This is a genomic window from Streptomyces sp. NPDC055025, assembly GCF_053608565.1.
The window spans coordinates 166,328-223,998 of sequence record NZ_JBSGVS010000003.1 but is presented as its reverse complement, the minus strand read 5'-3'; the positions used below and the strand labels follow the sequence as shown (position 1 = coordinate 223,998).

General features: G+C 70.6%; 45 protein-coding genes, 1 tRNA gene and 1 pseudogene (1 of these 47 cut by a window edge). 27 read left to right on the top strand and 20 right to left on the bottom strand.

Annotation, left to right across the window (positions count from 1 at the left end):
• Nucleotides 1-167: 167 nt before the first annotated feature.
• Together ACWGDX_RS03545 and ACWGDX_RS03540 are read right to left on the bottom strand one after the other, a co-directional pair.
• On the bottom strand, nt 168-1,805 hold the full coding sequence (locus ACWGDX_RS03545; protein WP_453621788.1) for a penicillin-binding transpeptidase domain-containing protein: 1,638 nt from the start codon (nt 1,803-1,805) through the stop codon (nt 168-170).
• 236 nt (nt 1,806-2,041) lie between these two features.
• Entirely contained in the window at nt 2,042-3,763 is a 1,722-nt protein-coding gene (locus ACWGDX_RS03540; protein WP_453621786.1) for a dolichyl-phosphate-mannose--protein mannosyltransferase, read from the bottom strand.
• 70 nt (nt 3,764-3,833) lie between these two features.
• On the opposite strand from ACWGDX_RS03540, the gene rsmI reads away from it, so the two are divergent.
• The 4 genes from rsmI (at nt 3,834) to ACWGDX_RS03520 (ending at nt 6,508) form a co-directional block, all read left to right on the top strand.
• Nucleotides 3,834-4,742 (top strand): 16S rRNA (cytidine(1402)-2'-O)-methyltransferase, encoded by a 909-nt coding sequence (rsmI, locus tag ACWGDX_RS03535; protein ID WP_453621854.1) that lies wholly within the window; start codon nt 3,834-3,836, stop codon nt 4,740-4,742.
• A gap of 236 nt (nt 4,743-4,978) precedes the next feature.
• Complete coding sequence (locus ACWGDX_RS03530; protein ID WP_453621784.1) at nt 4,979-5,449, top strand: hypothetical protein; 471 nt, start codon at nt 4,979-4,981, stop codon at nt 5,447-5,449.
• Complete coding sequence (locus tag ACWGDX_RS03525) at nt 5,446-5,628, top strand: hypothetical protein (RefSeq protein WP_453621782.1); 183 nt, start codon at nt 5,446-5,448, stop codon at nt 5,626-5,628. Before ACWGDX_RS03530 ends, ACWGDX_RS03525 begins: the two co-directional genes overlap by 4 nt.
• A 10-nt stretch (nt 5,629-5,638) precedes the next feature.
• Entirely contained in the window at nt 5,639-6,508 is an 870-nt protein-coding gene (locus ACWGDX_RS03520; RefSeq protein WP_453621780.1) for a TatD family hydrolase, read from the top strand.
• A 39-nt stretch (nt 6,509-6,547) separates the two neighbouring features.
• On the opposite strand, the gene ACWGDX_RS03515 is transcribed toward ACWGDX_RS03520, so the two are convergent.
• Nucleotides 6,548-7,642 (bottom strand): hypothetical protein, encoded by a 1,095-nt coding sequence (locus ACWGDX_RS03515; RefSeq protein WP_453621852.1) that lies wholly within the window; start codon nt 7,640-7,642, stop codon nt 6,548-6,550.
• A 120-nt stretch (nt 7,643-7,762) separates the two neighbouring features.
• On the opposite strand from ACWGDX_RS03515, the pseudogene ACWGDX_RS03510 reads away from it, so the two are divergent.
• From ACWGDX_RS03510 to ACWGDX_RS03500, 3 genes and pseudogenes are all read left to right on the top strand, one after another.
• Nucleotides 7,763-8,287: pseudogene (locus tag ACWGDX_RS03510) on the top strand (G5 domain-containing protein); the annotation flags it as partial.
• Nucleotides 8,288-8,523: 236 nt separating this feature from the next.
• Nucleotides 8,524-9,390: a 16S rRNA (adenine(1518)-N(6)/adenine(1519)-N(6))-dimethyltransferase RsmA gene (gene rsmA, locus ACWGDX_RS03505; RefSeq protein WP_453621850.1), complete on the top strand. Its 867-nt coding sequence runs from the start codon at nt 8,524-8,526 to the stop codon at nt 9,388-9,390.
• Nucleotides 9,391-9,497: 107 nt separating this feature from the next.
• On the top strand, nt 9,498-10,424 hold the full coding sequence (locus ACWGDX_RS03500) for a 4-(cytidine 5'-diphospho)-2-C-methyl-D-erythritol kinase (protein WP_453621848.1): 927 nt from the start codon (nt 9,498-9,500) through the stop codon (nt 10,422-10,424).
• A 41-nt stretch (nt 10,425-10,465) separates the two neighbouring features.
• Here the strand turns inward: ACWGDX_RS03500 and ACWGDX_RS03495 are convergent, their stop codons facing one another.
• A complete protein-coding gene (locus ACWGDX_RS03495; RefSeq protein ID WP_453621778.1) occupies nt 10,466-10,891 on the bottom strand; it encodes a hypothetical protein in 426 nt (141 codons plus the stop codon).
• Nucleotides 10,892-11,396: 505 nt separating this feature from the next.
• Between ACWGDX_RS03495 and ACWGDX_RS03490 the strand changes: the two genes are divergently transcribed.
• The 10 genes from ACWGDX_RS03490 to ACWGDX_RS03445 all read left to right on the top strand — a co-directional run bounded on the left by ACWGDX_RS03490 (nt 11,397) and on the right by ACWGDX_RS03445 (nt 24,948).
• A complete protein-coding gene (locus ACWGDX_RS03490; protein WP_453621776.1) occupies nt 11,397-11,924 on the top strand; it encodes a DUF6879 family protein in 528 nt (175 codons plus the stop codon).
• A gap of 25 nt (nt 11,925-11,949) precedes the next feature.
• Complete coding sequence (locus ACWGDX_RS03485; RefSeq protein ID WP_453621774.1) at nt 11,950-12,804, top strand: helix-turn-helix domain-containing protein; 855 nt, start codon at nt 11,950-11,952, stop codon at nt 12,802-12,804.
• 129 nt (nt 12,805-12,933) lie between these two features.
• Nucleotides 12,934-14,796: an ABC-F family ATP-binding cassette domain-containing protein gene (locus tag ACWGDX_RS03480; RefSeq protein ID WP_453621772.1), complete on the top strand. Its 1,863-nt coding sequence runs from the start codon at nt 12,934-12,936 to the stop codon at nt 14,794-14,796.
• A 246-nt stretch (nt 14,797-15,042) separates the two neighbouring features.
• Complete coding sequence (locus tag ACWGDX_RS03475) at nt 15,043-16,929, top strand: outer membrane protein assembly factor BamB family protein (protein ID WP_453621770.1); 1,887 nt, start codon at nt 15,043-15,045, stop codon at nt 16,927-16,929.
• A gap of 201 nt (nt 16,930-17,130) precedes the next feature.
• Complete coding sequence (locus ACWGDX_RS03470; protein ID WP_453621768.1) at nt 17,131-19,125, top strand: outer membrane protein assembly factor BamB family protein; 1,995 nt, start codon at nt 17,131-17,133, stop codon at nt 19,123-19,125.
• 319 nt (nt 19,126-19,444) lie between these two features.
• A complete protein-coding gene (locus ACWGDX_RS03465; protein ID WP_382856062.1) occupies nt 19,445-20,143 on the top strand; it encodes a helix-turn-helix transcriptional regulator in 699 nt (232 codons plus the stop codon).
• 363 nt (nt 20,144-20,506) lie between these two features.
• Entirely contained in the window at nt 20,507-21,550 is a 1,044-nt protein-coding gene (galT, locus tag ACWGDX_RS03460; RefSeq protein ID WP_453621765.1) for a galactose-1-phosphate uridylyltransferase, read from the top strand.
• The gene (galE, locus tag ACWGDX_RS03455) at nt 21,547-22,509 is read left to right on the top strand and encodes a UDP-glucose 4-epimerase GalE (RefSeq protein ID WP_453621763.1); all 963 of its coding nucleotides are present in this window, start codon (nt 21,547-21,549) and stop codon (nt 22,507-22,509) included. The genes galT and galE overlap by 4 nt, the downstream gene beginning before the upstream one ends.
• 144 nt (nt 22,510-22,653) lie before the next feature.
• Nucleotides 22,654-23,826 carry a galactokinase gene (gene galK, locus ACWGDX_RS03450; protein WP_453621761.1) on the top strand — a complete coding sequence of 391 codons (1,173 nt, stop codon included), beginning with the start codon at nt 22,654-22,656 and terminating at the stop codon, nt 23,824-23,826.
• A 333-nt stretch (nt 23,827-24,159) separates the two neighbouring features.
• Nucleotides 24,160-24,948, top strand: a complete 789-nt coding sequence (locus tag ACWGDX_RS03445) for a response regulator transcription factor (RefSeq protein ID WP_363083355.1) — start codon at nt 24,160-24,162, stop codon at nt 24,946-24,948.
• Nucleotides 24,949-25,128: 180 nt separating this feature from the next.
• Here the strand turns inward: ACWGDX_RS03445 and ACWGDX_RS03440 are convergent, their stop codons facing one another.
• Nucleotides 25,129-25,626: a MarR family winged helix-turn-helix transcriptional regulator gene (locus tag ACWGDX_RS03440; protein WP_453621759.1), complete on the bottom strand. Its 498-nt coding sequence runs from the start codon at nt 25,624-25,626 to the stop codon at nt 25,129-25,131.
• Between the two features lie 129 nt (nt 25,627-25,755).
• Between ACWGDX_RS03440 and ACWGDX_RS03435 the strand changes: the two genes are divergently transcribed.
• A complete protein-coding gene (locus ACWGDX_RS03435; RefSeq protein WP_453621757.1) occupies nt 25,756-26,619 on the top strand; it encodes a trans-aconitate 2-methyltransferase in 864 nt (287 codons plus the stop codon).
• Between the two features lie 196 nt (nt 26,620-26,815).
• On the opposite strand, the gene ACWGDX_RS03430 is transcribed toward ACWGDX_RS03435, so the two are convergent.
• Complete coding sequence (locus tag ACWGDX_RS03430; protein ID WP_365901573.1) at nt 26,816-27,511, bottom strand: TetR/AcrR family transcriptional regulator; 696 nt, start codon at nt 27,509-27,511, stop codon at nt 26,816-26,818.
• The gene (locus ACWGDX_RS03425) at nt 27,511-28,503 is read right to left on the bottom strand and encodes an acyl-CoA desaturase (RefSeq protein WP_453621755.1); all 993 of its coding nucleotides are present in this window, start codon (nt 28,501-28,503) and stop codon (nt 27,511-27,513) included. Before ACWGDX_RS03425 ends, ACWGDX_RS03430 begins: the two co-directional genes overlap by 1 nt.
• Nucleotides 28,504-28,714: 211 nt before the next feature.
• On the opposite strand from ACWGDX_RS03425, the gene ppc reads away from it, so the two are divergent.
• A complete protein-coding gene (ppc, locus tag ACWGDX_RS03420; protein WP_453621753.1) occupies nt 28,715-31,444 on the top strand; it encodes a phosphoenolpyruvate carboxylase in 2,730 nt (909 codons plus the stop codon).
• A gap of 228 nt (nt 31,445-31,672) precedes the next feature.
• On the opposite strand, the gene ACWGDX_RS03415 is transcribed toward ppc, so the two are convergent.
• From ACWGDX_RS03415 to ACWGDX_RS03385, 7 genes are all read right to left on the bottom strand, one after another.
• Nucleotides 31,673-32,149, bottom strand: a complete 477-nt coding sequence (locus ACWGDX_RS03415; protein ID WP_453621751.1) for a hypothetical protein — start codon at nt 32,147-32,149, stop codon at nt 31,673-31,675.
• Nucleotides 32,150-32,223: 74 nt separating this feature from the next.
• Entirely contained in the window at nt 32,224-32,820 is a 597-nt protein-coding gene (pth, locus tag ACWGDX_RS03410; RefSeq protein WP_453621749.1) for an aminoacyl-tRNA hydrolase, read from the bottom strand.
• Nucleotides 32,821-32,990: 170 nt separating this feature from the next.
• Nucleotides 32,991-33,581: a 50S ribosomal protein L25/general stress protein Ctc gene (locus ACWGDX_RS03405; RefSeq protein WP_453621747.1), complete on the bottom strand. Its 591-nt coding sequence runs from the start codon at nt 33,579-33,581 to the stop codon at nt 32,991-32,993.
• A 267-nt stretch (nt 33,582-33,848) separates the two neighbouring features.
• Nucleotides 33,849-34,826 (bottom strand): ribose-phosphate diphosphokinase, encoded by a 978-nt coding sequence (locus ACWGDX_RS03400; RefSeq protein WP_453621745.1) that lies wholly within the window; start codon nt 34,824-34,826, stop codon nt 33,849-33,851.
• Between the two features lie 110 nt (nt 34,827-34,936).
• Nucleotides 34,937-36,394: a bifunctional UDP-N-acetylglucosamine diphosphorylase/glucosamine-1-phosphate N-acetyltransferase GlmU gene (glmU, locus tag ACWGDX_RS03395; protein WP_453621846.1), complete on the bottom strand. Its 1,458-nt coding sequence runs from the start codon at nt 36,392-36,394 to the stop codon at nt 34,937-34,939.
• 122 nt (nt 36,395-36,516) lie between these two features.
• Nucleotides 36,517-36,588 (bottom strand) — tRNA-Gln (locus ACWGDX_RS03390).
• Nucleotides 36,574-37,473, bottom strand: a complete 900-nt coding sequence (locus ACWGDX_RS03385; RefSeq protein WP_453621743.1) for a hypothetical protein — start codon at nt 37,471-37,473, stop codon at nt 36,574-36,576. Before ACWGDX_RS03385 ends, ACWGDX_RS03390 begins: the two co-directional genes overlap by 15 nt.
• Before the next feature lie 156 nt (nt 37,474-37,629).
• Between ACWGDX_RS03385 and ACWGDX_RS03380 the strand changes: the two genes are divergently transcribed.
• The gene (locus ACWGDX_RS03380; RefSeq protein ID WP_453621741.1) at nt 37,630-38,973 is read left to right on the top strand and encodes a sensor histidine kinase; all 1,344 of its coding nucleotides are present in this window, start codon (nt 37,630-37,632) and stop codon (nt 38,971-38,973) included.
• Between the two features lie 80 nt (nt 38,974-39,053).
• On the opposite strand, the gene ACWGDX_RS03375 is transcribed toward ACWGDX_RS03380, so the two are convergent.
• On the bottom strand, nt 39,054-39,548 hold the full coding sequence (locus ACWGDX_RS03375; RefSeq protein ID WP_453621739.1) for an SUKH-3 domain-containing protein: 495 nt from the start codon (nt 39,546-39,548) through the stop codon (nt 39,054-39,056).
• 2 nt (nt 39,549-39,550) lie between these two features.
• Nucleotides 39,551-40,054, bottom strand: coding sequence for a YwqJ-related putative deaminase (locus ACWGDX_RS03370; protein WP_363081112.1), 504 nt, complete (start codon nt 40,052-40,054; stop codon nt 39,551-39,553).
• A 307-nt stretch (nt 40,055-40,361) separates the two neighbouring features.
• Here ACWGDX_RS03370 and ACWGDX_RS03365 point away from each other — a divergent pair, with 307 nt between their 5' ends.
• Both ACWGDX_RS03365 and ACWGDX_RS03360 read left to right on the top strand, forming a co-directional pair.
• Nucleotides 40,362-41,339 (top strand): SMI1/KNR4 family protein, encoded by a 978-nt coding sequence (locus tag ACWGDX_RS03365; RefSeq protein WP_453621737.1) that lies wholly within the window; start codon nt 40,362-40,364, stop codon nt 41,337-41,339.
• Between the two features lie 5 nt (nt 41,340-41,344).
• Nucleotides 41,345-43,960: an SUKH-4 family immunity protein gene (locus tag ACWGDX_RS03360; protein WP_453621844.1), complete on the top strand. Its 2,616-nt coding sequence runs from the start codon at nt 41,345-41,347 to the stop codon at nt 43,958-43,960.
• Between the two features lie 180 nt (nt 43,961-44,140).
• Here the strand turns inward: ACWGDX_RS03360 and ACWGDX_RS03355 are convergent, their stop codons facing one another.
• Together ACWGDX_RS03355 and ACWGDX_RS03350 are read right to left on the bottom strand one after the other, a co-directional pair.
• A complete protein-coding gene (locus ACWGDX_RS03355; protein ID WP_453621735.1) occupies nt 44,141-45,622 on the bottom strand; it encodes a short-chain fatty acid transporter in 1,482 nt (493 codons plus the stop codon).
• Nucleotides 45,623-45,799: 177 nt separating this feature from the next.
• Nucleotides 45,800-47,419 (bottom strand): MFS transporter, encoded by a 1,620-nt coding sequence (locus ACWGDX_RS03350; RefSeq protein WP_453621733.1) that lies wholly within the window; start codon nt 47,417-47,419, stop codon nt 45,800-45,802.
• A 605-nt stretch (nt 47,420-48,024) separates the two neighbouring features.
• Between ACWGDX_RS03350 and ACWGDX_RS03345 the strand changes: the two genes are divergently transcribed.
• Nucleotides 48,025-48,813 carry an ABC transporter ATP-binding protein gene (locus ACWGDX_RS03345; RefSeq protein ID WP_365901475.1) on the top strand — a complete coding sequence of 263 codons (789 nt, stop codon included), beginning with the start codon at nt 48,025-48,027 and terminating at the stop codon, nt 48,811-48,813.
• Nucleotides 48,810-51,386 (top strand): ABC transporter permease, encoded by a 2,577-nt coding sequence (locus tag ACWGDX_RS03340; RefSeq protein ID WP_453621731.1) that lies wholly within the window; start codon nt 48,810-48,812, stop codon nt 51,384-51,386. The genes ACWGDX_RS03345 and ACWGDX_RS03340 overlap by 4 nt, the downstream gene beginning before the upstream one ends.
• A 114-nt stretch (nt 51,387-51,500) precedes the next feature.
• Here ACWGDX_RS03340 and ACWGDX_RS03335 read toward each other — a convergent pair whose 3' ends face one another.
• Together ACWGDX_RS03335 and ACWGDX_RS03330 are read right to left on the bottom strand one after the other, a co-directional pair.
• Entirely contained in the window at nt 51,501-51,917 is a 417-nt protein-coding gene (locus ACWGDX_RS03335) for a PIN domain nuclease (protein WP_383036409.1), read from the bottom strand.
• Complete coding sequence (locus tag ACWGDX_RS03330) at nt 51,914-52,147, bottom strand: type II toxin-antitoxin system VapB family antitoxin (protein ID WP_383036411.1); 234 nt, start codon at nt 52,145-52,147, stop codon at nt 51,914-51,916. Before ACWGDX_RS03330 ends, ACWGDX_RS03335 begins: the two co-directional genes overlap by 4 nt.
• Nucleotides 52,148-52,307: 160 nt before the next feature.
• On the opposite strand from ACWGDX_RS03330, the gene ACWGDX_RS03325 reads away from it, so the two are divergent.
• The 3 genes from ACWGDX_RS03325 to ACWGDX_RS03315 all read left to right on the top strand — a co-directional run.
• Nucleotides 52,308-52,769, top strand: coding sequence for a hypothetical protein (locus tag ACWGDX_RS03325; RefSeq protein ID WP_453621728.1), 462 nt, complete (start codon nt 52,308-52,310; stop codon nt 52,767-52,769).
• A gap of 217 nt (nt 52,770-52,986) precedes the next feature.
• A complete protein-coding gene (gene mfd / locus ACWGDX_RS03320; protein ID WP_453621726.1) occupies nt 52,987-56,553 on the top strand; it encodes a transcription-repair coupling factor in 3,567 nt (1,188 codons plus the stop codon).
• Between the two features lie 259 nt (nt 56,554-56,812).
• A protein-coding gene (locus ACWGDX_RS03315) for an acyltransferase family protein (RefSeq protein WP_453621724.1) crosses the window boundary here: on the top strand, nt 56,813-57,671 show its 5' portion. It continues 359 nt past the right edge of the window; 859 of the gene's 1,218 nt are visible here — the first part of the coding sequence; its start codon is at nt 56,813-56,815; the stop codon falls past the right edge of the window.

The window sequence follows — 57,671 nt, the reverse complement described above, 5'->3', positions numbered from 1 at the left end:
AGACGGGCCACTTCACGGTGGTGGGCCTGGCGGGGGAGCGTGCCCGGGGGAGCGTGCCGCCGGGTGACGTCGGCGGGGCGGGACGGCGGGCGGGGCAGCGGGACGGCGGCGGGGCGGCGGGCGGGGTTCGTTTCCCCGTACCCGCCGCCCGTGGCCGGACCGCGTGGTCAGCCCGCCGCGAGTACCGCCGCCACCACCGGGCCCGCCGCGTCTCCGCCGTGGCCGCCCGACTGGACGACCGCCGCCGCGGCCACGTCGTTCTGGAAGCCGGTGAACCAACTGTTCGACGTGGCCTGGCCGTCGACCTCCGCCGAGCCGGTCTTCGCGCCCTTGTCGCCGCCGAGTCCGGACATCGCGTTCGCCGCCGTACCGCTCGTCGCCGTGAGCCGCATCATGTCGCGGAGCTGCTGCGCCACCGCGTACGGGAGCGAGCGCGCGGCGGTGGCCAGCGCGCGGTCGTCCAGCGAGCGTGGCACGATGACGGGCTGCTTGAACGTGCCGTTCTTCGCGGTGGCGGTGATGGACGCCATGTTGAGCACGTTCATCTGGACCGTGCCCTGCCCGATGTACTGCGCCGCCGCCTCGCCGCCCACCGCCGACGGCACGCTTCCGTCGAAGGAGGCGATCCCCGTCTTCCAGTTGTCGAGGCCGATGCCGAAGACCTGCTCGGCCTCGTTCTTCAGCGCCGAGTCGTCATGGGTGTCGTCGATCAGCTTGATGAAGGCGGTGTTGCAGGAACGGGCGAAGCTCTGCGCGAAGGTGCCGCCCTCGATCGAGAAACCGTCCAGGTTCTGGAACGTACGGCCCTGGTACATGGCGGTCGGCGGGCACTCGGCCGGCCGGTTCGCGTCGGCCAGGCCCTTCTCCATCAGCATCGCCGCGGTCACGATCTTCATCGTGGAGCCGGGCGCCTGCTTGCCGAGCATGGCCGCGTTGAAGCCGTCCTGGCGGTTGTTGGCGACCGCCAGGATCTCGCCCGTACTGGGCTTGACCGCCGCGACCGACGCCTCGCTGAACTTCTTCACCGCCTGCTCGGCGGCCGCCTGCACATTCGCGTCCAGCGTGGTGCGCAGCGTGCCCTCCTCGCCCTTGGCGAGGGTGAGCAGGGTCTGCCCCGGCACGGTGTCGCCGTCGCTCCTCAGCGACAGCTCGACGCCCGGCGAGCCGCCCGCGTCGGCGCCGTACCGTTCCCGGAGCTGGTCCAGGACGGACGCGAGCGAGGGGTACTTCTCCTTCGTCAGCGTGATGCCGTTGCGGTCCACCGCCTTGATGGGCGGGACCTTCGCCTCGGAGGTCTCCAGATGGGTCGTGTCCGTCAGCTTGGGATGGATCACGGACGGGGCCCATTCGACCAGCGGGCGCCCGGTGGTCAGTCCGCGCACCACGGTCAGCTCGGAGCTGTACGCCCACGGCTTGCTCGCGCCGCCGAAGGTCACCGTGGCCTTGACGGTGAACGGCACCTTGGGGCCCACCGCCGGGCCCGGCGTGATCACCGCGCGGGTGACATGGGCCAGGTCGCGGTAGCCGTCGATGACGGGCGCCGCGGCGGTGGGGTCGTTGGTGAGCTGGGCGACGGTCGTGCCGTCGTCCCCGCCGGCCCAGCCGGCGAGGAAGTCCTTCGCGGCCTTGTCGATCTCGTCGGCGCTCAGCGGCCCGGTCTTGATCTCTTGTGTCGCCGATGTGGTGGTGCTGTCCGTGTTGCCGCCGGTGAGCCCGCTGTAGACGTTGTACGCGCCGTACCCCACCCCGCCCGCGACCACGGCGAACACCCCGCCGACTATGGCGACCTTCGCTCCACTGCGCATCTGTGCAGTCCCCCTCCCCAGGAGCCCCCTGAACATCTGAACATGTTCAAGGAAGTATCGGACCGAACTCTACGGGACGGGTGTGCCGGGGGAGGAGTGCGTTATCGGACTGGGACGGTCACCACAACCCCGCCAAGACCCGGTACACCCGCGCTCACCGGGACCCCGGTGTCGGACCCCGGTGTCGGACCCAGGTGTCGGACCCCGGTGTTGGACCACGGTGTCGGACCACGGTGTCAGACCCAGGTGTCGAACCACATCCTGCCGCGCCAGGAGTCGATCGGGATCGGGGTGCCGGTGTAGATGGGCCAGAAGTAGATGAAGTTCCAGATGATCAGCAGGACCAGTACGCCCGCGCCGACCGCGCCGATCGTTCTGCGGCGTTCGTCGGCGCCCGGGGGGCCGATCAGGGCGCCGGCCAGCATGGTCACCGCGAGGCAGAGGTACGGGACGAAGACGACCGCGTAGAAGAGGAAGATCGTCCGCTCCTGGTAGAAGAACCAGGGCACCCAGCCCGCCGCGACGGCGCAGGCGATCGCGCCCGCGCGCCAGTCGCGGCGGAAGAACCAGCGCCACAGCACGTAGCAGAGCGCCAGGCCGGCCGCCCACCAGAGCAGCGGGGTGCCGATCGCCAGGACCTCACGGGCGCAGTTGCCCGGGGTGCCCGCCGGGCAGCCCTCGCTGCCGGCCTTCGGGTCCTCGTAGAAGTACGAGACCGGGCGGCCCAGGACGATCCAGCTCCAGGGGTTCGACTGGTAGGTGTGGCCCGAGGTCAGATTGATGTGGAACTGGAAGACCTCGTTCTCGTAGTGCCACAGGCTGCGCAGCCAGTCCGGCAGCCAGGTGAAGCTCCCGCCCTTGCCCTGGGTCGTGGCCCAGTTCCTGAAATACCCCTTGTCGGTGACGATCCAGCCGGTCCAGGACGCGACATACGTGACGATCGCGACCGGCACCGTCGAGAAGAACGCCGGCACGATGTCCCGGCGCAGCACCGCGGCGTACGGCCGTACCGCGCCCGCCGTGCGCCGGGCGCCGACGTCCCACAGGACGGCCATGACCGCGAAGGCCGCCAGGATGTAGAGCCCGTTCCACTTCGTCGCGAAGGCCAGCCCCAGCATCAGCCCGGCCGCGATCCGCCAGGGCCGCCACCCCAGCCGCAGCCGCTCGGCGACATCGACGTCCGGGCGCAGCAGGCCCTCCTCGTCCACCGGGAGCGCCGAGGCGAGTCTCCGGCGTGCCCAGTCGCGGTCGATCACCAGACACCCGAAGGAGGCCAGGACGAAGAACATCAGCACCAGATCGAGGAGCGCGGTACGGCTCATCACGAAGTGCAGACCGTCGACGGCGAGCAGTCCGCCCGCCAGACACCCCAGGAACGTGGAACGGAACAGCCGCCGCCCGATCCGGCAGAGCATCAGCACCGAGAGCGTGCCGAGCACCGCCACCATGAAGCGCCAGCCGAAGGGAGTGAACCCGAAGAGCTGCTCACCGAGGCCGATGACCCACTTGCCCACCGGCGGATGCACGACATACCCGGGGTCCGTCGGCAGCGGCACTCTCGACGGGTCGGCCAGGATCTGCTTGTCGATGTCCTTGGGCCAGCTCCCCTCGTAGCCCTGGTTGACCAGTGCCCAGGCGTCCTTGGCGTAGTACGTCTCGTCGAATATCACCGCCTTCGGGCTGCCCAGGTGCCAGAAGCGCAGTACTCCCGCCACGGCCGCCACCAGCAGCGGACCGCCCCACGCGGACCAGCGGACGAGCCGCTCCGCCGTCGCCGGCGGCACGGCGAGCACGGCCCAGAGCCGCTCCGAGGGCCGGGTGTACGGCGGCACCAGCCGCTCGCGCAGCCCGGTCACCGGCCGCGGCACATGGCCGAATCGGCGCAGCCGCTGAGGCCATGAGGGCGGCGTTCCGCCGGCGTCGTGCCCCTGGAGGGCTTCAGGCGCAGTACTGGTCACCGCGCCATCGTAGGGAACGCCGCTGTGCGAGGGGTGCTCCGCGTCCTGCGAGGATGGCGGGATGGCGGATGTGAATGGAACGCTGGTACTCGCGGGGACGCCCATCGGTGAGGTGACGGACGCGCCGCCCCGGCTCGCGGCCGAGCTGGAGACAGCGGATGTGATCGCCGCCGAGGACACCCGGCGGCTGCGCAGGCTCACCCAGGCCCTCGGTGTGCAGACCCGGGGCCGGGTCGTCTCGTACTTCGAGGGCAACGAGTCCGCCCGGACCCCCGAACTGGTCGAGGCACTGACCGCAGGGGCGCGGGTGCTGCTGGTCACCGACGCGGGCATGCCGTCCGTCTCCGATCCCGGATACCGGCTGGTGGCGGCGGCCGTCGAGCACGGGATCAGGGTCACGGCCGTACCGGGACCCTCCGCCGTGCTGACCGCGCTCGCGCTCTCCGGGCTCCCGGTGGACCGCTTCTGCTTCGAGGGCTTCCTGCCGCGCAAGGCGGGCGAGCGGCTCGGCCGGCTGCGGGAGGCCGCGGCCGAGCGGCGCACGCTCGTCTACTTCGAGGCACCGCACCGGCTCGACGACACGCTCGCCGCGATGGCCGAGGTCTTCGGCGCCGAGCGCAGGGCGGCCGTCTGCCGTGAGCTGACCAAGACGTACGAGGAGGTCAGACGCGGGGGCCTGGGAGAGCTGGCGGCCTGGGCGGCCGAGGGCGTACGGGGCGAGATCACCGTCGTCGTGGAGGGCGCGCCGGAACAGGGGCCCGGGGAACTCGACCCCGCCGAGCTGGTGCTGCGGGTACGGGTGAGGGAGGAGGCGGGGGAGCGGCGCAAGGAGGCGATCGCCGCCGTCGCCGCCGAGGCCGGGGTGCCCAAGCGCGAGGTGTTCGACGCGGTCGTGGCGGCGAAGAACGAGGCGAACGAGGCGGCGAAGAACGAGGCGAACGTGGCGGCGAAGAACGAGGCGCGCACGCCCCCGCGGTAGGCGCGTACAGCTCCGTGGCAGGCGCGCACACCCCCGCGGCAGGCGCGCGCTCACCGCGGGGTCCCGGGTCCGGCGCACGCCCCTTCGCGGGGCAAAGGACTATCGTGAAATGTAAAGCGCAGACCGGGAGTCGGGTCTTTTGGGCATGAGAAGGCCAAGACCAATCCATTAATCGACAGGGGCTGATGCGCTCCCGCCGGCAAAGGCGTCCACTGGGTCAGTGGAGAGGAGCTGGCATGAGTGAGATCACGGGCACCGCCGTAGCCCACGAGGCATATGCCTTTTGCTGTATGCACTGCGGGCACGGCTGGGAGCAGGCGTACGACATAGAGCATCACGTCGACGGCTCGGGACGGAATTTCGTTGTCTACAAGGCGGACGGGATACGGGTCCCTTCCCCGCTGTCCAGCCCGTCCTGCACCAACTGCGGCGGGCATGTCGTACGCATCATGCGTTCGGGACAGGTCTCGTCGGTGCGGGCGCTGATGACGGAGCAGTACCACCCGGCGAAGAACAAGCGGGGCGCGGCGGCCGCGGCGGGCGGGGCGACGACCGCGACGGGCGCGGAGCCCGAGGAGATACCCGCGGGATCCGCCGAGGAGATACCCGTCGGATCCGCGCAGGGCAGCACGGCGACGGGGCAGGCGGCGGGACATCACCACTGGCACCTCTCGGACCTGCTGCACCCGTTCCACCATCGCAAGTGAGCGACCTGTTCGACCCGTACCACCCGCTCGACCCGTACCACCCGTACCACCGGTTGGACCTGCTGGATCTGTTCGACCCGCTCGACCCGCTCGATCTGTTCCATCCGCTCGACCTGCCCCACCCCCTCGCCGCGTGCGTGAGCGCACGCGGCCGAGGCCGGGGGGCGCGACCCTCGTAGGATCGCGCCCATGAGTTCGAAGCAAGCTCCGCCACCGCTGCCCGAACCCCTCCGGGTACCGGTCGCGGATTCGCACACCCATCTGGACATGCAGGACGGCAGCGTCGAGGAGAGCCTGCGCAAGGCCGCCTCGGTCGGTGTGACGACGGTGATCCAGGTGGGGTGCGACCTCAAGGGCTCCCGCTGGGCCGCCGAGACGGCCGCGGCGTACGAGAACGTCCACGCGGCGGTCGCCCTGCACCCCAATGAGGCGCCCCGGATCGTGCACGGCGACCCCGACGGCTGGTCGCGGCAGGGCGCGCGCGGGAGCGGCGGGGACGCGGCGCTGGACGACGCCCTGGCCGAGATCGACCGGCTGGCCGCGCTGCCCCGGGTGCTGGCGGTCGGTGAGACGGGGCTGGACTATTTCCGGACAGGGCCCGACGGCATGGCCGCGCAGGAGCGTTCCTTCCGCGCGCATGTCGAGATCGCCAAGCGCCATGGGAAGACGCTGGTCATCCATGACCGGGAAGCACACGCGGATGTGCTGCGTATCCTCGCGGAGGAAGGCGCTCCGGAACGTACGGTGTTCCATTGCTATTCCGGCGACGCGGAAATGGCCGAAGTGTGTGCCGCGGCCGGTTACTACATGTCCTTCGCCGGCAATGTGACTTTCAAAAACGCTCAACCGTTGCGCGACGCGCTCACCATAGCGCCGCTGGAGCTTGTACTGGTCGAGACGGACGCACCTTTTCTCACTCCGGCGCCTTACCGCGGACGGCCCAATGCGCCGTATCTCATTCCGGTCACATTGCGGGCGATGGCCGAAGTGCGGGGGATCGGCGAGGACGCCATGGCCGAGGCGATCGCGGGTAATACGGCCCGCGCGTTCGGTTACTGACGTATCGCGTACTGACGTATCGCGAGTGCCACTTCCGTATCACGAGTACCGCTTCCGTATCACGAGTACTGACGTATCGCGAGCGTCGCGACACGGCGTAGTCGAGCTGCTTGGGAGAGTGACCGTCGCTCGGCTAATGTCCGGGCCCCGCCCTGCCTTCGTGGCGGACCGAACCGGGCCGAACCGGACCGGACCGGGTCTTGTGGAGCGTCGTGAGCAAGTGGAGCGTCGTGAGCAATGAGCAATACCGTCGAGAGCGATAAGCAGGGCAGCCACCGCGCGGCACGTGGCGCGCGCCGAGGCACCGAGACCCGCGCCGCGGCTGAGACCGGCCGTACTTCCGAGACCGGCGGCGCCGCTGAGGCGGGCCGCACTTCCTCCGAGGCCGACCGAGTCGCCGAGACCAGTCCTGCCGTTCAGGAGTCCTGGAGCGGTGGCGGCAGTGGGAGCGGTGGGAGCGGTGGGAGCGGTGGCGGTGGCGGAGGTGGCGAGCCGAGGCGTGGCGATTCCGGTCGGCGCGGCGCCCAGGGGTCGTACTGGCCGGGGCTGCGCCGACTGCTGCCCCGGGCCGTCGTCGTCGCCTTCCTGGCCGGCGGCACCTCGGCCTTCCTCGTCGGCGACAAGGCCGTCGAGCTCGGCGGCCGTGGGGTACCGCGCACCACGCACACCTTGGCCGGTGGTGCGGCGGAGCCGCTGACCGACGAGGGGGTGGCTGTCGGCCCGCACGGCATCGGCGCCCCCGCGTCCGGTGCCGGTCTCATCAGCGTTGAGGTGAGCGGTGACGAGGGTGGCGAGGCGGGTGGCGAGGCGGGTGGCGTCCGCTACGGCCGGCCCGTCCTGCTCACCCTCGACATCCTCGACGGACACCGGACCCGGGCCGCGACGACGGCCCGTACGGTCGACGCGGCTCCACGCCGGACCGTGGTACGTGCCGGCCTGCGGGCCGAGCGGGCCCTGGCTGTCCGGGCCGACCGCGGTGAGGGGACCGTCCGTACGAGCGTGGCGGCCGTGGACGTGGCGCTCGCCGAGGACGGTCTCGCGCCGTACGAGGACGGCACGACGTCCCTGCCGGACGACGGCTCCGCGCAGGACAGCTCCGCGCACGACGGCTCCGCGCAGGACAGCTCCGCGCACGACGGCTCCGCGCAGGACGGCTCCGCGCACGACGGCTCCGCGCAGGACGGCCGGGTCATCGACGATCAGATCGTTGGCGACCAGATCGTTGGCGATCAGATCGTCGACGGCCAAGTCGTTGACGACCAGACCACCGGCGTCGAGCACATCACGTCCCGTGAGCAGGTGCGGGACGAGGCCATCCCGTACGACACCGTGCGTACCGAGGACCCCACCCTCTTCCGGGGCACGGAGGTCGTCGACCAGCAGGGGCGGCCGGGACTCCGCCGGGTGACCTACGGTCTGCGTACGGTCAACGGCGTCCAGCAGGAGCCGCGCGTACTCCGCGCAGAGGTGATCCGCGCGCCGGTCACCCGGCGGGTCAGGGTCGGTACGAAGGAGCGGCCGACCTCCACGGCCAGCGTGGACCATCTGAACTGGAAGGGGCTCGCCGCCTGTGAGTCGAGCGGCCGTCCCAACGCGGTCGATCCGTCGGGCAAGTACGGCGGGCTCTATCAGTTCGACGCCGCGACCTGGCGCTCCGTCGGCGGTCAGGGACGTCCACAGGACGCCACGGCCGAGGAGCAGACGTACCGCGCGAAGAAGCTCTACATGCAGCGGGGGGCGAGTCCATGGCCGTACTGCGGCCGTAGGCTGACCGGGTGAGTACCACTGAGCCCGACGCCCCGGACGCCCTCCAGGCCCTGGGTGCCCCGGACACTTCGGAAGCCCCGGACACTTCGGAAGCCCCGGACACCCCGGACACCCCGGACACCCCGGATGACGCAGAGACCTCGGCCTTCGGCGGCCTCGGCAGCCCCGGCACTCCGGACAGCCCCAGTGCCCCCGGCGGGTCCGGGGCCCCTGGCGGTTCCGGGGCTCCCGGCGGTTCCGACGCCCTTCTGGGGCTGCTGGGGCCCGCGGACATCCGCGAACTGGCCGCGGCCCTGGGCGTACGTCCCACGAAGCAGCGCGGGCAGAACTTCGTCATCGACGCCAATACCGTCCGCAGGATCGTGCGCACCGCCGAGGTGCGCCCCGACGACATCGTCGTGGAGGTCGGCCCCGGGCTCGGCTCGCTGACGCTCGCGCTGCTGGAGGCGGCGGACCGGGTGACCGCCGTGGAGATCGACGACGTCCTGGCCGCCGCGCTGCCCGCGACGGTCGAGGCCAGGATGCCCGCGCGCGCCGCGCGCTTCTCACTGGTGCACTCGGACGCGCTGCGAGTGCGGGAGCTGCCGGGACCCGCGCCGACGGCGCTGGTCGCGAACCTTCCGTACAACGTCGCCGTACCGGTCCTGCTGCACATGCTGGAACGCTTTCCCACCATCGAGCGGACGCTGGTGATGGTCCAGTCCGAGGTCGCCGACCGGCTGGCCGCCGCGCCGGGGAACAAGGTGTACGGAGTGCCGTCGGTCAAGGCCAACTGGTACGCGGAGGTCAGACGGGCCGGGGCGATCGGCCGTACGGTCTTCTGGCCCGCGCCCAATGTGGACTCCGGGCTGGTCGCGCTGACGCGCAGGGCGGAGCCGGTGAGGACGACGGCTTCCAGGGCCGAGGTCTTCGCGGTCGTCGACGCGGCCTTCGCGCAGCGTCGCAAGACCCTGCGGGCGGCGCTCGCGGGATGGGCGGGCTCCGCACCGGCGGCGGAAGCGGCCCTGGTCGCGGCGGGGATCTCGCCGCAGGCGCGCGGTGAGGCACTGACGGTGGAGGAGTTTGCGCGGATCGCGGAGTCGAAGAGCGCGGAGTCGAGGGGGGCGGGCGCGTGAGCGTCGAGGAACAGGCAGCGGTACGGGCAGGGGCAGGGACGCACGTGGATACGGCGACAACGACGACGGCACCGACGACGGCACCGGCATCAGCGCCGGCGACGGTGCTGTCGCCAGCGACGGCACAGGTACGCGTGCGGGTGCCGGCCAAGGTCAACGCGCAGCTCGCGGTGGGCGCCGCCCGCCCCGACGGCTTCCACGACCTGGCGAATGTCTTTCTGGCCGTGGGCCTCTACGACGAGATCACGGTGACGCACGCGGACGAGCTGCGCGTCACCTGCTCGGGTCCGGACGCCGGCGAGGTCCCGCTGGACACCACCAATCTCGCGGCGCGGGCCGCGCTCGCGCTGGCGGCACGGCACGGGATCGAGCCGCGCGTCCATATCCATATCGCCAAGGACATCCCGGTCGCGGGCGGGATGGCGGGCGGCAGCGCGGACGGTGCCGGCGCCCTGCTGGCCTGCGACATGCTCTGGTCGCTCGGCTCCTCGCGGGACGAGCTCCTGGCCATCTGCGCCGAACTGGGCAGCGATGTGCCGTTCAGCCTGATCGGTGGCGCGGCGCTCGGCACCGGCCGGGGCGAGCGGCTCACACCTCTCGGCGTCGGCGGTGACTTCCACTGGGTGTTCGCGGTCGCCGACGGCGGGCTGTCCACCCCCACCGTGTTCCGGGAGTTCGACCGGCTGGCCGAGGGTACGGACGTACCGGTCCCGGTCGCCGATCCCGCGCTGCTGGAGGCCCTGCGTACGGGCGACGCCGTCGCGCTCGCGGGCGCCCTCGCCAACGATCTCCAGCCCGCCGCCCTCGCCCTGCGCCCGTCCCTGGCGGACACCCTGGCGGCGGGCACGGCGGCCGGCGCCCTGGCCGCGCTGGTCTCGGGCTCGGGCCCGACGACGGCGTTCCTGGCGAAGGACCCGGCGTCGGCGGCCCGCATCGCCGAAACGCTCCTGGCCTCGGGCACCTGCCGCACGGCGCGCGTCGCCACCGCGCCCGCCCAGGGCGCGACGGTCGTACCCCACGACAGAAGGACCTGACCGGCCCCCGGCCCGGCCGGCCGGCCGACCCGCGCGCCGCGTCAGCTCACCGTCGCACGGGTCGGCAGCACGGCCAGGGCCTGATCCATCAGACGCGGATCGTCCAGTGTGAAGCCGCCGACATGCAGCCGGTCGTGTCCGTACATCGGCTGTTTCAGCTCGGTGGTCCGGTCCAACTCCACCGACCAGGACACCGCGTGGAACTCCCGGGTACGGGGTTTGGGCACACTGCGTCCGCTCCAGCCGACACAGATCAGCCAGCAGGCCTCGGCGAACGTGCTGCCGCCGGAAGAGCCGTACACGCGCGTGGGCTGATGCCGGGCCGCGATGTCCATGAGTGCCACGTCCGGCAGCTGTGGCACCGAGAGCCGGCCGATGACCGCGGTCTGCCCGAAGTCCCCGGTGGTTGCGTACGCGATGACGTCGTACTGGTCCGGCCATGTGTGCAGCAGCGGCAGCACGGTCACTTCTTCTCGACGGGGCGGTGCATGACCCGCTTCGGCCGCTGTCCTGCCAGGGAATGGGCGGTCGGAGCGGGGATCAGTGAGGCCGCGCGCGGGCTGTGGGCAAGCAGCGGCGGCAGGCGCAGGGCGGGAATTCGAGCGACTCCGGAAGACGCTCGGGGTCGCCTGTGGGCACGGTGACCAAGGGCCGCACTGGTTGCCTCTGTCCTGTCGCGGCCGCGCGGTACACCTTGATCGTCATCACGGGATCTCCCTGCCGGGTGAGGTGCTCCGGCTTTACGACGCTAGGGCGCTCCGAGCGCGCATCTCCACCGATGTGCAGATGTGTGCACGCCTGCATTGCTGCCAGGCAGTGGCTGACTCATGCCCTTGACGCCCTGGACGGCGATGAGTGACCGTGGTGCGCACAGATGCACAGATCGTGACCGGAGGTGACTGTGCCGTTACAGTTCATCGGAATCGATCCCCAGACCGGGCGACGACGTGGACATGATCAGGGAGGCGTGCGATGCGGTTGAGCGTCCCGACGTTCGATGAGTTGATCTCCGGCTGCACGCGGTCCGCCGTGCATCTGGAGATGCGTGACTCCTACGCGGTGGAATACGAGGAAGGGCCGTTCGCGGACTGGCGTGCGGGAGTCCGCCTCGACCCGGCCGACCGGGCCTCTTGGTGGCGGCCCTGGCTCGATCTCATCTCCGGGACGGTGGCGCGCGGGGTTGTCGTCCGTCGAGCCCGGATCGTGTCGGAGCCGGTCAGCGAATACATTCGCTACGAGCACTCCGGTACGTTCACCAACGTGGCCGCCGGTGAACAGGTCCGGTGGCTGCCTCGCCGTCAGGCTTCGGACATCGCGCTGCCCGGCAATGATTTCTGGCTCTTTGACGGGCGATGGGTCCACTGGAATCACTTCGCGGGCGATGGCTCATCCATGGATGAGGAGATCACCGAAAACCCGGCCGCCGCGAAGCTGTGCGCCGAGGCGTTCGAGGCGGTCTGGGCACGCGGTGTTCCACACGATCAGTACGAGATCCACTGACAGGAAGCACCGGTAGACCCTGCACATGCCCAGCTCTCCATCGTCGTCCGCTCAAGCCGCCCGCGAAACCGTCGCGCGGCGGCTCAGTGATCTGCGGAAGGGGGCTGGGCTGACCGTCACCGAGCTGGGTGAGCGGTGTGGCTGGCATCACGCGAAGACGTCTCGTATCGAGAACGCCCGCACCGCGCCCTCCGCCAAGGACATACACCTGTGGTGCCGAGCCTGTGGGGCCGACGATCAGGCGGCCGATCTCATCGCGCAGTCGCTCAGTGCCGAGTCGATGTACCGGGAGTGGCGTCTTCAGGTGCGCGGTGGGCTCAAGCGGTTGCAGGAGAGCTGGGTGCAGTTCTTCCATGAGACCGAACTGTTCCGGGTGTACTCGTCCACCATGGTGCCGGGTCTGCTCCAGACCGAGGGGTACGCGGCGGCGCTGCTGAGTGCCATCGCGGATTTCCGGGAGATCCCGGTGAACGACGGACCGGAAGCGGCGGCGGCCCGGGTCGAGCGCTCCCGCGTCATCCATGAACCCGGGCACCGGTTCGTCTTCCTCGTCGAAGAGGCGGTGCTGTATTACCAGCTCGGGGACGCACAGGCCATGGCCGCTCAGCTCGGCCATCTGCTGACCGCGGGCGCCCTGCCGGCCGTTTCGCTGGGAATCATCCCGATGGCGCGGCGTGAGCGTGGGATGTGGCCCCATGAGACGTTCCACGTGTACGACGACACGTTCGTATCGGTCGAGCTGACATCGGCGCAGCTCAACATCGTCCAGCCCAACGAGGTCGCCCTCTATCTGAAGGCCTTCGAGGAGCTGCGGGGCCTGGCCGTGTACGGGGGCGACGCCCGCGCGCTGATCGTCAAGGCCATCGACGCGCTCGGCTGACGGCTGCTCGCCGGGCCGTTCCGGCCCGGTCGCAGGGGCGTTCCTGCCCGGTCGGCGGACGGGCCGTCGGGGTGTCCGTGGCGGCGACTACGCTGGGACGTCGACCGATCCCCCCTGTACAGGAGAAAAATGGCCGTCAATCTGGTCAATGTCGAGGCAGTCACCAAGGTGTACGGCACCCGTGCGCTGCTCGACGGTGTCTCTCTCGGCGTCTCCGAGGGAGACCGGATCGGCGTCGTGGGGCGCAACGGCGACGGCAAGACGACCCTCATCAGGGTGCTGAGCCGGCTGGAGGAGACGGACACCGGCCGGGTCACACACAGCGGCGGGCTACGGCTCGGAGTGCTCACCCAGCATGATTCGCTCGATCCCGAGGCCACCGTCCGGCACGAGGTGATCGGTGATCTCGCCGACCACGAGTGGGCGGGCAACGCGAAGATCCGGGACGTGCTCACCGGGCTCTTCGGCGGGCTCGACCTGCCCGGCTTCCCGCAGGGCCTCGACACCGTCATCGCGCCGCTCTCCGGCGGTGAGCGGCGCCGGATCGCGCTCGCCAAGCTACTCATCGGCGAGCCCGATCTGATCGTGCTCGACGAGCCCACCAACCATCTCGACGTCGAGGGCATCGCCTGGCTGGCCCAGCATCTGCGGACGCGGCGCTCCGCGCTCGTCTGTGTCACCCACGACCGGTGGTTCCTGGACCAGGTCTGTACGCGGATGTGGGACGTGCAGCGCGGCGCGGTGCACGAGTACGAGGGCGGCTACTCCGACTATGTCTTCGCCCGCGCCGAGCGCGAGCGCATCGCGGCGACGGAGGAGGCCAAGCGGCAGAACCTGGTCCGCAAGGAGCTGGCCTGGCTGCGCCGCGGCGCCCCCGCCCGTACGTCCAAGCCCCGCTTCCGCGTCGAGGCGGCCAACGAGCTGATCGCGGACGTACCGCCGCCCCGGGACACCTCCGAGCTGATGAAGTTCGCCAACGCCCGGCTCGGCAGGACGGTCTTCGACCTGGAGGACGTGAAGGTCCAGGCGGGCCCGAAGGTGCTGCTCGACCGGCTCACCTGGCAGCTCGGCCCCGGCGACCGGATCGGACTGGTCGGGGTGAACGGCGCGGGCAAGACCTCGCTGCTGCGCGCGCTCGCCGAGGCCGCCCGCAGTCAGGGCGATGTCCAGCCCGCCGGCGGGAAGATCGTCGTCGGCAGGACCGTCAGGCTCGCGTATCTCTCCCAGGAGGTCACCGAACTGAACCCGTCGCTGCGGGTGCTGGAGGCGGTCCAGCAGATCCGGGACCGGGTCGATCTCGGCAAGGGCCGGGAGATGACGGCGGGCCAGCTCTGCGAGCAGTTCGGCTTCACCAAGGAGAAGCAGTGGACACCCGTCGGCGATCTCTCCGGCGGTGAGCGGCGCCGGCTCCAGCTTCTGCGGCTGCTGATGGACGAGCCGAACGTCCTCTTCCTCGACGAGCCCACCAACGATCTCGACATCGAGACGCTCAACCAGCTGGAGGACCTGCTCGACGGCTGGCCGGGGTCGATGGTCGTCATCTCGCACGACCGGTTCTTCATCGAGCGCACCACGGACAAGGTGATGGCGCTGCTCGGTGACGCGGCGCTGCGGATGCTGCCGCGCGGGATCGACGAGTATCTGGAGCGGCGGCGCAGGCTGGTCGAGTCCACCCCGTCGAAGTCCGCGCCGTCGAAGTCCTCGGCGCCGAAGTCCCTCACGACCGCCGCCACTCCGGGCGCCACCGCTGCCGAGGAGCGCCCCGCGGCGGCCGTGTCGGCGAAGGACAACCGCGCGGCGAAGAAGGAACTCCAGAAGATCGAGCGTCAGCTCGACAAGATCGCCGGCCGTGAGACCACGCTCCATCAGCAGATCGCCGACCACGCCACCGACTTCGAGAAGGTGGCGAAACTGGACGCCGAGCTGCGTGAACTCGGCGGCGAACGGGATGAGTTGGAAATGCGCTGGCTGGAGCTGGCGGAGGACGCGTAGCGGCGGTGCGCGGAACGCGTAACAGGCGCATCACGGGCCGGTTCTCCCTTGGGAACAGGGGACGGACCGGCCCGTCCCGTACGGATGTCCGAGTGATAGAAAGAAGCCCCGCTCGACCGGTGTGACGATGCGGAATCCATACCCGAACCGCTCCCTCCCGACGGGGCCGGCCACCGGAATCGCGGGGGAGACCGACCGGGTAGCGGACCGTATGGATGTAAAGATGTAAAAGGGGGAACAGCGCTGATGAGCCAGCCATCCGGCCAGCCGCAGCCGCAGGGAGGCTTCGGCGCTCCGCAGGAACCGGAGCAGGGAGTTCCGCAACCGTCGGCCCAGCCTCAGCCACCTGCTCAACCGCCCGTACAGCCACCTCAGTCGGCACAGCCGCCGCCCCAGGCGCCACCGTCCCCGCAGCCCGGTTACGGCTATCCGCAGGGGCCGGGTCCGTACAACCCCGGTCCGGGGCCGTACGGTCAGCAGCCGGGACCGTACAACTCCCCGCCGGGGCCCTACGGTCAGCAGCCCGGCCCGTACAACTCCCCTCCCGGCCCGTACGGTCAGCAGCCCACCCCCTACGGTCAGCAGCCCGGGTCCTACGGTGGCTATCCGCCCCAGCAGTTCCCCGGAGCGCCCGTCCCGCCGCCCGGTGCCGGCGGTCCTGGCGGCGGTGGCGGCGGTGGCGGCAGGAACTTCTTCAGGTCCACGCCCGGTATCGTCACCGCGGCCGCCGTCGCGCTGCTGCTGATAGGCGGCGGCGCGTGGTTCGCCCTCGGCGGCGGTGACGGCGACGGTGACACCAGGCCGACCGCGGGCCGGAGCGAGGGCGCCGATCCGAACGCGTCGGAGAGCGTCGACCAGGGGGACGGCACCGGCGGGGGCCGCGAGGAGCGGGACGATCTCAACGCCGGACGCAAGGACGGCGAGTCCAAGGTGCTCTGGCTCCAGACCAACGATGTGGATCTGCCCCGCAACGGCTCGGACGTGTACGGCCCCTGGTTCGTCGGTGACACGGTCGTCAAGGCCATGTACCGCCAGGTCGTGGGCTACTCCGCCGCCGACGGCAGCAAGAAGTGGACGCTTCCGCTGCCCGCCGAGGTGTGCTCCGCGCCCGTCGCGCCCACGGCCGACGGCAAGATCGTGATCGGGGTCAAGGACGGCACGACCGACAAGAGCCTCTGCAACCAGCTCCAGATGGTCGATCTGAAGACCGGCAAGGGCGGCTGGAAGAAGGAGGTCGTGGAGTCGGGGGTGTTCGACATCCTGACCGACATCACGCTGACGATCAGCGGGGACACCGTCACCGCCGCGCGCACCGGGAACTCCAACGCCTACCGGGTGAGCGACGGCAAGGACCTGTTCGCCAGGCTGCCGGGCGAGTGCCAGCCGTACGCGTTCGCCGGCGGCGCCCGGCTGATCGCCGCCGAGAGCTGCCCGACCGCCGACTACGAGACCACGCAGAACCAGATCCAGGAGCTCGATCCGGTCAGCGGCGCGGCCAGATGGACCTACAAGCTCGCCAAGGACTGGGAGGTCGACAAGGTCTACTCGGTCGACCCCCTGGTCATCTCCGCGAAGAACGACGACGAGAAGTCCTGGAGCGTCTTCGCGCTCCACGCGAACGGCACCCTGCGCTCCGAGATCGCGGGCGGCAAGGACAAGTTCGCACCGCGCTGCGGCGGCGGCTTCGTCGTCTTCGGCAGCAATCTGGAGGGCTGTGTCGGAGTCGCCGCCGACGCGGGCACCTTCTACATGTCGACCGAGCCCGACACGGGCGGCACCGCGCGCACCAACGAGGTCATCGCCTTCAGTCTCGACACGGGCAAGGCCACGTGGCGTGCCAAGGCGCCCGCGGGGCGGCAGATGACGCCGCTGCGGATGGAGGGCGGCAAGGTGCTGGTGTATCTGGACCCCACGTACGACAAGGGCGGTGCGGTCGCGACCGTCGCGGCGACCGGTGGCGCCCCCACGATGCTCCAGCGGCACCCGGCGTCGACGGCCCAGATCGAGAACTCCTTCTACTCGGCGCAGTTGGCCTATGTGGACGGCCGGTTCTTCGTGACCAGCGGCCGGGTCAGCGCGAGCAACGACGAAGAGGAAATGAAGAAGTCGACCATGATGGCGTTCGGTGAGTGAACGGGGCCGGCCCCGCCGGGACCCGGGACCGATCCGCAGGGCCCCGGGACCTGTCGACGCTGTCCCTGTCCGCCGGGCCCCGGGACCTGTCCGCAGGGACCTGAGACCTTCCCGTCGGGACCTGGCACTCGCTCGGCCGGTCCCTCCGTACGCCCCCGACCTCCCGACCCCCGAGCTTCCTTCCGACGAGGTACGTACGCCATGACGCAGCCGCCCCAGCCGCCTCAGCAGTCGTCCAGCGAGCACCAGCAACCGTCCAGCGAACCCCCGCAGCCGTCCGGCGAGCCTCCGCGGGGAGGGTTCGGAGCACCGCAGGAGCCTCCGGCCGGTGGCTTCGGCGCTCCGCAGGACCCGCCGCCCGGCGGGTACGGGTACGGCGCTCCGACGCAGCCCCCGCAGAACGTGCCCCCGCAGAACGTTCCGTACGGTTACCCGCCGCAGCAGCAACCGCAGCAACCACAGCAACCGCAGCCGCCACAGGGGGCCGCGGGAGTACCGGCCGGTCCCGGCGCTCCGCCCGGGTACGGGTACCCCGCGCAGCCCGGATACGGCTATCCCGCCCAGCCGGGCGGGACCGGCTATTCCGGCCAGCCGTCGTACGGCTATCCGACGCGGCCCATGGGGCCGCAGGGTCCGTACCAGCAGCCCCCTCAGGGCGGCGGTTTCGGCAACGGCGGCGCTTTCGGCAACAGCGGCAACGGCGGCACTGGCGAAGGCAACGGCGGTGGCGGCAAGAAGCTGTCCGCCCAGACGCAGATCATCGTCGCCGCGGCCGTCGCCGTGGTGCTGATCATCGGCGGTGGCATCTGGTTCGCCTCGTCCGGCGGCGACGGCGGGAGGAACGAGTCCAAGGGCACGTCGTCCGGTGCCACCGACGGCGCCAAGGGCGGCAAGGACGGCGACAAGGCCATCGGCGGCGGTGGCAAGGAGAAGGCCCCCGACAACACCAGGTCCAAGGCCGGATTCCGGCTTCCGCCCCCCAAGGTCACCGATGTCACGGGCGTCAACGGCTCCTGGGTCACCGAGACCGCCTATGTGAAGACGGGCATCAACGAGATCGTCGGATACGACCTCGACACCGGCACCCGGCTCTGGACGATCCCGCTGCCCGGCCAGGTGTGCGCGGCGACGAAGCATGTCACCGAGGACGACAGGACCGCGATCGCCTTCGAACCGGCCAAGCGCACCGCCACCGAGAAGTACCAGAAGTGCACGGAGGTCGGCGCGATCGACCTGATGGGCGGTGAACTGCTCTGGAGCAAGTCGGTCACGGGCGCCAGCGCCGGTGACGAGAAGGTCCGGTTCGACGAGATCACGCTCAGCGGTACGACGGTCGCGGCCGGAGGCACGGACGGCGGCGCGGCCTTCGACCTGGCCGACGGCGCGATCCGCTGGAAGCCCGAGGTCGGCGCGGACGGCTGCTACGACATGGGGTACGGCGGCGGGGCCGGTCTGGTCGCCGCCCGCAAGTGCGGTTCGTACGACGACCCGCAGATCTCCATCGACACCCTGAACCCGGTCACCGGCGCCCCGCTCTCCTCGTACAAGATGCCGGCCGGTGTCGCCTACGCGAGCATCGTCTCCACCAAGCCCCTGGTGGTGGCCGCCGATGTCGGTGACACGGCGGGCGACGGCAGCGGTATCTCGGACTTCTTCTCGATCGACGAGAAGACCGGCAAGCTGCTGGCGAAGATCCCGGCCGACGCCGACAGATACGCGGCGCGGTGCGGCTCCACCGAGGTCGAGTCCTGCCAGAAGCTGGTGGTGGGCAACGGCAGGCTCTATCTGCCGACCGAGGGGCACGAGGGCGGCGGGGAGTACGGCGACACGAACGAGATCGTGTCCTTCGACCTCACCACCGGCAAGGGCACCTCGGACCGCGCGGACGCGGGCGACCGCTACACGATGTTCCCGCTGCGCATGGACGGCGGCAACGTCATCGCCTACAAGGTGCCCCCGTACGACAAGGGCGGCCAGATCGTCTCCATCGACGGCGCCACCTTCAAGGAGACGGTGCTGATGGAGAATCCGGCCGACGAGGCCGTCCGGGACGCGGAGACCAGCTTCTCCGCGGACCACGCCGAGATCCTCTACGGGGACGGCCGGATGTTCCTCTCCGAGACCGTACTGAGCAAGCCGTCGAACTCGTCGCTGGACGACAAGTCGTATCTCGCGGTCTCGTTCAGCACGAAGTAGCGCGGCGGGCGTCCGCGCGGTGGGCGTCGCGGCGCGCGGTGGGCCCCGGCCCGTGGGACGTACTCGCCACGGACCGGGGCCCGCTCCGTACGGCCCGGCCCGTACGACCCGTCTCCGGTGCCCCCGTCCCCCGCGGCCCTTCCGTGCCGTTGTGGACGTTCCATAGCGGCCCTGGTCGTCGACTAGTCCTGAATGGCCGGGAATTCGGCAATCCGAGGGGCTTCTGAACGGTAGGGGGCGCGCGATCTCGAACAAGCGTGTAGCTTGCCGGGTCAGGAGGCCGGGGGGCCAGTTTTCTGTGGGGATGGGGGCTTTCTCTATGGGCGTTCGGCTCATGGTGGTCGACGACCACCGACTGCTCGCCGAGGCGCTCGCCTCGGCACTGAAACTGCGCGGGCACCGGGTGCTCGCGGCGGCGGCGCCCACGGCGGGCGTCGCCGATCTGGTGGTGAGCAGGGCGCCGGAGGTGTGCCTGCTGGGCACGGCGGCGCCGGCCGAGCCGGGCGCCTTCGACCCGATCGTACGGATCAAGCGGGACCGGCCGCAGGTGGCCGTGGTGGTGCTGGGTCCGGTGCCGAGCCCGCGCGGGATCGCCGCGGCCTTCGCGGCCGGTGCCTCCGGTTATGTGCGCCACGACGAGCGCATCGAGGGTGTGGAACGAGCCATGATCAAGGCGCGGGCGGGCGAGGCGGCGGTGGCGCCGCAGCTGCTCCAGGGCGCCTTCACCGAGCTGCTCAACCCGGCGGCCCAGCCGGACGACGAGGGGCAGCGGCTGCTGCGGATGCTCACCCCGCGCGAGATCGAGGTGCTGGTGCGGGTCGCGGAGGGCGAGGACACCCGGCTGATCGCCGCCGGGATGGGGATCGCGCCGAGCACGGCCAGGACGCATGTCCAGCGGGTGCTGATGAAGCTGGGCGTGGGCTCCCGGCTGGAGGCGGCGGCGCTGGCGGCGCGTACGGGCCTGCTGGACCGGGCGGCCCCGGCCGACCCGCGCCGGGCCGACCCCCGCGATCACTGACGCGCACGGGACGCGGTGCGGCGCACGCCGGGGCGCGGTGCAGCGCACGGACGTACGGGGCCGTCGGCCCCGCCCGGCCCGCAACCCCGCGCACCCACCCGCCCGCGCACCCCGCGCTCACTCCGCTCACTCCGCGCATTTCGCGCTGCCTCCGCGCACCCGGCGCACTCGGCTCACCCAGCGCTCATCCAGCGCTCGACCGGCGCTCGACCGGTTCACCTTGCCCACCCGGCGCCCACTCACCCCCGCTGACGCGTCCCGCCCCCCGCACGCGCCCTTCCCACATTGACGCTGCTGTTGGTTTGTGATTTGTTATGTTCGCTTCTGTTGAGCGGTGTAGGCGATATGGGTGAGAGGCGACCGATGAAGAGGACGGTGACGCGGCTCGCCGACGGCCGTGAGCTGATCTACTACGACTCCCGTGACGACGCCGTGCGGGACGCCGTCGACCGCAGGCCCCTCGGTCCCGTCGCCACCGCCTCCGAGATCCGCCATGACCCGCTGCTCGGCGACTCGGTCGCCATCGCCTCGCACCGCCAGGCCCGTACGTACCACCCGCCCGCCGACGAGTGCCCGCTCTGCCCCTCCCGCGACGGCCGGCTCAGCGAGATCCCGGACTCCGACTACGAGGTCGCCGTCTTCGAGAACCGCTTCCCCTCCCTCGCGGGGGACTCCGGGCGCTGCGAGGTCGTCTGCTTCACCGCCGACCACGACGCCTCGTTCGCGGACCTCAGCGAGGAGCGGACCGCTCTGGTGCTGGACGCCTGGACCGACCGTACTGCCGAGCTGGCCGCGCTGCCGCAGGTCGAGCAGGTCTTCGCGTTCGAGAACCGGGGCGTGGAGATCGGGGTGACGCTCGGCCATCCGCACGGGCAGATCTACGCGTACCCCTTCGTCACCCCCCGCTCCACGCTGATGCTCCGCTCCGCCCGCGAACACCGGGCCGCGACCGGCCGCAATCTCTTCGACGATCTCGTCGGGCGCGAGCGGACCGAGGGCGCCCGGGTGGTGCTGACGGGCGAGCACTGGGTGGCGTTCGTGCCGTACGCCGCGCACTGGCCGTACGAGGTGCATCTCTACCCCACCCGCCGGGTCCCCGATCTGCGGGCGCTCGACGACGCGGCCCGCACGGAGTTCCCACAGGTCTATCTGGAACTCTTGAGGCGTTTCGACCGGATCTTCGGCGAAAGTGAACCGCCCACGCCCTATATCGCCGCATGGCACCAGGCGCCGTTCCGGGCCGCCGGGCGCGACGACTTCGCGCTCCACCTGGAGCTTTTCACCGTACGCCGTACTTCCGGCAAGCTGAAGTTCCTCGCGGGCTCCGAATCCGGCATGAGTGTGTTCATCAATGACGTGCCACCGGAGGCCGCGGCCGAGCGACTGCGAGAGGTAGCGAGCGAGTGAGTAAGAAGTACCTGGTCACGGGCGGTGCGGGATATGTCGGCAGCGTGGTCGCGGCCCATCTGCTGGAGGCCGGGCACGAGGTGACCGTGCTGGACGATCTCTCCACCGGGTTCCGGGAAGCGGTACCGGCGGGCGCCGTGTTCATCGAGGGACGGATCCAGGACTCCGCCGAGTGGCTGGACTGCTCGTACGACGCGGTGCTGCACTTCGCCGCGTCCTCACAGGTCGGCGAGTCCGTCGCCAGGCCCGAGAAGTACTGGGACAACAATGTCGGCGGCTCCATGGCGCTGCTCGCCGCGATGCGCTCGGCCGGGGTGCGCAAGCTGGTCTTCTCGTCCACCGCCGCGACCTACGGCGAGCCGGTCTCCACCCCGATCACCGAGTCCGACCCGACCGCCCCGACCAGTCCGTACGGCGCGACGAAGCTCGCCGTCGACCATATGATCGGCGGCGCGTGCGTGGCGCACGGCCTCGCGGCCGTCTCGCTGCGCTACTTCAATGTCGCGGGCGCGTACGGGAGTTACGGCGAGCGCCACGATCCCGAGTCGCATCTCATCCCGATCGTCCTCCAGGTCGCGCTCGGCCGGCGCGACTCGGTCTCCGTCTTCGGCGAGGACTATCCGACCCCGGACGGCACCTGCGTGCGTGACTACATCCATGTCGCGGATCTCGCCGAGGCGCATCTGCGCGCGCTGGACGCGGCCGTCGAGGGCGAGCATCTGATCTGCAACCTCGGCAACGGCAACGGGTTCTCCGTACGCGAGGTCATCGAGACCGTGCGCAAGGTCACCGGGCACCCGGTCCCCGAGGTCGTGGCGGCAAGGCGGGGCGGCGACCCGGCCGTACTGGTCGCGTCGGCCGGGACCGCGCACGAGCGTCTCGGCTGGACCCCGAGCCGCGCCGATCTGGCGGGCATCGTCGCGGACGCGTGGGCGTTCGCGCGCCGCACGGAGGCGTAAAGGCCCAAGGGGCCCGAGAGGCCCAGGTGGCCCAGGTGGCCCAGGTGGTCCAGGAGGTCCGAGAGGCTCAAGCGGCCCAGGTGACCCAAGCGGCGCAGGTGGCCCAAGAGGCCCAGGAGATCCACGAGTGAGGGAGACCCAGGAGTGAGTGAGAGCGGTACCGCCGCCGGCGCCGTCGCCGAGGAGTTCCGGCGGCTCTACGGAGCCGAGCCCGAGGGCGTGTGGGCGGCCCCCGGCCGGGTGAATCTGATCGGTGAGTACACCGACTTCAACGACGGTTTCGTGATGCCGCTGGCGCTGCCGCACCGGGCGGTCGCGGCGGTCTCCCGCCGTACGGACCAGGTCCTGCGGCTGCACTCCGCGGATGTCGCCGGGGGCGTGGTCCAGCTCGACACCGCCGCTCTCGAACCGCTCTCCGACACCGGCTGGGCCGCCTACCCGGCCGGTGTCGTCTGGGCGCTGCGCGCGGCGGGCCACCCGGTCACCGGCGCCGACGTGCATCTCGCCTCGACCGTGCCGACCGGCGCGGGGCTGTCGTCCTCCGCCGCGCTGGAGGTCGTCATGGCACTCGCCCTGAACGAGCTGTACGGACTCGGCCTGACCCCGCCCGGACTGGCGGTGCTCGCACAGCGCGCCGAGAACGCGTTCGTGGGCGTGCCGTGCGGAATCATGGACCAGATGGCCTCGGCGTGCTGCACGGAAGGGCACGCGCTGTATCTGGACACCCGCGATCTCTCCCAGCGCCAGGTGCCGTTCGACCTCGCGGCCCAGGGGCTCCGGCTGCTGGTCGTCGACACCCGCGTCAAGCACGCGCTCGGCGACGGCGCGTACGCGCGACGGCGCGCGGCGTGCGAGACGGGCGCGCGGGCGCTCGGGGTCCGCGCGCTGCGCGACATCCCGTACGGCGAACTGCCCGACGCGCTCGCCCGGCTGGCCGGACAGAGCGAGGAGGTCCGCCGCTGTGTCCGCCATGTGGTGAGCGACGACCACCGCGTCGAGCGGACCATCGCGCTGCTGGACGCGGGCGATCTGCGCGCCGTCGGCCCCGTCCTGGTCGAGGGGCATGCCTCGCTCCGCGACGATCTGCGCGTTTCCTGCCCGGAACTCGACCTGGTGGTCACCACGGCCGTCGCGTCCGGCGCCCTGGGCGCCCGTATGACGGGCGGCGGCTTCGGCGGTTCCGCGATCGTCCTGGTCGAGGAGTCCGACACGGAAGGGGTCACCAAGGCGGTCACGGAGGCCTTCGCGGCATCGGGCTTCACACCCCCGCGCGTCTTCCCGGCCGTCCCGTCCCCCGGCGCGCACCGCGTGTCCTAGGAGCACTCCCGGTGTCCTAGGAGTACTCCCGTGACCGGGGTCTCCCAGGAGTGCGCTCGGGGCGCACCAGGTGTCCTGGGAGTGCGCCCGGGGCCCCTCCCGCACAGCCCGGCCGACGAGTTCTGCGAATTTCCTTCCCCTCCGGGCCGACGGCCGTACGCTGATGCACAGCACCGGTGGGGGCCGGTGCTGATCAGGGGTGGAGTCAAGTCGGGTACGACGCCCGGGGTGGGGTAGGGGTCATCACACGGCGGCGGCCGTGCCACTGACGTACCACCGCACACCGGGCGCCGTGCCCGCGCTGTCCGCTCCCCGCCTTTCAGGGGGTGTCCATTGGTACGTATCCGGGTTCTGGTGGTGGACGACCACCGTATTTTCGCCGAATCGCTCGCAGCCGCGCTCGCGGCCGAGCCCGATGTGGATGTCGCGGCGGCGGGCAGTGGTCCCGCCGCGCTGCGCTGTCTGGACCGGGGAGCGGCCGAGGGGCGCAGATTCGATGTGATGCTCGTCGACGCCGACCTCGGCACGGTCGCGGGAGCGGCCGGAGGCACGGCGGCGGGACCGGTTCAGGTGCCGGTCGCGCGCGCCGTGCCGGACGACGGTGAGACGGTGCCGGTCGACGGCATCTCGCTGGTCGCCGGGGTCCGCTCCGGCCAGCCGTCCGTCCGTACGGTCGTGCTCGCCGAGAAGGACGACCCGCGCCGCGCCGCGCTGGCGCTCCAGGCGGGCGCGTCCGGCTGGGTCGCGAAGGACTGCTCGCTCCAACGGCTGCTCGCCGTGATGCGGGGCGTCCTGCGGGACGAGACGCATCTGCCGCCCGCCCTGCTCACGGGCGTGCTGCGGGAGCTGACGGCCGCGCGCAAGCACCGCACGGAGAGCGAACGGCTGGTCGAGTCGCTCACCCCGCGCGAGCGCGAGGTACTGCGCTGCATGGTCGCGGGCCTCGGCCGCAAGGCCGTCGCCGAGCGGCTCTTCCTCTCTCCGCACACCGTCCGCACGCATATGCAGAACGTGCTGGGGAAGCTGGGCGTGCACTCGACGCTGGCCGCCGTGGCACTGGCGCGCAGGGCCGGTGTGGGCCCGGTGAGTCTGGCGGCCCAGCCCGCCACATCCACGGGCTGACCGGCGGCGGTCGCCGGACGGGCGGGGTCTTCCGTACCCGTCCGGCGCCGTCGCCGGTGCGCCATTCCATGTACGCGGCCGACCCGGCCACACGACATGGCGCGCGGGGAACAGGGCCGGCCGGTGTGTTCCGGTGCGGTGCCGGGGCACGCGAGCCCAGCAAGATCCGAACGAGCGGCCCTAGCTCGGGACGTTGTCGAACGGCGCCGTCAACTGGCGGAGCAGTGCGGCCAGTTCGGCTCGCTGGGTGCGGGACAGCTCCGCGAGGATCGCGCGTTCCTGGGCCAGCAGTCCGGCGAGCGACTGGTCCGCGCGGTCGCGGCCCTCGGCGGTCAGCCGGACCAGCACCCCGCGCCGGTCGCTGGGGTCGGGCAGCCGCTCGACCAGGCCCTTCTGCGCCAGCCGGTCGATACGGTTCGTCATCGTGCCGGAGGTGACCAGGGTCTGGGTCAGCAGCTGCCCGGGGGAGAGCTGATACGGATCCCCCGCCCGCCGCAGCGAGGTCAGTACGTCGAACTCCCACGGCTCCAGCGCGTGCTCCGAGAACGCGATCCGGCGCGCGCGGTCGAGATGGCGGGCCAGCCTGCTGACACGGCTGAGGACCTCGAGCGGTTCCACGTCGAGGTCGGGGCGCTCTCGGCGCCATGCCGCTACCAGTCGGTCGACCTCGTCCTCCATGACGATCAGTGTAGAGGGTCCCTCGACATGAAGTCTCTTGACGTCAAGATATATTCGGGTGCAGGCTGGGACCGAACCGCCGCAGGCCGCTCCGGCAGCCCGACCCGTGACCGCGATGGGGGCTCGACCATGCACTCCGCACCGTCCGCACCGTCCGCACCGACCTGGGACCCCGCTCAGTACCTCCGGCACGCGGGCCTCCGCAGCCGCCCGTTCCTGGACCTGCTCGCCCGCGTCCCCGAGCCGCCAGGCGCCTCCGCCGGTCCCGCCGCCTCCCCCCGGACGCTCAGGATCGCCGATCTCGGCTGCGGCCCCGGCAATGTCACCGCGCTGCTCGCCGACCGTTGGCCGGCCGCCCGTATCACCGGCTTCGACAACTCGCCGGAGATGCTCGACCGGGCCGGGAAGGAGTACGCCGGCCGCACCCAGGGCGGCGGGGCGATGGAATTCCGGGCCGCCGACCTGACGCGCTGGACCCCCGAGGAACAGGCGTACGGACTGATCGTCTCCAACGCCGCCCTCCAGTGGGTCCCCGGCCACGCCGACTCCTTCGCCGGATGGCTCGACGGCCTCACCCCCGGCGGTGTCCTCGCCTTCCAGGTCCCCGGCAACTTCAACGCCCCGAGCCACGCCCTGCTCGCCGAGCTGTGCGAGTCACCGCGCTGGCGCGAGCGGCTGGCCCGTCCCGACCGGCGCGTCAACACCGTTCTCGAACCCGCCGCCTATCTCGCGCGGCTGACGGACCTCGGCTGCGCGGCGGACGTCTGGGAGACCACCTACCTCCAGCGGCTCACCGGCGAGGATCCGGTCCTCGACTGGGTGAAGGGGACGGCGCTGCGGCCCGTCCTCACCGCGCTCGACGGGGACACGAAGGCGACGGAGGAGTTCGTGGGGGAGTACCGCGAGCTGCTCCGCGCGGCCTACCCGCCGGGACCGCACGGCACGGTCTTCCCGTTCCGCCGGATCTTCGCCGTCGCCCGCAAGGAGGACTGAGACCGTGATCACCGCCGTCCACCATGTCCTGCCCGCCGCCCCACCCGACTCGGAGGACGCCCTGCGCGGCTACTAGGTGGACGTACGGGTGGGGATCCCGGAAGCCGCGAACGCCGCACGGGCGGCATCCCCGTACGGCGTTCGCGGTGTGCGGCGACCCGGCGGAGCCGCCAGGGTCCCCGCCCCTCAGAGCCCCTCAGATCTTGCGGTGGCCTATCAGCCGGGGCTTCGGCTCCAGCCCCTCCAGACCGTGCCACGCCAGATTCACCAGATGCGCGGCGACCTCGGCCTTCTTCGGCCGGCGCGTGTCCACCCACCACTGACCGGTCAGCGCCACCATGCCCACCAGCGCCTGCGCGTACAGCGGCGCCAGCTTCGGATCGAAGCCGCGCGCCTTGAACTCCATACCGAGAATGTCCTCGACCTGGGTGGCGATATCGCTGATCAGTGACGCGAAGGTGCCCGTGGACTGCGCGACCGGGGAGTCACGGACCAGGATGCGAAAGCCGTCCGTATATGTCTCGATATAGTCGAGCAGCGCGAACGCGGCCTGTTCCAGCAGCTCACGGGGGTGCCCGGCGGTCAGCGCACCGGTCACCATGTCCAGGAGCTGACGCATCTCGCGGTCCACGACCACCGCGTACAGCCCCTCCTTGCCGCCGAAGTGCTCGTAGACGACAGGCTTGGACACCCCGGCCTTCGCCGCGATCTCCTCCACCGACGTGGCCTCGAAGCCCTTCTCCGCGAAGACGGTACGGCCGATGTCCAGCAACTGCTCACGGCGTTCCGCACCGGTCATCCGGACCCGGCGGGCGCGTCGGCTCCCCGTGGTCCGGCCCTTCTCGGTGCTGCCCTGCTTGCTGGTACTGCCGTCGATCGCCACGGTGCCCATCATGCCTTGGCAGGTGCGCTCTTGCGCCGTGAGTCCACCCGGGAAGCGCTGGGCCAGCGCACGTCCGAAGCCCAGCCCAGCAGCTCGAACCAGCGGATGATCCTGGCACTGGAATCGACCTGGCCCCTGAGCACACCGTGCCGCGCGCTCGTCGGGTCCGCGTGATGGAGGTTGTGCCACGACTCGCCGCAGGAGAGCACCGCGAGCCACCACACATTGCCCGAACGGTCACGCGACTTGAAAGGACGCTTGCCGACCGCGTGACAGATCGAGTTGATCGACCACGTGACATGGTGCAGCAGCGCCACCCGGACCAGCGAACCCCAGAAGAACGCCGTGAAGGCACCCCACCAGGACATCGTCACCAGACCGCCGACCAGCGGCGGAAGCGCCAGCGAGACGACCGTCCACAGCGCGAACTGCCGGGAGATCGAGCGGATGGCCGGGTCCCTGATCAGATCCGGCGCGTACTTGTGCTGCGGAGTCTGCTCCTCGTCGAACAGCCAGCCGATATGCGCCCACCACAGCCCCTTCATCAGGGCCGGCAGCGTCTCGCCGAACCGCCAGGGCGAGTGGGGATCACCCTCGGCGTCCGAGAACTTGTGATGCTTGCGATGGTCCGCCACCCAGCGGACCAGCGGACCCTCCACGGCCAGCGAACCGGCCACGGCGAGCGCGATCCGCAGCGGGCGCCTCGCCTTGAAGGAACCATGGGTGAAGTAACGGTGATAGCCGATCGTGACGCCATGGCAGCCGATGTAGTACATGACCACCATCAGGCCCAGATCGAGCCAGCTCACCCCTCCCCACATCCACGCCAGCGGCACCGCCGCGAGCAGGGCGAGGAAAGGGATGACGATGAAGAGCAGCAGAGCGATCTGCTCGATGGACCCCTTGCTGTCCCCGCCGAGCGTGGCGGAGGGAAGCGGGGCGCCGTCTGCGGACTGGGGAGGAAGGGAGGAATCTTCGATCACATCGGGGGGTGTGGTCATTGGGGTCCCCTGGGGTGAGGAATGGGGCAGAAACCTGGATACGGGTGCGTAACCTACGGCATCGTAAGTATGGCAGCGCCGAACGCCGCGACAAGAGGCCTGTGGATAACACCAGGCGAAGGACACCTATCCTTGTGGACGTCGGACAGCGCGGTCCGCGAAGTCTCCAGAACCCTCCAGACGTGCTCAAACACTGCAAGGAGCCGCACCTGTGAGCAGTGCCGACCAGACCCCATCCGCCAGCGCGGAGCTGCGCTCAGACATCCGCCGTCTAGGTGACCTGCTGGGCGAGACCCTCGTACGCCAGGAAGGCCCCGAACTTCTCGACCTGGTCGAGCGTGTACGCGCGTTGACACGCGAGAACGGCGAGGCAGCGGCCGAACTCCTCGGCGACACCGACCTGGAGACCGCGGCCAAACTGGTCCGCGCCTTCTCCACCTACTTCCATCTCGCCAACGTCACCGAACAGGTCCACCGAGGCCGGGAGATGCGCGAACGGCGCGCGGCCGAGGGCGGGCTCCTGGCCCGTACCGCCGACCGGCTCAAGGACGCCGACCCGGAGCACCTGCGCGAAACCGTCAAGAACCTCAACGTACGGCCCGTGTTCACCGCGCACCCCACCGAGGCCGCGCGCCGCTCCGTACTGAACAAGCTCCGCCGCGTCGCCGAACTGCTGGAGGCACCCGTCATCGCCTCCGACCGGCGCCGCCACGATCTGCGGCTCGCCGAGTCCATCGACCTCATCTGGCAGACCGACGAACTCCGCGTCGTCCGGCCCGAGCCCGTCGACGAGGCGCGCAACGCCATCTACTACCTCGACGAACTGCACGCCGGCGCCGTCGGCGACGTCCTGGAGGACCTCGTCGGCGAGCTGGAGCGCGTCGGCGTCGAACTGCCCCCCGGCACCAGGCCGCTCACCTTCGGCTCCTGGATCGGCGGCGACCGCGACGGAAACCCGAACGTCACCCCCCAGGTCACCCGTGAAGTACTGATCCTCCAGCACGAGCACGGCATCACCGACGCGCTGGAACTCATCGACCAGCTCCGCGGCCAGCTCTCCAACTCCATCCGCTACACCGGCGCCACCGAGGAACTGCTCACCTCCCTGCGGACCGACCTGGAACGGCTCCCCGAGATCAGCCCCCGCTACAAGCGGCTCAACGCCGAGGAGCCCTACCGCCTCAAGGCGACCTGCATCCGCCAGAAGCTCGTCAACACCCGCGAGCGCCTCGCCAAGGGCACCCCGCACGACGACGGCCGCGACTACCTCGGCACCGCCGAACTCCTCGACGACCTCACCCTCATCCAGACCTCCCTGCGCGAACACCGCGGCGGCCTCTTCGCCGACGGCCGCATGGACCGTACGATCCGTACGCTCGCCGCCTTCGGCCTCCAGCTCGCCACCATGGACGTACGGGAACACGCCGACGCCCACCACCACGCGCTCGGACAGCTCTTCGACCGGCTCGGCGAGGAATCCTGGCGCTACAGCGACATGCCGCGCGACTACCGGCAGAAACTGCTCGCCAAGGAACTGCGCTCGCGCCGCCCCCTCGCCCCCAGCCCCGCCCCCCTCGACGCCGCCGGACACAAGACCCTCGGCGTCTTCCTCACCGTCAAGGAAGCCTTCGAGCGCTTCGGCCCCGAAGTCATCGAGTCGTACATCATCTCCATGTGCCAGGGCGCCGACGACGTCTTCGCCGCCGCCGTACTGGCCCGCGAGGCCGGACTGATCGATCTGCACGGCGGCTGGGCCAAGATCGGCATCGTCCCGCTGCTGGAGACCACCGACGAACTGCGCTCCGCCGACGTCATCCTCGACGAGATGCTCGCCGACCCCTCCTACCGCCGACTCGTCTCCCTGCGCGGCGACGTCCAGGAGGTCATGCTCGGCTACTCCGACTCCTCCAAGTTCGGCGGCATCACCACCTCCCAGTGGGAGATCCACCGGGCCCAGCGCCGGCTGCGCGACGTCGCCCACCGCCACGGCGTACGGCTGCGGCTCTTCCACGGCCGCGGCGGCACCGTCGGCCGCGGCGGCGGCCCCTCCCACGACGCGATCCTCGCCCAGCCCTGGGGCACGCTGGAGGGCGAGATCAAGGTGACCGAACAGGGCGAGGTCATCTCCGACAAGTATCTGATCCCCTCCCTGGCCAGGGAGAATCTGGAACTGACCGTCGCCGCCACCCTCCAGGCATCCGCCCTGCACACCGCGCCGCGCCAGTCCGGCGAGGCACTGGCCCGCTGGGACGCGGCGATGGACACCGTCTCCGACGCCGCGCACGCCGCGTACCGGGGCCTTGTCGAGGACCCCGACCTGCCCGCCTACTTCTTCGCCTCCACCCCCGTCGACCAGCTCGCCGACCTCCATCTCGGCTCCCGCCCCTCCCGGCGGCCCGACTCGGGCGCCGGACTCGACGGGCTGCGGGCCATCCCCTGGGTCTTCGGCTGGACCCAGTCACGCCAGATCGTGCCCGGCTGGTACGGCGTCGGCTCCGGACTGAAGGCACTGCGCGAGGCCGGACCCGACACCGTGCTCGACGAGATGTACGAGCACTGGCACTTCTTCCAGAACTTCCTCGCGAACGTCGAGATGACGCTCGCCAAGACCGATCTGCGGATCGCCCGCCACTATGTGGACACACTCGTGCCGGACGAGCTGAAGCATGTCTTCGCCGGCATCGAGACCGAGCATGCGCTCACCGTGGCGGAGGTGCTGCGGATCACCGGCGGCGAGAAGCTCCTCGACTCCAACCCGGCGCTCCAGCAGACCTTCGCGATCCGGGACGCCTACCTCGACCCGATCTCCTACCTCCAGGTCTCGCTGCTGGCACGCCAGCGCGCGGCGGCCGAGCACCAGGAGACCCCCGACCCGCTGCTCGCGCGGGCGCTGCTGCTGACGGTCAACGGGGTCGCGGCCGGACTGCGCAACACCGGCTGACCACGGCACGACCCGAGGGACACGTGGCCCGAGGGACGCGTGGTCTCGGAGGACGCACGGCCTGATGTACGGCACCGCCCCGCTCCGGGAAACCCGGGCGGGGCGGTTCTGTGCGGTACGGGAGCGGATTCGTACGGTACGGGAGCGGTTCCGTACCGTACGCGCGAGCGGTTCCGTACCGTACGCGCGCGAGCGGGCTCGTACGGTACGCGCGCGGCGCGCGGACGGTCAGACCGCGAAGAACGCGGCCAGCAGCAGCGCCACGCCCGCCAGCGCCGTCCCCCACGCCGTCCGGGTCAGCCGCAGCCCGCCGCCGACGATCAGGGAAGCCAGCAGCAGCGCCCCGCCGAGCGGCACCCACGCGTACAGCAGACCGGCCGTACCCGTACGCACCAGCTCGTCCGTATCGGGCTTCACCACGACCGGGAACCGCTCGCCCTTCTTCACGGCGACCGACTGCCCGATCGTCATCCCGGCCCGCGGCCCCTGCGGTCCGTCCGGGTCGTAGGGCCCGGTGCAGCTCTCGTCCGCACAGCGCTCCACCGTCAGCGTGCCGTGCTCACGGCCCTTGGCGAGCACCACATGCTGGGCCGAGCTCCAGGACGACCAGACACCCGCGACCAGGAGCAGCAGGGCGATACAGGCCATCGCCGCCCGGCGCCCGAACGACAGCACGCGGTCGGAACTGCTCCGCTTCCCCTTCATAGGGCGGGATCTTTGGCCATGGGCACATGCCCGGTCAACTTCCGGCGGCGGAACGACGGGGAATGCGGAGGTTGTCAGGAGTTGTACGTGCTCTGCGCGCGCTCCAGCCCCTCCAGCACCAGCGCCTCCACCGCGTCCGCCGCCCGGTCCACGAAGTAGTCCAGCTCCTTGCGCTCCGCCGACGAGAAGTCCTTCAGCACGAAGTCCGCCACCTGCATCCGGCCCGGCGGCCGGCCGATCCCGAACCGCACCCGGTGATAGCCCGGACCCATCGCCTTCGTCATCGACTTCAGCCCGTTGTGGCCGTTGTCCCCGCCGCCCAGCTTCAGCCGCAGCGTGCCGTAGTCGATGTCCAGCTCGTCATGGACCGCGACGATCCGCTCCGTCGGCACCTTGTAGAAATCACGCAGCCCGACGACCGGGCCCCCGGAGAGATTCATATACGACGTGGGCCTGGCCAGCACGACCCGGCGGCCCGCGGGACCCGGCGGCCCGAACCGGCCCTCGACCACCGTGGCCTGCGCCTTCTGCGCCCGCCGGAACGAACCGCCGATACGGGCCGCCAGCAGATCGGCCACCATGAACCCGACATTGTGCCGGTTGGCCGCATAGCCCGGACCCGGGTTCCCCAGGCCCACGACCAGCCAGGGGGCGTTGGCATCTGTCGTCATCCGCGCTGCGTCTCCTCGCATACGTATACGGGTGCGGAACGAACGTACGGGCGGTGCGCCCGGTGGCCCCGGCGGTGCCCCGCCAGGTGCCCCGCGCGGCGCTCCGCACAGGCGAACGGGGTGGCGGGGCCGTCCGGCGGCCCGCCACCCCGTGGGGCACAGCGTACGGATCAGGCCTCGGAGCCCTCGGCGCCGCCCTCGCCCTCCGCGGCCGGCTCCTCGGCCTGCGCCGACAGGACCTGGATGACGACCGCGTCCGCGTCCGTCACCAGCGTCGTGCCGGACGGCAGCGGGACATCCTTGGCCGCGATCGAGTCACCGGCGTCCAGACCCGCGACGGAGACCGTGACGGAATCCGGGATGTGGGTGGCCTCGGCCTCGACGGTCAGGGTGTTGAGCACGTTCTCCAGCAGGTTGGCGCCCGGGGCGAGCTCACCCTCGGTGTGCACCGCGACCTCGACGGTGACCTTCTCGCCGCGCTTCACCGCGAGCAGGTCGACATGCTCGATGTGACCCCTGATCGCGTTGCGCTGCACCGCCTTCGGGATGACCAGCTCGCTGCGGCCCTCGATGTCCAGACCGATCAGCGCGTTCGCGGTCTTCAGCGCCATCATCAGGTCGTGGCCCGGCAGGGTCACATGGACGGTGTCCGCGCCGTGGCCGTAGATGACCGCGGGGACCTTGTTGGCGCGACGCGTACGGCGGGCGGCGCCCTTGCCGAACTCGGTACGGATCTCCGCGCTGATCTTCACTTCAGCCATGGCTGCACTCCTCGTAGTAATGAGCGAAAGGTGACCGGAATCGGCCGTCACCCGGCCACGACAGGCCTGCTACGAAGAGCGCGTCGATAACGGACCGCCGCACCGGAACAGTGCGGCCTCCCTCGCCGAGCAACTCGCTGAGTCTACCCGGCGGGGAGGCCGCCCAGAAATCGATCTTCCACCGTCACCACGAGGCCGGGCCCCGCGGGAGGAGTGCCGCAAGCGGTGCAAGCCGCCCAAGCAGCGCAAGCGGTACAAGCAGGGACGTTACGCCTGCTCGTCGAAGAGACTCGTCACGGAACCGTCCTCGAAGACCTCACGCACCGCACGGGCGATCGTCGGCGCGATCGACAGAACCGTGATCTTGTCCAGATCCAGATTGCCCGGATCCGGCAGCGAATTCGTGAACACGAACTCACTCACCTGCGAATTCTTCAACCGATCAGCCGCCGGACCCGACAGCACACCATGCGTCGCCGTCACGATCACATCCTCCGCGCCATGCGCGAACAGCGCGTCCGCCGCGGCGCAGATCGTGCCACCCGTATCGATCATGTCGTCGACCAGGACACACACCCGGCCCGCCACATTGCCGACCACCTCGTGGACCGTCACCTGATTCGCGACATCCTTGTCGCGCCGCTTGTGAACGATCGCCAGCGGTGCGCCCAGCCGGTCGCACCAGCGGTCCGCGACCCGCACCCGCCCCGCGTCCGGCGACACCACCGTCAGCTTCGACCGGTCCACCTTCCCCGCCACATAGTCCGCCAGGACCGGCAGCGCGAAGAGATGATCCACCGGACCGTCGAAAAAGCCCTGGATCTGATCCGTGTGCAGATCCACCGTCAGGATCCGGTGCGCACCCGCCGTCTTCATCAGATCCGCCACCAGCCTGGCCGAGATCGGCTCCCGGCCACGGTGCTTCTTGTCCTGACGGGCATACCCGTAGAAGGGAACGATCACCGTGATGCTCCGGGCCGAAGCCCGCTTCAGAGCATCGATCATGATGAGCTGTTCCATGATCCACTTATTGATCGGAGCCGTGTGGCTCTGGATCAGAAAACAGTCCGCACCGCGCGCCGACTCCTGATACCGGACATAGATCTCACCATTGGCGAAATCGAATGCCTTGGTGGGCACAATCCCCACACCCAGTTGATGGGCAACCTCCTCGGCCAGCTCGGGGTGGGCGCGGCCGGAAAAGAGCATCAGCTTCTTCTCGCCGGTCGTCTTGATCCCGGTCACAGCACTGTCTCCTCAGACGTGTTGATGGCCGCTGCGCCCGCGTGTCCCCTGCGAGCCAGCCGAATCGTGCAGATATCACGGTACGCCGAGAACGGCGCATCTGTTTCCGGTCAGCTTTCGCTCTCGGCGCTCCCAGGCGCCGTACGAGCCGTCTCGGCCGCCTGCGCCGCGGCACTCCCCGGACGCTTCCTGGCCACCCAACCCTCGATATTCCGCTGCTGGCCCCGGGCGACAGCCAGCGCACCCGCCGGAACGTCCTTCGTGATCACCGACCCGGCCGCCGTGTACACACCGTCCCCGACAGTGACGGGCGCCACAAACATATTGTCCGCACCCGTCCGGCAGTGAGACCCGATCGTCGTGTGGTGCTTGTGCACCCCGTCGTAGTTCACGAACACGCTCGCCGCACCGATGTTCGTGTGCTCCCCGATCGTCGCGTCCCCCACATACGACAGATGCGGCACCTTCGTGCCCTCGCCGATCGTCGCGTTCTTCAACTCCACATACGTACCGGCCTTCGACCGCACCCCCAGCCGCGTACCCGGCCGCAGATAGGCATACGGACCCACGAGCGCCGCCTCACCCACCACCGCGCCGTCCGCGACCGTATTGTCCAACCGGGCGCCCGCACCGACCTGCGTGTCCCTCAGCCGCGAATTCGGCCCGACCTCCGCGCCCTCGGCCAGATGCGTGGACCCCAGAAGCTGCGTACCCGGATGCACCACCGCGTCCGGCTCGAACGTCACCGTCACATCCACCAGCACCGACGCCGGATCGACCACCGTCACCCCCGCCAGCATCGCCCGCTCCAGCAGCCGCCCATTCAGCAGCCGGCGCGCCTCCGCGAGCTGGACCCGGTTGTTGATCCCCAGGATCTCCCGGTGATCGACCGCGACCGACGCACCCACCCGGTGCCCGGCCTCCCGCAGAATGCCCAGCACATCCGTGAGGTACTCCTCACCCTGGCTGTTGTCCGTACGGACCTTCCCCAGCGCGTCCGCGAGCAGCTGCCCGTCGAACGCGAACACCCCCGAATTGATCTCCCGGATCGCACGCTGCGCGTCGGTGGCGTCCTTGTGCTCCACGATCGCCGTGACCGCGCCGCTCGCGCCGTCCCTGACGATCCGCCCGTACCCGGACGAGTCCGGAACCTCGGCGGTCAGCACCGTCACCGCGTTACCGTCGGCCGCGTGGGTCGCGGCCAGCGCCCTGAGCGTCTCACCGGTCAGCAGCGGGGTGTCACCGCATACGACGACCACGGTCCCGTCGGGCGTCCCGCCCAACTCCTGAAGCCCGATCCGCACCGCGTGCCCGGTGCCGTTCTGCTCGGCCTGATAAGCGGTGCGCACCCCCTCGTACGCGACGGAAAGGTGCTCCTCGACCTGCTCCCGGGCATGCCCGACAACGACGACGAGCTGCTCGGGCCCCAGCTCACGGGCCGCGGACACGACATGTCCGACGAGCGAGCGCCCGCAGACCTCATGCAGAACCTTGGGAGTCCTGGACTTCATGCGGGTCCCTTCACCCGCTGCGAGAACGACGACGGCTGCCGGGCGGATGGCGCTCACGGGAATGCCCTTCGGCTTTCGGGTGGTGGACACCCGCAGGATACCGGGGGGTTTCGACGCGGAAACGAGGACGGGTCCCGACCGGTGCGGTCGGGACCCGAAAACTAGTCGAAACGGGGCAGCTCCCCCATCAGGACTCGAACCTGAACAGGCGCAGTCAAAGTGCGCAGTGCTGCCGATTACACCATGGGGGACCGTAGGTGACTGAACCGGCTATTCGGCTGGGCTGTCGGTTCGGTCCCCAACACTATGCCGTACCAGGCCCCCTCGACGCGACGGTAGAGATCGGCGCTTTGGGTAACCCGGACCACGAGGCAGCCTCGATAGACCTCACTGACGTTCTTTCGTACCGTCTTGGGGTTGTGCTTCTTCAGGGTCGTCTTCTGGAAGGTGGACACGTCGACGCCGGCGAGGTCCGCCCAGTACCGTTCTGCGGCTTCCACGTCGGCGGACTCGTGGATCATCACGCGGTAGCGCAGCCGCTCGGGGCCAACTCCGAGCAAGCCGAGCCATGCGAGATATACGCGGATGACACTCGGGTCGCTGTTGACGAAGATGACACTCTCGCGGCGTGCGTACGACTTGTCCTTGGTCCCCTCGGCCCAGTACAGGGCCACGCCGGTCACGAACAGATCCCGGTCGCTCATCGTGCCGATCTCGGCGGTCGCTGCGGCCTTGGTTGTCCGACGCTCCTCGTCCCGTACCGCCAGCTCGTGCTCCCAGCGCTTCTTCGCTGCCAGCTTCGCCTGCTCCTTCGTGTCGCGCCGCTCCGGCTTCGGCAGGTCTCGTACCCACAGTGAGATCGAACTCTTCGAGCATCCCAGCTCAAGCTGTATCTGGTCGTACGTGAGGCCCTTCAGGCGCAGCTCTCGTGCCTTCTCGCGGAGGTCGTCCTTCGCGTTCGGGCGCTTGGTCCACTCCGGGGGCGGCGCGCCCTCCAGGAGGAGGTTGAGGATGTCGTTGTTGTCGACATAGAGGCGGTCCCGGATCTGGCGACGGCTGAGGCCTTCACGGCGCAGCGCCACCGCCTGTGCGCGGAGTCCCTCGAAGTCGGCATATTTGCTGTGGATTGCTGTCATAGGGGAGATCGTCGTCCGGAATCGGGACGTGCGGATCGAGTGCGGGGGCTATTCACCAGTTCGAGGGATCGACGGGTGTTCCCGGCGTGTTCGGTCGCGTTCCGTGGTGGGGCGGTCGCCGGAAAATGGGGTGCGGGCGCCCGTAGGGTGGGAGACATGACCACAACGGGGGCGCATCAGGACGCCGCGGGAGTGACTCCCCGCGGTTTGTGGTGGTGGGGGCGGTGGCGGAGTGCCGTGCTGGATGTGGGGCTGGCGCTGGTGTCGGCGCTGGAGTGTGCGCTGGAGGGGGTCCGGTTCGCGGATACCGCCGCGTTGCCGGTCCCTGTGGGGGTGCTGTTCGGGCTGTTCGCGGGGGCGGTTCTGCTGGTGCGGCGGCGGTGGCCGTTCGCCGTGGTGTTGGTCTCGATCGCGATCACGCCGGCGGAGATGGGCTATCTGATGGGGCTGGTCGGGCTGTACACGCTCGCCGCCTCGGAGGCGCCACGCAGGATCATCGGCGCGCTGGCCGGGATGTCGCTGGTGGGGACGCTGATCGTCACGTTCGTACGGACCCGGCAGAACGTGGCGGACACGGCGTTCGACTCGGCGCGCTGGTATGTGCCCGTGGTCGCGGTTCTGATGTCGGTGGGGCTGACCGCGCCGCCGGTGCTGTTCGGGCTCTATGTCGGGGCGAGACGGCGGCTGATGGAGAGCCTGCGGGAGCGGGCGGACAGTCTGGAGCAGGAGCTTTCGCTGCTCGCCGACCGCGCGGAGCAGCGTGCGGAGTGGGCGCGTACGGAGGAGCGGACGCGGATCGCGCGTGAGATGCACGATGTGGTGGCGCATCGGGTGAGTCTGATGGTGGTGCACGCGGCGGCGTTGCAGGCGGTGGCGTTGAAGGATCCGCCGAAGGCCGTGAAGAACGCGGCGCTGGTGGGTGATATGGGGCGGCAGGCGCTGACGGAGCTGCGGGAGATGCTCGGGGTGCTGCGGGCGGGTGAGCAGGTGGCGGCGCGTAAGGCGGCGGACGGTGTGCCGGGGGAGGTGTTCTCGCCGGGGGTTCCGTTGGCGGCTGTGGGGCGGGCGGCCGCGGCGGCGGCTGCCGCGGCGGCGGGGGACGGTCCTGGTATGGGGGACATAGAGGCGTTGGTGGGCCAGTCCCGGGAGACGGGGATGGTGGTGGAGCTTTCGGTGCAGGGGGAGTCGCGTCCGTATGCGCCGGAGGTGGAGCAGACGGCGTACCGGGTGGTGCAGGAGGCGCTGACGAATGTGCTGAAGCACGCGGCGGGCGCGAAGGTGATGGTCCGGCTGGCGCACCGGGAGGCGGAGGTCGCGATGCAGGTGGAGAACGGGCCTTCGGACGGTGGTGCGCAGGACGCGGGGCTGCCGAGCGGGGGCAACGGTCTGGTGGGGATGCGGGAGCGGGTGCTGGCGCTGGGCGGGGTGTTCGTGTCGGGGGAGACGGACGCGGGGGGTTTCCGGGTGTCGGCGGTGCTGCCGGACCGCGCGTCCGCGTAGGGACGGTCGTTTTTTGGGAGCCGGTGTTCGAGGGCCGCTGACGGTTCCGGGGCGGGCCGGAGTCGGCCCGGCGGGCGGGGTCAGCCTGTGGCCGAGGTCAGTCTCGACGGTTCCATGCCGGTGAGCAGGGTGCCGAGTGCCCGGTCGAGGTCCGGGCCCAGGTACCAGTCGCCGGTGTGGTCGATGCTGAAGACGCGTCCGGCGGTGTCGATGGCGAGGACGGCCTGTCCGTCGTTCTCTTCGCCGAGCGGGCTGATCTCGGTGTCGAGGGACCGGCCGAGGTCCGCGAGGGTACGGGCGAGGTGGAGGCCGGCCAGCGGGTCGATCAGCAGGGAGGCGGGGGCTATCTGGCGGCCGGGTCCGGGCGCGGTGAGGCGCAGTCCGCCGAATTCGGCCCAGGCCTCGACGGCGGCGGGGAAGACGTTGAGCCGGTGTCCCGCGGGGGTGATGTGGGCGCGCAGGGCGTCGGCCCATTCCTCGGCCTGCCGCATGTCCCGGCGTCCTGGCCGCCAGCCCGCCTCGCGCAGCGCGGCGTCGACGGGTACGGGGAAGCGGGTGGTGTCGAGGTCGGGCATGGTCAGCCGTTCTGGGTGGGGTCGACGGGGCGTACGCCGAAGTGTGCGAGGAGCGCCGAGCAGGAGCGGCAGGGCGGGGCGTAGCCGCCGTGCAGCGGGTCGCCGTCCTCGCGGATGCGACGGGCCGTCAGTTTGGAGTGTTTGAGGGTACGGCGTGCCTCGCCGTGGGTGAGGGGTTTGCGGCGGGCTCGTTTGGAGCGGTCGGCCTCGGCGGCGGTGAGGTGACGGGAGAGCAGGATCGCCTCGGGGCAGCGTCCGGTGAAACGTTCCCGTTGGCCGCTGGTGAGGGTGTCGAGGAAGTCCTGTACGAGGGGGTGGAGTTCGGGTGGCTGGTCGCCCTTGCCCCCGGTGCAGGTGAGGGTTGTGCGGCCGCGTACGGAGAGCGCGGCGGCGACGGCGGGCAGGATGCCGTCGCGGCGCCGGTGGAGTACGGGCGGACGGTGTGGTTCGGTGCTGCTCCAGCCGAGGCGTGGGTCGCCGGATGCGTCTGTCGATGCGGTGTGCAAGTGCTGTCCCCTCCCCGTGCCCGCGGCGGTAGCCGCTGGTGTCACGCCCCCGGTTGTGTGGACAGACTGCCAAATACGACGGGCGGTCGGGAAGCTGGGGCGTGAATCATGGCGTGGCGTCGGCGCTGGGTCACCCGCGCGTGACCGTTGGTCACCGGTTCGGGGGAGGCGTGATGGCCGGGGTGGACGCGGGGATGATGATCGGATCGGCCCTGTGGAGGAGCGTCGGAGCCCCTCTTGTCCCACCGCATAGGCTGTGCGGCATCAGGGCTGTGGAACCAGCCGGACGCACCAGGGGGCAACCGCCATGACGACAGGTCGGCTCGGGCAGCAAGCCGCGCCACCGAACGCGGCCTACGCCGGGCAGGTCGTGCATTTCCCGGACCCGGTCCGGGCTTCCCGGCATCCCAGAGGGGTGCGGGTGGATGGCACCGGCTTTCCGGATTTCTCGCCGTACGCGCGCGCGGCGGTGGAGATAGCCGAGCCTCCGGAGGGGTTCGGTGTGGACGAGCTGCGGCTGACGGACTACGTGTCGGCCAATGCCGCGCTGCATGCCTCGGGGCATGAGCTGTGGGACACGGTCCCCTCGGTGGCGACTCCGCACGGCTGGACGTGGCACCACCTTCCGGCCTCGCGCCGGCTGGTGCTGGTGCCGGTCGAGGTGAAGGCGCTGCTGCGGCATCACGGCGGGCTGACGACGACGGCCGTGGACCATGGCAAGCGCGGCACGCGTCCGCTCCAGGAGACCCGGCCGGTGCACTTCGGGCTGCCGAAGGGCGCGGTGTCGGTGAGCGAGCAGCAGTTGCAGGGGGTCGAGGAGGATCTCGGCTATCGGCTGCCCGGTGCGTATCGCGCGTTCCTGAAGGCGGCGGGCGGCTGCGCGCCGGTGGGCGCGGCGCTCGATCCGGAGCTGGGGCTGCTGGTGGACCAGCCGTTCTTCACGGTGCGTGAGGAGGCCGCGGTCAATGACCTGGTGTATGTCAACAAGTGCCTGCGGGACCATCTGACCAAGGACTATCTGGGTGTTGCCTTTGTCCAGGGCGGCATTCTCGCGGTGAAGGTGCGGGGTGACCGGGTGGGTTCGGTCTGGTTCTGCGCGTACGACGACGCCAGGGACCAGGACGGCTGGAGTGTGCGGGAGCGGGTGGAGCGGCTGCTGCTGCCCTGCGGTGAGGACTTCGACGCTTTTCTGCTGAGGCTGGCGGGCAGTCCGCCGGAGCTGGAGACCGTGGCGAACCTGATGGTGGACGGCGGCTTCGCGCGCGCCGTCCCGGTGGAGGGATGAGCGCGATGGTGACCTTCGCGCAGGCGCAGGAGCGCGCGGAAGAGTGGGTCAATGGCGATCTGCCCGGATATCAGCACCGGGAGGTGCGGGTAAGGGAGTTCGAGCTGGGTTTCGTCGTCTGGGCGGAGGACCGCGAGGCGGGGCCCACGTCGGACGGCGGCCGGCAGCGGCTGGTCATCGCGCGGGACAGCGGTGAGGCCACGCTGTGGCCGGGGCTCCCGGTGGGCGAGGTGATCCGCCGGTACGAGGAGGAGTACGGGGTGCCGGAGGCGCCGCCGGCCGCGCCGGAGCCGCCGAGGCGTATCGATCTGAACCAGACGTCGTTCCTGCTGACCCCGCCGGAGTGGCTTCAGGAGGCGGCGGACAGACGGGGTGCTCCGGATCCGTCTTTGGCGGTGCCCCCGTCGGCTGTTCCGGGTGCCGGAGCGGTCTCCGGGCCCGCGCCTTCGCCCGCGGTGTCGTCACCGTCCGCTCCGTCCGCGTCCGCTCCGTCCGCGCCTTCGCCGTCGTCGCCGGGAGGCGGTTACGGCGGTGGCGGTGGCCATGCGTATGTGCCGGCCGCCGGTGACGGCGTGCCCGTTCCGTCCTCGGCTGCGACCGCCGGGGCCACACCCTGGGCGGGGACGGACACCAATGGCGTCGGCTCGGCCGACGAGGGTTCCGTACCGCTGCCCGCGACGGTCTTCGCGCCGCCGCTGTCCGGTTCGGACGACGATGACACGCCGCCGGTCGTGGGCGCCGAGGCGCCGACGGCGCTGATGTCGGGGGGCAGCCAACTGCCGTCCACGGCGGTGAGTCCGATACCGGGCGGGCGCGGTGCCGGTGCCGACGGGGGCGGCGCTGGAGTGTCCCCCGGCGTGCCCGCGGGCGCGGCTGCCGCGGCGCGGCACGGCGGGCGGGGCGGTGACGCGGAGATTCCGCCGTCCGGTGCCCCCGGTGCCCCCGGTGTTCCGGGTGTTCCGGGTGTTCCCGGCGCCTGGCCGCCGGGCGGGGCGCCGCCGCAGTCGGGGCCGGGTGCGCCCGGTGCTCCGGCGGGTGGTTATCTGCCCACGCAGCTGGTCTCGAACACGGGTCCCGAGGGAGCACGGCCGCCGGGTCCGCCCGCCCCTCCTGGCCCTCCTGGTCCGCCCGCTCCTCCTGGTCCGCCCGGCGCCCCGGGTGCGCCTTCCGACGGAGCGCATCTGGCCGAGACGATGCTCGCGGGATCGGGTCCGCCCGCTCCTCCCGGCCCTCCCGGACCCCCGGGACCTCCCGGTGCCCCGGGTGGCCCCGGTACGCCTCCGGGCGGACACGCGGCGACGATGCACGCCGGTCCGAACCACGCCGCTCCGAACCACGGCGCTCCGGGCACCCCACAGCCCCCCGGGCCTCCCGGTCCGCCCGGCGCCCCGGGTGCTCCTATTCAGCCTCCCGGTCCGCCCGGTCCTCCCGGTGTGCCGCCCGGTGGGGCGCACCATGCCGCGACGATGCCGGCGGGATCCGGCCAGGCCGGTCCCGTACCGCCGTCGGCTCCGCGGCCTCCTGGCCCGCCGCATCCGTCCGGTGTGCCCGGGGCCCCTGGCGTGCCGCCGGGCATGCCAGGTCCCGTACCGCCGTCGGCCCAGGGGCAGCCTCCGGCGTACGGCTATCCGCAGCAGCCGCCCGGTCCGCCGACCGTCGGGCCCGGCTATCAGGCCGTGCTCCGCTATCGCGCGCCCGACGGCTCGGAGGCCCAGCTCATCCGGCGCTCCGCACCCGGCACCCCGCACCCCGAGTGGCAGATCCTGCATGAGCTGCGCGCGCTGAACGTGCCGCCGCAGCAGGTGCTCGAACTGCACACGGAGCTGGAGTCGTGCGAGCTGCCCGGCGGGTACTGCGCGCGGATGATCCGGGAGACCTGGCCGCAGGTACGGATCACCAGCGTCGCGCCGTACGGTCAGGATCACGCGAGCCGGCAGCAGGGCATGCGGCATCTGCTGACCCACCAGGGCGAGTTGCACCAGGTCGCGGACGGGCCCGCGCGGCCCGCGCCGGTCCGTGCCCCGCTGCCCCCGATGGCGCCCGCGCCGCCCATTCCGCCGGAGGGGGTCGCGCAGGAGCTGCTGGGGGCGTTCGGTCCGCAGGGCATCTGCCGGTTCGACCAGCGGGCGGTGTCCCGTCAGGGCGTGCCGGAGATCGTGGCGCGCACGCTGGTGTGGGCCGGCCTGCCGGCCGACTTCGGTCCGTTCTTCTGGGCGCAGCCTCCGCATCCGGTGATGCCGACACTGGCCGAGCTGGCCGCGCAGCGGCAGGTGCACGCCGCGCCTGACGCGGGTTCGTATCTGGTGGTGGGCAGCGACTTCGGGCGCGCGCTCTGTGTCCAGTACGGCACGGCGCACATCATGGCGGTGCCGGTGGAGGCGGGCCCCGGCGGGCAGTCGGTGCCGCCGCAGTTCGTCAACACGGGACTGCCCGAGTTCACCAGGTCGCTGGCGCTGCTGGGCCGGATGTGGCGGCTGCGCTTCGGTCTCAACCCGGAGCAGGCGGGCCGCTGGACGGTCGACTTCCAGGCGCAGCTCGTGTCGCTGGACGCGGCGGCGCTGTCGTCGCCGGAGAACTGGTGGTCGGTGCTGCTGGAGCAGATGTGGGACGGGCTGCTGTGAGGTCCGCCGGAGGTGCGCGCGGCGCCTGACGCGCGGCGCCTGACGCGCGGGGGCCGGGACCCGGTAGGGGGTCTCCGGCCCGCCGCGCGGTGGGCCCGTGGGGCTCCAACGCCCTTGTGCTCGCGGACTTACGGGCTCACGGGCTGCACAGGTCTTACGGGTCTTACGGGCCCGCGGACCTCACGGGAAGCTGAGCGTGCGGGCGAACAGCGTGACCAGGATCAGCACCACAGGGAAGCAGACCAGGAACATGGCGAACGTATAGCCCATGATGTCGCGTGCCTTGAGGCCGAGGATCGTCAGCGTGGGCAGCATCCAGAACGGCTGGAGCAGATTGGCACTGGCCTCGCCGAGGTCGTAGACCACGACCACCCAGCCCTGGTTGACATGGAGCTGGTTGGCCGCGTCCAGGACGTACGGCGCCTCGATGACCCACTTGCTGCCGCCGCTGGGGACGAAGACCCCGAGGACGGCGCTGTAGACGGCGATGAAGGCCGGGTAGAAGAACTCGTTCGAGACGGACACCAGCCAGCCGGCGATGGTCTTGCTCAGCCCGGTGAAGGCGATCATCCCGAAGATCCCGCCGTACAGCGGGAATTGGAGCAGTACACCCGAGGCCGCCGGTGTTCCGTCCTTGACGGCCTGGGCCAGGCGTACGGGCCGCCAGTTCAGGATGAGCGCCAGCAGGATGAGGATGAGATTGACGGTGTTGAGGTCGAGGGCGTTGAGGGCGCTGCCCTCCGCGCGGGCGAAGTGCCGTGCCAGGTACCACACACCGAGTGCGAACAGCAGGATCGCGAAGACGGGGCTGTACTCGATCCACTCGCCGGGCCGGCCGCGGCGCAGCGGCGAGCGCTGCTCGGCCACGCTGGGGCCCAGTTCTATGCCGAGCTGTTCGGCCGTCTTCGCGCGCTCCGGTGAGGGTGACAGGAACCAGGCCATGCCCACGGCGACGACGAAGACGACCGCCGTGGCCGCCATGCCCTGCCACAGGAAGATGGTCTCCGTCAGCGGGATCAGACCGCTGCCGCGCCCCTCCTTGATGACCTCCTGGACGGCGGGCGGGCTCGACGCGGCGCTGGCGACCTGGAGCGCCGCCGACCCGGACAGGCCCTGGGCCCAGACGGTGCCGAGTCCGAGGAAGGCCATCGCGCCCAGGGCCCGGTAGTCCACCCCCGTGACCCTGCGGGCGATCTCCTTGGCGAGGATCGCCGTGAAGATCAGGCTGAAGGCCCAGTTCAGGTAGGACGTCACCATCGCCACGGCGGCCGTGAACGCGACGGCCCCGCGCGGTGTCCGGGGTATGAGCGCGATCCTGCCGATCAGCCGGCCGACCGGGGGAGAGACCGCGACCGCGTATCCGGCGATAATGATCATCGCCATTTGCAGGGTGAAGGTGATCAGGGACCAGAATCCCTGGCCCCACGCGTCCACCAGCCCGTATCCGGTCGTCGCCGCCGGATCCGAGGGGGCGCCGTAGAGGCTCTCGCCGGTCGCGAGGCCGAGCGCGAAGACCGCGAAGGTGCCCACCAGTACGAAGCCCAGCGCGTCGGGCAGCCATCTCTCGGAGAAGGCCGTGAAGCGCAGCGCCATCCGTGCCGGCCAGGGTTCCCGGCCGGTCGTCATGTCCGGATCCGGCTCCTGTGGGGGTGCCGTGGTCATCGGGTGTCCTCACTGTCGGGTCAGCCTGTCGGGTCGGCTGACGGGGGAGGATCTTGGGCCCGGGGTGACCGGAACACAATGGAGTCGGACCACATAGCACCCGGCACTTTCATGGGGGTGCCCCACTTCCGGAGCGTTGTGGTGCGCACATCGGGAGCGTCGTGTGCGCCGCCGGGCTCAGTCGGCGTCCTTCTCGGCGATGACCGGGAAGCGTTTCGGGGCCAGTACGAGCAGTACGAGCAGGGCCAGCGCCGCCGCGACCGCCGCGCCCAGATAGACCCGGTCCACCGCCGCGTCCACCGCACGGCGCAGATACTCCGCGGCCTCGGCGGTGAGCGCGGCCGGGTTCTCCAGGGCGGTCGAGACCGAGTCCAGATCGCGGGGGAGTCCGGGGGAGGGCGGATCGGCGAGACGGGAGGCGAGCACGCTGTTGGCGACCGCGCCGAACACCGCGGCGCCCACGCTCTGTCCGACCTGGCGGCAGAAGAGGATGGACGCGGTCGCCGTCCCCCGCTCCGACCAGCCGACCGTCGCCTGCACCCCGATGATCAGCGGGAGCTGGAAGAGTCCGAGCGCGCCGCCGAGCAGCAGCATGATCAGCGCCGGCTGCCAGGGCTGCCCGGGGAACGGGAGCAGGGGGAAGGCGAGCAGGATCAGCAGCGCGAGGAAGATCCCGATGACGGCGGTCTGCCGGAAACCGACGCGGTTGTAGACGCGGTTGGACAGGGCGGCGCTGACCGGCCAGCTCAGGGTCATCGCGGAGAGTACGAAGCCGGCGGCGATCGGCCCGAGGCCGAGCACGGACTGCGCGTACGTCGGGAGGAAGACGGTCGGGGCGACCATCAGCAGTCCGAGTGCGCCGAGCGCCAGATTGACGGCCGCGATGGTACGGCGGCGCCAGACCCAGCCGGGGATGATCGGTTCCGCCGCTCGCCGTTCGATGACGACCGTGACGGCGGCGAGGACCGCGCTGCCGCCGAGGAAGGCGAAGGAGGGCGCGGAGAGCCAGGGCCAGGCGACGCCGCCCTGCACGAGCGCGGTGAGCAGGAGCGCGCCGGTGGCGAAGACGGCGAGCGCGCCCGCCCAGTCGACCCGGTGCCGGAGCGCGGTGCCGGTGCGCGCCGCCGGGGACGCCGCTGCCGTACGGCCCGGTTCGCGCAGGTACTTGACTATCAGCCAGAGCGCCACCGCGCCCACCGGCAGATTGACGAGGAAGATCCAGCGCCAGTCCGCGTATCCCGCGAGCAGTCCGCCGAGGGCCGGTCCCGCCACCGAGGAAGTGGCCCAGACCGTGGACAGCTTGGCCTGGATCCTGGGCCGTTCCTTGAGCGGGTAGAGATCGGCGGCGATGGTCTGCACCGTGCCCTGGAGCGCCCCGCCGCCGAGGCCCTGGACGACACGGAAGGCGATCAGGGAGGCCATGCTCCACGCGGTGGCGCAGAGCAGTGAGCCGACGAGGAAGAGGACGATGCCCGCGATCAGGACGGGCTTGCGGCCGAAGGTGTCGGAGAGCTTTCCGTACACCGGCAGGGTGACCGTCACGGCGAGCAGATAGCCGGAGAACAGCCAGGAGAAGACGGCGAATCCGCCGAGGTCGCCGACGATCTGCGGGACGGCCGTGGAGACGATGGTGCCGTCGAGCGCGGCGAGTGCCATGCCCAGCATCAGGGCGGCGACCACCGGCCCTCTGCCGCGCTCACGCGGCCGGGACGGCCCTTCTGCGGCCGGCGCCGACAGCGGTCCCGATGCCCGTCCGGACGTCGGTGCCGACGTCGGTGCCGACGTTGGTGCTGACATCGGTGCCGACAAGGGTCCGGACGGCGGCGGCCCTGACCGCGGAGTCGGGTTCGGCCCCGGCGGCGGACCGGCGTCCGCCGACGGGGCTTCGGGTATCGCTTCGGTACGTCCGGTGTCCTCGGTACTGTCGCCGGCGCCGCTCACGGGATCCCGATTCCTTCCCTATGCATGTATCTCGTCGGAAGACACCTTCTCACCCGTACCTCGCGCGGCGGGAGGGCGCGGCCCGTTCACCGGCCCGCGCCGGACCCCTGACCCGCCGTCCACGCCGTCTCCACCCAGGGGCTCCGTCCGCGGGTGGAGACCCTTAGGGGGTTCTCCTTACTTCTGTCCAGGGGCGGTTCGTCCCGGTGGAGGAGGAGAACTCCCGCCCCCTTTCCTTACCTTGGTCTTACGCCGCGGAGAGCGCGAGAGCGCGTGAGGGGGGCTCTCCGTAGCGCGGGGGTGGGGAAAACCTCAGGCGAAGACTGCGCTGAGCACCAGCGCGCCGGGGGCCCCGGAACCAACAGACTCGGAGCACGGGCTCACCGGGCACCGGTGAACCAATCGACCACATCGGCATGGCACCGCATTACCTGTCGATCGACCGACTTAGGAGACATACCGTGACAACGGCTGTAACGATCCCCAAGCACGGGGGCACGGGAGGGCGTACGGCCGTCGCGGCGCGAGCGCGGCAGGTCGTCAAGGCGTACGGCTCGGGCGAGACCCGGGTGGTCGCGCTGGACCATGTTGATGTGGACATCGCCCGCGGGCAGTTCACCGCGATCATGGGCCCGTCCGGATCCGGCAAGTCGACGCTGATGCACTGCCTCGCCGGTCTGGACACCGTGACCTCGGGCGAGATCCATCTCGACGAGACCGAGATCACCAAGCTGAAGGACAAGCACCTCACCCAGCTCCGCCGGGACCGGATCGGCTTCATCTTCCAGGCGTTCAATCTGCTGCCGACGCTCAACGCCCTGGAGAACATCACGCTGCCCATGGACATCGCCGGCCGCAAGCCGGACGGCCCGTGGCTCCAGCGGGTGGTGGAGACGGTGGGCCTCGCCGACCGGCTCAAGCACCGGCCGACCCAGCTCTCGGGCGGCCAGCAGCAGCGCGTCGCGGTGGCCAGGGCGCTCGCCGCCCGTCCCGAGATCATCTTCGGTGACGAGCCGACCGGGAATCTGGACTCGCGGGCCGGCGCCGAGGTGCTGGGCTTTCTGCGCAGGTCCGTCGACGAGCTGGGCCAGACGATCGTGATGGTCACCCATGACCCGGTGGCCGCCTCCTACGCGGACCGGGTGCTGTATCTCGCGGACGGCAGGATCGTCGACGAGATGTTCCGGCCGACCGCCGAGGCCGTGCTCGACCGTATGAAGGACTTCGACGCCCGGGGACGTACGTCATGACCGTCCTCAGAACCTCGACGCGCAACTTCCTCGCGCACAAGGGACGGATGGCGCTCTCCGCCGTCGCGGTCCTGCTCTCGGTCGCCTTCGTCTCGGGCACGCTCGTGTTCACGGACACGATGAACACGACATTCGACAAGCTCTTCGCCGCGACCTCCTCGGATGTCACGGTCAGCCCCAAGGCCGCCAAGGGCGGCGGCGAGATATCGCAGACCGGCAGGCCCGAGACGCTGCCCGCCTCCCTCGTGGAGAGCGTACGGAAGGCGGACGGCGTCAAGTCCGCCGAGGGCGCGGTCATGAGCATGAGCGTGACCGTCGTCGACTCCGCCGACAAGAACGTGGGCGCGACCAGCGGCGCTCCGACGATCGCCGGCAACTGGACGCGCAACGACCTCCGTTCGATGGAGATCACCTCGGGCCACGCCCCGCGCGGCCCCACCGACGTGATGGTCGACGCGGACACCGCGGAGAAGCACCATCTCGCGATCGGTGACGAGCTGCGCACCATCGCGGTCACCGGCGACTTCACGGCGAAGATCTCCGGGATCGCCACCTTCACCGTCACCAACCCGGGCGCGGCCGTCGTCTACTTCGACACCGCGACCTCCCAGCGTGAACTGCTCGGCGGCACCGGCCGGTTCACTCATATCAATGTCACCGCCGAGCCGGGTGTCGGCGACGATGTCCTCAAGCGGGACGTGGCCGCGGTGCTCGCCGGCGGGCCGTACAAGCTCCAGACGCAGCAGGAGGCCGCGGACGCCAACCGCGCGGACGTCGGCTCGTTCCTCGATGTGATGAAGTACGCGATGCTCGGCTTCGCCGGGATCGCCTTCCTCGTCGGGATCTTCCTGATCGTCAACACCTTCTCGATGCTGGTCGCCCAGCGGACCCGGGAAATCGGTCTGATGCGGGCGCTGGGCTCCAGCCGTAAGCAGGTCAACCGGTCGGTGCTGCTGGAGGCCGTGCTGCTCGGGATCATCGGCTCGGTCGCCGGGGTCGCCGCCGGGGTGGGGCTCGCGGTCGGGCTGATGAAGCTGATGGCCTCCATGGGGATGGAGCTGTCCACCCAGGATCTGACCGTGAAGTGGACGACCCCGGTGGTCGGGCTGGTGCTCGGCGTCGTGGTCACGGTCGTCTCGGCGTATGTGCCGGCCCGGCGCGCCGGGAAGATCTCCCCGATGGCCGCGCTGCGCGAGGCGGGTACGCCCGCCGACGGACGGGCCGGCTGGATCAGGGCGGGCGTCGGACTGGTGCTCACGGGGGCCGGCGCCGCCGCGCTGCTCGTCTCGACACGGGCCGAGGAGGCGGGCGAGGGCTCGCTCTTCCTCGGTGCGGGCGTGGTGTTCACGCTGATCGGGTTCGTCGTCATCGGTCCGCTGCTCGCGGGCGGAGTGGTCCGGGTGCTGAGCGCGTTCGTCCTGCGGATGTTCGGCCCGGTGGGACGGATGGCGGAGCGCAACGCGCTGCGCAACCCGCGGCGTACGGGGGCGACGGGCGCCGCCCTGATGATCGGGCTCGCGCTGGTGGCCTGTCTCTCGGTGGTGGGTTCCTCGATGGTCGCCTCGGCCACGGACGAGCTGGACAAGTCGGTCGGCGCGGACTTCATCGTCCAGTCGGACAACGGCCAGCCGATCATGCCGCAGGCCCAGGCGGCGCTGGAGAAGGCGCCGGACATCGAGCATGTCACCGAGTACAAGTGGGTCGACGTCAAGCTGACCTCCCCGGACGGGAAGACCGAAGAGGTGGGGCTGGCCGCCGCGGACCCGACGTACGCGCAGGACCTGCGCCGCGAGACCACCGCCGGTGATCTGTCCGGGGCGTACGGCAAGGACGCCATGTCGGTCGGCGACGCGTACGCCACGGAGCACGGGGTGAAGGTCGGCGACCAGATGTCGGTCGTCTTCCCGGGCGGGAGGACCGGAAAGCTGAAGGTCGCGGCGATCACCTCGGACGACACGAGCATCGACAAGGGCGCGATGTACGCCAACATCACGACCGTCGAGGAGTATGTCCCGGCCGACCGGATGCCCAAGAACATGATCATGTTCGCGGCGGCCGTGGACGGCAAGGAGAAGGAGGCGTACGCGGCCCTCAAGGACTCGCTCGCCGCCTATCCGCAGTACACCGTGCAGAACCAGACCGACTTCAAGCAGGACCTCAAGGACCAGATCGGGCAGCTCCTCAACATCGTCTACGGGCTGCTGGCTCTGGCGATCATCGTCGCGGTGCTGGGTGTGGTGAACACCCTGGCCCTGTCGGTGGTGGAGCGCACCCGTGAGATCGGTCTGCTGCGGGCGATCGGCCTCTCCCGCCGCCAGCTCCGCCGCATGATCCGCCTGGAGTCGGTGGTCATCGCCCTCTTCGGCGCCCTGCTCGGACTGGGCCTGGGCATGGGCTGGGGCACGGCGGCCCAGAAGCTGCTGGCCCTGGAGGGCCTCGGCGTCCTGGAGATCCCCTGGCCGACGATTCTGACGGTCTTCGTCGCCTCGGCCTTCGTGGGCCTCTTCGCGGCCCTGGTCCCGGCGTTCCGCGCGGGCCGGATGAACGTATTGAACGCGATCGCCACGGAATAGGGCGAGCGGGGACGATAAGGTGAACAGCACGGTCCCGGTGGGTGTCCTCCAACACCCACCGGGGCCATTGCCGTGCGGTACGGCCCCATGGATGTACCGCCCGGACGTATCGGTCTATCGATCCGCGGCGCCGGGATCGATCACCCAGCGCATGGCCTGCCCGGTGATCCCATGGATCATGTCGAAGTCGCCGTCGTAGTGCAGAACGGTCAGGCCACGCCGTTCCGCGACAGCGGCGATCAGTACGTCGGAGAGCGAGAGCGCCCGGTGGAAGCCCTGCCGCAGAGCCTCACGCTGGAGCCACAGGGCCCGGTCGTGCTCCTCGTCGTTGCAAGGGACGTAGTCGAAGCCGCGGAGGCTGAGGCGCATACGGGACGCGTCCTGCTTGGTGCGTGCGCTGTGGACCATCTCGTACTCGACGACCGCGCACGTGGCCAGAAGGCCACGCTCGTTCAGATCGTCCAGCACTTCCGCCACCTTTGGCTGTCCCCAGCGGGCGAGGGCCGATTTGTCCACAAGAAAGACGCTCACGCGGCGTTCTTCCGGTCCCTGGATCGGGTGCCGACCGGGCCGGTGTTCTCGATGATCTCGGTGAAGTCGAGTTCGCCCGACTTCACGGCGTCGGCGAACTCCTGACGCAGGCGCCGCCGTACGGCATCCTCCATGGCGGCGCGCACGGCTGCCGCTTTGGTCTTGGCGCCGTAGAGCCGCATGGCTTCCTCGACGATCTCGTCGTCGAGATCGATAACGGTACGGGACACGATTGCTCCCTCTGAGTGATGAGACCAAGAAATGATATCGCTACATGCTCTTTTTGCGACATCACTTGAGCGCGATCACTCGTTTGGCGGACGGGAGGAGTGAGCGTTGAGATCACGTCGGGCAGGGGAGCGGGCTTGCTACGCGAGTCGCCGTGTCCCGGTGGACGACGCGGTGGCGGCCGAGATCGCGCGGCACGAGTGGGAGACGTACATGTGCGGCTGCGGACGCTCGGCGAGCCATCTCGTTCCGACCTTGCGGGACGCGGCCGAGGGACATCCGGCCGCCTTTCACGCGCTGGACGACCACATCTTCATCCAGTCGAATCTTCAGCCTCCGGCCCCGGCGGTGTGCGCGGTGCTGATGGCCATGTGGTCCGCGAGCCCGCCACGTCCGGCAGTCCGCGAGGGGCTGCTGTGGACGCTCTCCGCCGTTCTCGGCTCGGAGGACGACACACTTCCGGAGGACCCTGGCCTGTACGGCGACCCCGGCCTGTACGGCGCGTGTGCCGCGCTCATTCGCCCAGGCCTTGATCTCGCGCGCCGTGAGCGGGCGGCGGATCCGGACTCCCCGGCCGCCGCGTACGCCGAGGACATCCTTGAGGTCCTGGGACAGGGCATGTGACCGCCCGCCGGTGTCCAGCGGCCGGGCATCGGTCTCAGGGTCGAGCGAGCCCCGTCGACCGGTCGACCCCCTGGCGACCGGTCGACGGCGCCTCGTGGGCCCCCGCCCACACCGTCCCGTCCCCCCGTGTCCGTGGGGCGTCGTACGCTGGAGAACCCCCGGCCCGTGCGACGTGTCGGGTCCTTCGCGTTGCCCACCGCCTGGATGGAACCCCTTCATGAGCCTGCACGGTCTGCTCGACGCCGTTGTACGTGATCCGGCGCTCGCGGAAGCGGTGAAGGCCGCCACCGCCGGTCACCGTACGCATGTCGACCTGGTCGGGCCGGCCGCCGCGCGGCCCTTCGCCGTGGCCGCGCTGGCGCGCGAGACCGGGCGGACCGTGCTGGCCGTGACCGCCACCGGGCGGGAGGCGGAGGATCTCGCGGCGGCCCTGCGGTCCCTGCTGGACCCGGACACCGTCGTGGAGTACCCCTCCTGGGAGACGCTGCCGCACGAGCGGCTCTCCCCGCGCTCCGACACCGTGGGCCGCCGGCTCGCCGTGCTGCGCCGGCTCGCGCACCCCGCGAAGGACGACCCGACGGCCGGCCCGGTCAGCGTGGTGGTCTCGCCCGTACGGTCGGTGCTCCAGCCGCAGGTCAAGGGGCTCGGCGAGCTGGTACCCGTGGCACTGCGCTCCGGGCAGAGCGCGGATCTGAACGAGGTGACGGAGGCACTGGCGGCAGCCGCGTACGCCCGTGTCGAGCTGGTCGAGAAGCGCGGCGAGTTCGCGGTGCGCGGCGGCATCCTGGATGTCTTCCCGCCCACCGAGGAGCACCCCTTGCGGGTGGAGTTCTGGGGCGACGACGTCGAGGAGATCCGCTACTTCAAGGTCGCCGACCAGCGCTCCCTGGAGGTCGCCGAGCACGGACTGTGGGCGCCGCCCTGCCGTGAGCTGCTGCTCACACCGCGGGTACGGGAGCGGGCCGCCGCGCTCGCCGAGGAGCACCCCGAGCTGGGCGAGCTGCTCGGCAAGATCGCGGAGGGGATCGCGGTCGAGGGCATGGAGTCCCTCGCGCCCGTCCTCGTGGACGACATGGAGCTGCTCCTCGACGTACTGCCGGCGGGCGCGATGACCCTGGTCTGCGATCCCGAGCGGGTCAGGACCAGGGCCGCGGACCTGGTGGCGACCAGCCAGGAGTTCCTCCAGGCGTCCTGGGCCGCCACCGCGGGCGGCGGCGAGGCCCCCATCGATGTCGGCGCGGCCTCCCTGTGGGGCATCGCGGACGTCCGGGAGCGGGCGCGCGAGCTGGGCATGATGTGGTGGTCCGTCTCCCCGTTCGCCGTCGACGAGGAGCTGGAGTACGCGACGGGGGACGGGGAGACCATCACGCTCGGGATGCGCGCTCCCGAGACGTACCGCGGCGACACCGCCCGCGCCCTCGCCGACACCAAGGGCTGGCTCGCCGAAGGCTGGCGCACGGTGTTCGTCACGGAGGGGCACGGCACGGCCTCCCGTACGGTCGAGGTGCTGAGCGGCGAGGGCATCCCGGCCCGGCTCGACACCCCCGGCACGCGCGGCACACGCGGGCTGACCGACATCACACCGTCCGTCGTCCATGTCGCCTGCGGCTCGATCGACTACGGATTCGTCGATCCGGACCTCAGACTGGCCGTGCTCACCGAGACCGATCTCTCCGGCCAGAAGGCGGCCGGCAAGGACGGCGCCCGGATGCCGGCCAAGCGCCGCAAGACCATCGACCCGCTCACCCTGGAGGCGGGCGACTACATCGTGCACGAGCAGCACGGCGTGGGCCGCTATGTGGAGATGGTGCAGCGCACGGTGCAGGGCGCGACCCGCGAGTATCTGCTCGTCGAGTACGCCCCGGCCAAGCGCGGCCAGCCGGGCGACCGCCTCTACATCCCCACCGACCAGCTCGAACAGGTCACGAAGTACGTCGGCGGCGAGGCCCCGACGCTGCACCGCCTCGGCGGTGCGGACTGGACGAAGACCAAGCAGCGCGCCAAGAAGGCCGTCAAGGAGATCGCCGCCGATCTGATCAAGCTCTACTCGGCGCGGATGGCGGCCCCCGGCCATGCCTTCGGCCCCGACACGCCCTGGCAGCGGGAGCTGGAGGACGCCTTCCCCTATGTGGAGACGCCCGACCAGCTCTCCACCATCGCCGAGGTCAAGGAGGACATGGAGAAGACGGTCCCGATGGACCGGCTGATCTGCGGCGACGTCGGCTACGGCAAGACGGAGATCGCCGTGCGGGCGGCCTTCAAGGCGGTCCAGGACGGCAAGCAGGTCGCGGTCCTGGTGCCGACGACGCTGCTGGTGCAGCAGCACTTCGGTACGTTCTCCGAGCGGTACGCGCAGTTCCCCGTCTCCGTGAAGGCGCTGTCCCGCTTCCAGTCCGACGCGGAGGCGAAGGCCACGCTCCAGGGGCTGCGGGAGGGCGCGGTCGACGTCGTCATCGGGACGCACCGGCTCTTCTCGTCCGAGACCAAGTTCAAGGATCTGGGCCTGGTCATCGTGGACGAGGAGCAGCGCTTCGGCGTGGAGCACAAGGAGCAGCTCAAGAAGCTCCGCGCCAATGTCGATGTGCTCACCATGTCCGCGACACCCATTCCCCGTACGTTGGAGATGGCTGTCACCGGTATCCGCGAGATGTCGACGATCACGACCCCGCCGGAGGAGCGGCATCCGGTGCTGACGTTCGTCGGACCGTACGAGGAGAAGCAGATCGGCGCGGCCGTGCGGCGCGAGCTGCTGCGAGAAGGGCAGGTCTTCTACATCCACAACCGGGTGGAGTCGATCGACCGGGCCGCGGCCCGGCTGCGCGAGATCGTGCCGGAGGCGCGGATCGCGACGGCGCACGGGCAGATGGGCGAGAGCGCGCTGGAGCAGGTGGTGGTGGACTTCTGGGAGAAGAGGTTCGACGTCCTGGTCTCCACGACGATCGTCGAGTCCGGTATCGACATCTCGAACGCCAACACCCTGATCGTGGAGCGCGGTGACAACTTCGGGCTCTCGCAGCTCCATCAGCTCCGGGGCCGGGTCGGCCGCGGGCGGGAGCGCGGATACTCGTACTTCCTGTATCCGCCGGAGAAGCCGCTGACCGAGACCGCGCACGAGCGGCTCGCGACGATCGCCCAGCACACGGAGATGGGCGCGGGCATGTATGTCGCCATGAAGGACCTGGAGATCCGCGGCGCGGGCAATCTCCTCGGCGGCGAGCAGTCCGGCCATATCGCGGGCGTCGGCTTCGACCTGTACGTACGGATGGTGGGCGAGGCGGTCGCCGACTACCGGGCGTCCCTGGACGGCGGGGTGGAGGAGGAGCCGCCGCTGGAGGTCAAGATCGAGCTCCCGGTCGACGCGCACGTCCCGCACGACTACGCGCCGGGCGAGCGGCTGAGGCTCCAGGCGTACCGGGCGATCGCCTCCGCCAACACGGAGGCGGACATCACGGCCGTCCGCGAGGAGCTGACCGACCGCTACGGCAAGCTCCCGGAGCCGGTGGAGAACCTGCTGCTCGTCGCGGGTCTGCGGATGCTCGCGCGGGCGTGCGGCGTCGGCGAGATCGTGCTCCAGGGCCCGAACATCCGCTTCGCCCCGGTGGAGCTGAGGGAGTCGCAGGAGCTCCGCCTGAAGCGGCTGCACCCCCGCACGGTCATCAAACCGGCCGTCCACCAGATCCTGGTCCCCCGCCCGACCACGGGCAAGATCGGCGGAAAGCCGGTGGTGGGCCGCGAACTGCTGGCGTGGACGGGCGAGTTCCTCACCACGATCCTGGGCTCCTAGCACCGCTTCCGGTACGGGTCCCAGCACCGCTTCCGGTACGGGCGCGCGCGGCGGTCGGCCGTCGCGGTGCGCACCCCGTACCGGGGGCGGAGGCAACATTCCACCCCTCGTCGCCTTCTCGACACCTTCAGTTTGCCGTGACCGCCTTGAGTGCCAGGATCCCGTTCAGTGGGGCAACGGCTGAATCACCGGGGCGTACACGCTTGCTCTCTGTGCCCCGTCGAGTTGCCTCGACCGCACCAGATGGGCAACAGAACATATGAAGCAGGTCGAAACGACCACGGACGAGCGTCACATACCGCAGCCCCTGATGGTCGACGCCGGCAGCCTCGCCGCCGAACGGGAGCGGTCCGACGGGACCTCGGGACCCGCGGGGCCCGCGGCGTCACCGGCCGGGCGGCGCGGGACGAGGCTCTATGTGATCGACGGGCTGCGCCTTGTGGCGGCCCTGTTGGTGGTGCTGCACCACTATGTGGGCACGGCCCGCGCCGATCGGCCCGACAACCTCATCTGGGGCCGCCCGGTCTCGGAGATCTTCCCGGATCTCTCCGCGGTCGCCGCGTACGGCTGGCTGGGCGTCGAACTCTTCTTCGTCATCAGCGGTTTCGTGATCTGCATGTCGTCGTGGGGGCGGCGGCCGAGGGACTTCTTCGTCTCCCGGGTGATCCGCCTCTACCCGGCCTACTGGTTCGCGGTGCTGTTCACCACGGCGGTCCTGACCGCCCTTCCCGCCGTTTTCGCGCCGCTGAAGCCCACGCAGTGGATGCTCAACCTGTCCATGCTCCAGAAGGGCATGGGGGTGCCGGACGTCGACGGTGTCTACTGGACGCTCTGGTCCGAACTCCGCTTCTATCTGATCTTCCTGCTGGTGGTGGCCACCGGCCTGACCTACCGCAAGGTGGTCGTCTTCTGCTGTGTCTGGGGCGCCACCGCGGTGCTCGCCGGGAAGTCCGGGATCCCTCTGCTGGTCACGCTCGCCAACCCCGACGCCGCGTGGTTCTTCATCGCCGGACTGGCCCTGTATCTGATGCACCGCTTCGGCCAGGATCTGCTGCTGTGGTGCATCCTGGGCATGTCCTGGCTGATGTCGCAGAACGAGATCCTGCGCCGGGTCCGAT

Excerpts from the sequence above, each read along its gene's own strand:
- ACWGDX_RS03375 (WP_453621739.1), bottom strand. The coding sequence starts at position 39,548 with ATGCCCGACCTCGACACCACCCGCTTCCCCGTACCCGTCGACGCCGCG.
- galT (WP_453621765.1), top strand. The coding sequence starts at position 20,507 with ATGAAGAGGACGGTGACGCGGCTCGCCGACGGCCGTGAGCTGATCTAC.
- ACWGDX_RS03480 (WP_453621772.1), top strand. The coding sequence starts at position 12,934 with ATGGCCGTCAATCTGGTCAATGTCGAGGCAGTCACCAAGGTGTACGGC.
- ACWGDX_RS03355 (WP_453621735.1), bottom strand. The coding sequence starts at position 45,622 with ATGACCACGGCACCCCCACAGGAGCCGGATCCGGACATGACGACCGGC.
- ACWGDX_RS03360 (WP_453621844.1), top strand. The coding sequence starts at position 41,345 with ATGGTGACCTTCGCGCAGGCGCAGGAGCGCGCGGAAGAGTGGGTCAAT.
- ACWGDX_RS03430 (WP_365901573.1), bottom strand. The coding sequence starts at position 27,511 with ATGGGCACCGTGGCGATCGACGGCAGTACCAGCAAGCAGGGCAGCACC.
- ACWGDX_RS03405 (WP_453621747.1), bottom strand. The coding sequence starts at position 33,581 with ATGGCTGAAGTGAAGATCAGCGCGGAGATCCGTACCGAGTTCGGCAAG.
- mfd (WP_453621726.1), top strand. The coding sequence starts at position 52,987 with ATGAGCCTGCACGGTCTGCTCGACGCCGTTGTACGTGATCCGGCGCTC.
- ACWGDX_RS03440 (WP_453621759.1), bottom strand. The coding sequence starts at position 25,626 with ATGGAGGACGAGGTCGACCGACTGGTAGCGGCATGGCGCCGAGAGCGC.
- ACWGDX_RS03485 (WP_453621774.1), top strand. The coding sequence starts at position 11,950 with ATGCCCAGCTCTCCATCGTCGTCCGCTCAAGCCGCCCGCGAAACCGTC.
- ACWGDX_RS03350 (WP_453621733.1), bottom strand. The coding sequence starts at position 47,419 with ATGTCAGCACCAACGTCGGCACCGACGTCGGCACCGACGTCCGGACGG.
- ACWGDX_RS03425 (WP_453621755.1), bottom strand. The coding sequence starts at position 28,503 with ATGACCACACCCCCCGATGTGATCGAAGATTCCTCCCTTCCTCCCCAG.
- pth (WP_453621749.1), bottom strand. The coding sequence starts at position 32,820 with ATGACGACAGATGCCAACGCCCCCTGGCTGGTCGTGGGCCTGGGGAAC.
- ACWGDX_RS03475 (WP_453621770.1), top strand. The coding sequence starts at position 15,043 with ATGAGCCAGCCATCCGGCCAGCCGCAGCCGCAGGGAGGCTTCGGCGCT.
- ACWGDX_RS03435 (WP_453621757.1), top strand. The coding sequence starts at position 25,756 with ATGCACTCCGCACCGTCCGCACCGTCCGCACCGACCTGGGACCCCGCT.
- ACWGDX_RS03365 (WP_453621737.1), top strand. The coding sequence starts at position 40,362 with ATGACGACAGGTCGGCTCGGGCAGCAAGCCGCGCCACCGAACGCGGCC.
- ACWGDX_RS03415 (WP_453621751.1), bottom strand. The coding sequence starts at position 32,149 with ATGAAGGGGAAGCGGAGCAGTTCCGACCGCGTGCTGTCGTTCGGGCGC.
- ACWGDX_RS03385 (WP_453621743.1), bottom strand. The coding sequence starts at position 37,473 with ATGACAGCAATCCACAGCAAATATGCCGACTTCGAGGGACTCCGCGCA.
- ACWGDX_RS03545 (WP_453621788.1), bottom strand. The coding sequence starts at position 1,805 with ATGCGCAGTGGAGCGAAGGTCGCCATAGTCGGCGGGGTGTTCGCCGTG.
- ACWGDX_RS03520 (WP_453621780.1), top strand. The coding sequence starts at position 5,639 with ATGAGTTCGAAGCAAGCTCCGCCACCGCTGCCCGAACCCCTCCGGGTA.
- ACWGDX_RS03465 (WP_382856062.1), top strand. The coding sequence starts at position 19,445 with ATGGGCGTTCGGCTCATGGTGGTCGACGACCACCGACTGCTCGCCGAG.
- ACWGDX_RS03470 (WP_453621768.1), top strand. The coding sequence starts at position 17,131 with ATGACGCAGCCGCCCCAGCCGCCTCAGCAGTCGTCCAGCGAGCACCAG.
- ACWGDX_RS03340 (WP_453621731.1), top strand. The coding sequence starts at position 48,810 with ATGACCGTCCTCAGAACCTCGACGCGCAACTTCCTCGCGCACAAGGGA.
- ACWGDX_RS03380 (WP_453621741.1), top strand. The coding sequence starts at position 37,630 with ATGACCACAACGGGGGCGCATCAGGACGCCGCGGGAGTGACTCCCCGC.
- ACWGDX_RS03490 (WP_453621776.1), top strand. The coding sequence starts at position 11,397 with ATGCGGTTGAGCGTCCCGACGTTCGATGAGTTGATCTCCGGCTGCACG.
- ACWGDX_RS03530 (WP_453621784.1), top strand. The coding sequence starts at position 4,979 with ATGAGTGAGATCACGGGCACCGCCGTAGCCCACGAGGCATATGCCTTT.